Source organism: Lentzea sp. NPDC051208 (assembly GCF_040682435.1).
GTDB classification, from domain to species: Bacteria; Actinomycetota; Actinomycetes; order Mycobacteriales; family Pseudonocardiaceae; genus Lentzea; species Lentzea kristufekii.
In genome coordinates this window covers 54967-112637 of record NZ_JBFBAW010000004.1, presented here as the reverse complement: position 1 = coordinate 112637, position 57671 = coordinate 54967, and the positions used below count along the sequence as shown (strand labels likewise).

The following is a 57671-nucleotide window of genomic DNA, read 5'->3' as shown; positions in this document are numbered from 1 at the left end:
CCATCCGCGTCTGCACGGTCGGCATCGACTGGAATCCTCCGAACAGGTGATCTCAGCGCCGGATCAGCCCGGCCAGCAGGCCCGCGATGTTGTAGGCGTCGTCGTGGCCGCGGTGGTGCGTGCCGTCGAGCCTCTGCCCGGCGAGCCGCACCGCCTCGGCCATCCCGACCTCCCGCGGCAACGCGTGCACCAGCGCGAACAACGTCTTCACGTTGACGTGCCGCGGCCCGAACGGGTACCGGACCCCGAAGTCGGCGCACTGCCGTTCGAACATCTTCCGGTCGTAGTCGCCGTACGAGGCCCACACCCGGCGGTCCGACCGGTACTCCTTGCGCAGCAGCGCACACGCCTCGGCGAACGAGACACCGCCGGCGACCTGGCCGGCGGTCAGCGTCGTCAGTTCGGTGCAGAAGGGGCTGACCGACGACCGGGACGGACGTACCAGCACCGACCGCCGCTCGCCGCGGACCCCGGACGCCACCGAGAGCGGGCAGATCCCGATCTCGATGATCTCCGAGACCTCACCGGGAGGCGGCGTTCCCTCCCAGCACGTCGACTCGACGTCGACCACCAGCACCTCGTCCAACGCGATCACGTGCTGATCTTCCCCCGCGCGTCTACTGGAAAACGACGACGGGCAGCACCACGATCTCACCGGTCGCGGCGTTCCACGACTGGACCTTGCCCAGGCAGCGAGCATTGAACTGGCCCGGTGGCAACGTGTCGCGCAGGCTCGCTCGGTCGCACTCCACCCGCACCCGGTGCGCGCCGACCGGCGCCAGCAGCACCGCCGGGTCGTCGCCGTCGCCGACCTCGAAACGGCCGTGCAGCGACACGTAGTCGCGGATGTCGTTGAGCCGTCGTGCTCTTCCTCGCCGCCACGCCTCGTCCGCCTTGATCGTGGCGGTCGTCAGGTCCACCTCGACCACGCCGTGGCCCGCGCGCAGGCCCGCCAGGACGACGCCGATGACGTCGATCTCCGTGGCCGGTTTCTCGTAGGTGTCGGTGTTCTGCTCGACCACCGAGCCGTCGACGCCGATGCCGAACTCGCTGGGGCCGACCTGCAGCTTGCCGTTCTTGGTGACGGTGATCTGCTTGACGAACTGCCGGGTGACGGCGTCGTCGTAGCGGCCGACCTTGCAGAGGTTGATCATCCGCTGGCCGTGCACGTAGAACAGCAGTCCGGGCACCTCGGGGCCCTGGTCGCGGCGGCGCAGCCACCGCCAGGCCAGCACGACGACCACGACCAGCGCGATCAGCGTCGCGGCCCACAGCAGGATCCAGCCCCACGAGACGGACCACCAGAGCGCTCTATCGACAGCCACGGATCTCCCTCACCGCCTCCAGCAACGACTTCGCGCCCGCCTCGACCAGGCGGCCGCCGCTCGCCTGCGCTACCCGGTCCAGCTCTGCCGTGGAGGCTTCGCCGAACCGGATCGGGAACACCGGCACCTCTCCCCGGCCGACCCTCAGGAACTCGTCCACCGACGGGCCCGCGTTGTTTTCGCCGTCGGTCATCAGCACCACCGCCGTCTCCCCCTTGGCCAGCTGCAACCCGCGCTCCAGAGCGCTCCAGATCGCCGTGTTGTCCCGCAGGTCCTCGGACGCGACGACGGCCAGCAGCGCGTCGAGGTCCTCCCGGCCGCGCACGGTGATCGACCGCTCCTCCAGGACGGTGCCCGCGAACCGAATGATCGTCACGGTCTCGCCGACGTAGAAGCGGTCGAACCCGTTGAGCGACGCGAACGCCTCGCGCAGCCCGGCGAGCCGCTCACCTCGCATGGACGTCGAGTAGTCCAGCACGAAGACCACCTGCCGGCCGTCGCCCGCGCGGTCGTGGAACAGCAGCAGCCGGTCGATCACCTCGGCGCTGTCCGGGAAGTAGAGCGCGGTGCCGAGGTCGGCGCGCAGCTTCTCGTTGCGCACCACGGAGGGTTCGACGGGACGGCGCCACGTGCGGTCGGCGATCATCTGCTGCGCGGCCGGTGATCGCAGCCACTCCACGACGCGGTCGTAGGCGGCCCGGTGCGCGGGCTCGACGAGCATCAGCGGGTAGTCCGACAGCACGATGCCGTCGCGCGGGTAGACGATCTCCAGCGGTTCGGCCAGGCGTCCGGAAGCGTTCAACGACAACAGCTCCGACTCGTGCGCGACCAATCCGTCCACATCAGACCGGCGGACGAACTCGCCGACGGGATCCGGCACGTCGAACGCCCGCCCCGCGAGGAACCCCTGCAGGCGGTCGCAGCTGACGTCCTCGGGTCGCAGCGGCGCGCCCGTGCCCGCGGCCGCCGTCGCGACACCGATCAACGCGGCCATCCCGCCGCCGGACACCCGCGGATCGGCCATGCCGTACCGGAACTGGCCAAGGGCGGCCCGGTCCGCGACGTCGGCCCACGTCGGCCGCTCGCCCAGCACGGCCCGGCTGCCGCGCTTCACCCCGAGCACCACCGGGGACGTCATGACGCTCGACGCCAGCTCCGGCTCGGCGCCCCGCAACCGCAGGAACCTGGCGGTGGACAGCCACGCCAGGTCGAACCCGGCGAGCGATCTGCTGACCTCGACCGTGCCGCGGTGCTCCACCGCCAGCTCGACCCCGGTGGCCTTCCTCAGCTCCGCCAGCACCGGCCCCAGGTCGGCCAGTTCCGTGCTCGCCAGCATCTTCAGGCGGACCGCTGGGGGCGTGCTCGACGTGCACGCGGTGATCAGGAGCAGCAGAACCGCTGCCACCACCCTCACTTGCACTCGCCAACGACGTCGAGCATCCGCTCGAACAGCTCCGCCTTGGGCAGCTGCACCCGGCCCGCCTCACCGGCCGGCGGTGTCGGCAGCCCGCGGCCGGAGATGTAGGTGCCGAAGTCGTCGGCGGACTCCCCGTTCCAGCTCAGCGAGTGGAAACCCAGCTCGACCGCGCGCCGGCGCAGGTCCGGGTCGTTCATCATCAGCTCGCCGATCCGGTCGCCCTCCGGCGTGAACGAGATCAGCTCGGGCGTGCTCTGGTGCTGCTTGGTCGGGTAGAGCAGCACGCGTTCGGTGTCGACGCTCTTCTGCCGCAACTGGTACGCGATGTACTGGTGCTCGTAGATCACCGCGATGACGGCGTGCGTGCGCCCCTCCGGCACGAAGTACTTCGGGGCCATGTCCTCACCGGCCTGGCCCTGCGCATCCACGTACGGCTTGACGTCCAGCGCCAGCTTCTCCGCGGCTTCGAGGCTCTGAGGCGGTTCGTCGCCGAAGGCGGTGGCGAAGAAGCCGACGAGCGTCGCACCCGAGTAGGCCTTGCAGGGATCCGGCGACTGCACGATGACCCGGTTGCCGTTGGTCAGCCCGAGTTCGTTCCACCGCTTGTCCTCGTCGGCCAGAACCTTGAACTTGGCCATGTCGAGGTTGTAGTAGAGCGGCTTCTCGCTCGAGTCGTGCGGCTTCGCGACCCCCGCCTGCTTCAGCGCTTCGGCGTACTCGCGGAACGTGGCGAGCACGACCGGGGTGAAGAACGGCCGGTACGGCACGACGTGCTTGCCCGCGCGGCGCGTCTTCACGTGCTCGTTCGCCACGTGCCCCGACGGGAACACGAAGTGGTACGAGTCGAGGTCGGGCTTGTCCGCCAGGTCGCGCGAGCCGATCGGCGTCACGTGCACCTGGTAACCGCGCGCCATCAGGATGCGCTTGACCTGCTCGTCCTGGAAGAAGTCGCGCTTGGAGGCGAACAGCGCCCGCACCACCGTGACAGAGCGGAACGGGCCGGTGATGTGCCCTGAAACGAGCAACATCACCAGCCCGAACACGAACACCGCCAACGGCGGCACGAACCACAGCAGGAACCGTCTTCGCGGGTCGACGACCTTGAACTCGGGCTCCCGCACGGCTCCCCCTGGAGTCAGACGATCACGGCACCACCGTCGACGACGAGCGTCTCGCCAGTAACGTAACCGCCCGCGGGCGAGGCCAGGAAGACCACGGCGGCGGCAAGTTCTTCGGGATCACCGATGCGTCCGGCCGGAAGCGCCGCCCGCATCTTCTCCAGGTACCCCGGCGGGTACTGGTCGGTCATCTCGGAGGCGAAGAAACCGGGGCAGATCGCGTTGACCCGGATGCCCTTGCGCCCGGTCCACTGCTGCGCCAGATCGCGGGTCAGGCCGAGCAGTCCCGCCTTCGACGCCGAGTACGCGGCCTGCGGAATACCGCCGGTCACGAGGCCGAGCACGCTGGAGATGTTGATGATCGAGCCACCGGACTTCATGACGGCGGCAGCGGCCTGGGCCATCCAGTAGGCGCCGTTGAGGTTCACGTCCATGACGCCCAGGAACTCCTCCGGCGTCTCCCGCGAGGCCGGCACCGCCGACGCGACACCGGCGTTGTTCACGAGCACCGACACCAGACCGAACTCCGCCGCCGCTCGAGCGACCTCACGGCAGTCGTCGGGCTGCGAGACGTCGGCCTGCACGACCAGGGCGCGCCGTCCGGCGGCCTCGACCAGGGCGGCCGTGTCCTTCAGCTTGTCCGCGCGGCGAGCGGCGAGCACCACGTCCGCGCCGGCCTCCGCGAGCCCCTTCGCGAACGCCACACCCAGGCCCGAGGAGGCGCCGGTGACGATCGCGACCTTCCCGTCCAGGCGGAACTTGTCCAGGATTCCCATCAAGAAAGCCTTTCCAGGATGATCGCCATGCCCTGGCCGCCGCCGACGCACATCGTCTCGAGGCCGAACTGGGCGTCGCGGGCCTGCATGCCGTTGATCAGCGTCGTCATGATCCGCGCACCGGTCGAGCCGAACGGGTGGCCCAGCGCGATCGCGCCGCCGTGCACGTTCAGCCTGTCGATGTCGATGCCGAGTGCGCGCTGGCTGCCGAGCACCTGGACGGCGAACGCCTCGTTGATCTCCACCAGGTCGATGTCCGAAATGGACAGACCGGCGTGGCCGAGCGCCTGCTTCGTGGCGTCGACGGGGCCGAGGCCCATGATCTCCGGCGACAGACCGGAGACACCCGTGGACACGATGCGCGCCAACGGGGTCAGCCCGAGTTCGCGGGCCCGCACGTCGCTCATGATCACCACGGCGGCCGCGCCGTCGTTCAAAGGACAGCAGTTGCCGGCCGTGATCGTGCCCTCGGGCCGGAACGACGGCTTCAGCTGCGAGACGGCTTCCAGCGTCACCCCGGCGCGCGGACCGTCGTCGGTCGAGACGACGGTGCCGTCGGGCAGGGTGACCGGCGTGATCTCACGGGCGAAGAACCCGTCCGCGATCGCCTTCTCGGCGAGGTTCTGCGACCGCACGCCGAACTCGTCCTGGTCGTGCCGCGAGATGCCCATCTGCGTCGCGACGTTCTCGGCCGTCTGGCCCATCGCGATGTAGTAGTCGGGCAGCTTGCCGTCGAGCCGCGGGTCGGTCCACGGAGCGTTGGACGCGGCCGTGTCCTGGGTGCGCTGCTGCGCCTCGTCGAACAGCGGATTGAACGAGGGCACACCCGAGTGCATGTACCGCGAGACGCACTCGACGCCGGCCGAGATGAACCCGTGGCCCTCCCCCGCCTTGATGGCGTGGAAGGCCATCCGCGCGGTCTGCACGGACGACGCGCAGAACCGGTTGACCGTCGTGCCGGGGAGGTTGTCGTGGCCCAGCTGCACCGCCACGCGGCGCGCGATGTTCTGGCCGTGCTCGTCCTGCGGCTCGGCGCAACCGAGGTGCAGGTCGGTGATCTCCGAAGCCGGGATGTCGCCCAGCGCCGCCGCGATCACCTGCGCGGCCAGGTCGTCCGGCCGCAGCGAGACGAGAGAACCCTTGCGGGCACGGCCGATCGGCGACCGGGCCGTGGAGACGATGACTGCCTCAGCCATGGAAAACCTCCTACAGGCCCAGGTCGCGGCCGATGAGTTCCTTCATGATCTCGTTGGACCCCGCCCAGATCTTCGTGACGCGGGCGTCCATCCACGCGCGGGCGACGCGGTACTCGGTCATGTAGCCGTAGCCGCCGTGCAGCTGCACGCAGGCGTCGATGACCTCGTTCTCGATGTCGGCGCTCCAGTACTTCGCCTGCGCCGCCTCGACCGAGCTCAGTTCACCGCGAACGTGCTGCATGGTCAGGGTGTCGATGAACGCCTGCGAGACGTCGAGCTTGGTGCGCAGCTCCGCGAGCAGGAACTTGTTGTGCTGGAACTTGCCGATCGCCTGGCCGAAGGCCTTGCGCTCCTTGACGTACTCCAGCGTCTCCTCGAAGACGCCCTGCGCGTGCGCCAGGTTCGAGATGGCGCCGCCGATCCGCTCCTGCGGCAGGCGTTCCATCATGTAGATGAAGCCCTGGCCCTCCTCGCCGATGACGTGCTCCTGCGAGAGCCGCACGTCGGAGAAGAACAGCTCCGCGGTGTCGGACGGGTGCTGGCCGACCTTGTCGAGCTTGCGGCCGCGCTCGAAGCCGGGCATGCCGTTCTCGACGGCGAACAGCGTGATGCCGCGCGCGCCCTTGGACGGGTCGGTGCGGGCCGCGACGACGATCATGTCGGCGGTGTAGCCGTTGGTGATGAACGTCTTGGAGCCGTTGAGGATCCAGTCGTCACCGTCCCGCACGGCGTTGGTCTTCAGCGCGGCGAGGTCGGAGCCGCCGGACGGCTCGGTCATCGCGATGCCGGTCTTGATCTCGCCGGTGCACATGCCGGGCAGCCAACGCTGCTTCTGCTCCTCGGTGCACAGGTCGACGAGGTAGGGCGCCACGACGTCGCCGTGGATGCCCAGCGACGAGGCCACCGCGGCGTTGACCCGGCAGAGCTCCTCGGCGAACACCGTGTTGAAGCGGTAGTCGTTCGCGCCGCTGCCGCCGTACTCCTCGGGGATCTCGAGGCCCAGCAGGCCCTGACGGCCGGCCTCCAGCCACACGTCCCGGTCGATCACCCGCTGCTCGATGAACTTCTCGACGTTCGGCGTGATCGTGCGCTCGACGAACGCCTTCGCCGACTCCCGGAACGCGGCGTGATCCTCGTTGAACAGCGTCCGCTGCACGACTACCTCCATACTAAGCGGTTGCTTAGAGCTAAGCGCCCGCTTAGCGTGCAGTACGATCCATCACCTGTCAACACGCGAGGAGCGGCCCGATGACGACGACCGGACTGGACGGGTTCTCACTGCTCGACGAGACCTGGCGCACCGTGACCCCGGACGCCGCCCGCCGGATGCTCATCGCCGCCGTCCAGGCGTTCGCGACCAAGGGATATCACGCCACGACGACCCGTGACATCGCTTCGCTGGCCGGAATGTCCCCCGCGGCCGTGTACATCCACTACCGGTCCAAAGAGGAGCTGCTCTTCAACATCTCGCTCGTCGGTCACGAGACGTCGCTGGCGCTGCTGTCGAGCATCCAGGGCGACGGCGCGGTGCAGCGGCTGAAGAACGCGGTGTCGGCGTTCGCGGGCTGGCACGCGGAGTTCCACACGACGGCGCGGGTGGTGCAGTACGAGCTCGGCGCGCTCTCCCCGGAACACCACGCGGAGGTGGCGGAGCTGCGCCGGCAGATCGAGCAGCGGATGCGGTCCTACATCGCGGCCGGCGTCGAGGAGGGCGTGTTCGACGTCCCCGACCTCAAGGGCGCGACCCTGGCCGTGCTGTCGCTGTGCATCGACGTCGCGCGCTGGTACCAGCCTGGCGGCAGGCGGACCCCGGACGAGATCGGCGCGATGTACGCCGACCTCGTCCTCAGGATGGTCCGCCCGGCTACCTGACCGATTTCCTGCCGTACACGCCTGCCACGACCGAGACACCGACCGCGGCGACGACGATCTGGACGATCACCTCGATCCAGTCGATGCCGGGCGTGTCCTCCACGCCGAGCAGCCGCGCGATCCACGACCCGATGAACGCGGCCGCGATGCCGACCAGGATGGTCAGCCAGATCGGGATGGCCTGCTTTCCGGGTGCGAACAGCTTGCCGAGCAGGCCCAGGATCAGACCGATGATGAGCGCGCCGATAATGCTTTCGACGGTCACGGACGCCTCCTCCCGCTACACCCCGATGCGCTCGGGGATCTCGGGAAAAATCATCCCGTCACTCGGCAAGATCCGCAGCTCGAGATCGGCGAGCGGTACACCCGGTTGCCGATGACTACCAGCGGCTACCGGAGACCTGGCTCATCCACTGGTTGATCGTCGCGGTCCAGTCGGTGCCAACGGCCTGCTGGTGGGACACGGCGAACCGGCCGTACGCGTCGCCGCCCGCGCGGAGCAGCCCGGCGCGCTTGTCGGCTTCCAGGACCACGTGCAGCTCGCCCGGCGTCGTGACGAAGGTCAGCTCGACCTGCTTGACACGGCCCGCGAACTGCGGCGGCGGGTAGAACTCGATCTCCTGGTAGAACGGCAGCTGCTGCGGCACGCCGTGGATGCGGCCGCGCTCGTTGTCCGCCTTCGTGAAGCGGAAGCCCATCTGCCCGAACGCCTGGAGCACGGCGTCCTGCGACGGCAGCGGGTGCACCCAGATCGGGTCGAGGTCACCGGGGTCGACGGCGCCGCGCACCTCGAGCTCGGTGCGCAGGCCCAGCTGCATGCCGTTGAGCTGCATGCCGCCCACGACGTTGAGCGGGCACTCGAACGGCACCGGCACCTGGAACGGCAGCGAGAGGTTCTGGTGCGGCTGGGCGACGATCCGCTGGCCCACGGAGAACTTGTGGAACTCCATGTTGGTGTTGTACTCGTTGTCGCCGCTCTCGACCTCGACGCGGGTGAGCAGCGCGAGCGTGACGTGGTCGATCTCGGCCGCGTGCTCGCCGCCGGCGATGCGCACCTCACCCGACAGCACCTCGCCGGGCCTGACGTTGGGGTTCGTCAGCACCGTGTCGACAGTCGGCCCGCCCACGCCGAACGCGCGCATCATCCTCTTGAACACCACTGCGGCCTCCTGAAGCCCTTGCTGTTTGCGGGGAGTCTGCCAACTGGATCGCCCATTTGCGGCGAAGTGTTCCGTTGACGCCTCAGTACCCCGATCGGTTCCGTATGGACTTCCGTTCACTTCAGATGGCAACATGCGACCGCCGTCACATACTAAGCGGTCGCTCAGGAGGTTGCCCGTGCTGCTCGTCGCCAACCGGGGTGAGGTGGCTGTCCGCGTCCTGCGCGCCGCCGCTGACCTGGGCATTCGCACCGTGGCGGTGTACGCGGAGGACGACGCTTCGGCGCTCCACGTGACCCTCGCGGACCGCGCCGTGGCGCTGCGCGGGCCCTCGCCGTACCTAGACGTGGACCAGCTGCTGGACGCGGCCGAGGGGTGCCAGGCCGTGCATCCGGGGTGGGGATTCCTCTCCGAGAACGCCGCGTTCGCCCAGGCGTGTTCGGAGCGCGGGCTCGCGTTCGTCGGGCCGTCCGCTGACGTTCTGGAACTGCTCGGTGACAAGCGGCGAGCGCGGGAACTGGCGGCGTCGCTGGGGATCCCGGTGCTGGACGCGGCGCCCGGCGAGTTCCCGGTGATGGTGAAGGCGGTCGCCGGTGGTGGCGGCAAGGGCATGCGGGCCGTGCTGCGGCCCGAGGACCTCGACAGTGCGGTCGAGGCGTGCCGGGCGGAGGCGCTGGCGGCGTTCGGGGTGGGCGATGTCTACTTCGAACGGCTGATGCCCTCCGCCCGGCACATCGAGGTGCAGCTCGTCGGGACGTCGGTGATCGGCGACCGCGACTGCTCGCTGCAGCTGCGGCACCAGAAGGTCGTGGAGATCGCGCCCGCTCCCCTGCTGGACCCGTTGCTGCGCAAGGCGCTGCACGAGGCCGCTGCGGCGATCGCGGTCGCCGTGGACTACCAGGGCGTCGGCACGGTCGAGTTCCTGGTGTCCGGGGACTCGTTCGCGTTCCTGGAGGTCAACCCGCGGCTGCAGGTCGAGCACACGGTCACCGAGATGGTGTCCGGAGTGGACCTCGTGCGCACCCAGCTGCTGCTCGCCTGGGGCGGCGACGTGGACTTCACGCCCCACGACCGCGGCGCGGCCGTGCAGGTGCGCCTGAACCAGACCTCGGGCGGCGTGCTGACGTCGTTCGGGCTGCCCGCCGGGCCCGGCGTCCGCGTCGACACGCACGGGTACGTCGGCTACCGGGTCGGCACGCGGTACGACGGGCTGCTCGCGAAGCTCGTCGTGCACGGCGAGGACCTGGACGTCGCCCTGAACCGGGCGCGGCGGGCGTTGCGCGAGTTCCGGGTCGAGGGCGTCGCCACGAACCTGGAGTTCCTGAAGACCCTGCTGGAGCAGGACATCGTCGGTGCGACGACCGACTTCGTGACCGAGGAGCCGGTCTCGGGCATGCGAGCGCCGCTGGCGGGCACGGTGGTCGCCGTCGATCCCGGCTCCGTCGTGCTCGAAGCCATGAAGATGCAGCACGTCGTGCGGGTGTCCGGCGACGTGCTGGTGTCGGTCGGCGACACCGTGACCGAGGGTCAGCTGCTGGCCTCCGGAGCCGGCGAGGCGGCCGAGGACGTCGCCGAGGCAGACCTGGACCACGTCCGGCCGGACCTGGCGGAAGTGCTGGCACGGCACGACTTCGACCGCCCCGAAGCCGCCGCGCGCCGGCACGCCCGGGGCGGGCGGACCGCCCGCGAGAACATCGCGGACCTCTGCTCGTCGTTCGTCGAGTACGGCGGCCTCGCGATCGCCGCGCAACGCCAGCGCCGGTCGCTCGAGGACCTGATCGAACGCACGCCCGCGGACGGCATGGTGGCCGGCATTGGCGTCGTGAACGGCCAACGGGTCGTGGCGATGTCCTACGACTACGCCGTACTGGCCGGCACTCAGGGCATGCGCAACCATCAGAAGAAGGACCGGCTGTTCGCCCTGGCACAGCAGGAGAACCTGCCCGTGGTGCTGTTCGCCGAGGGTGGCGGTGGACGGCCCGGCGATACCGACCACAGCATGGTCAGCGGCCTGGACTGCGGCTCGTTCCACGCGTTCGCACAGCTGAGCGGGCAGGTGCCGTTGATCGGCGTGGTGGCGGGGCGGTGCTTCGCGGGCAACGCGGTGCTGCTGGGCACCTGTGACGTGATCATCGCGGTCGAGGGCGCGAACATCGGCATGGGCGGCCCGGCGATGATCGAGGGCGGTGGGCTCGGCACGTTCCGGCCCGAGGACATCGGGCCGTTGGACGTGCAGGTGCCCAATGGCGTGGTGGACATCGCGGTGGGGTCGGAGGAGGAGGCCGTCGCCGTCGCGAAGAAGTACCTCTCGTACTTCCAAGCCCCCACTGGCTTCCAGGCCCCCGCAGGCCTCCAAGCTCCCGCAGGCGTCCCCTCGCCGAGTGCGCAGCCTTCGCCAGCGCCCTCGGGGGAACCCCTAAAAACAATTCTCCCAGACAGCACCGACAATTTCGGATCGTGGAACTGCGCGGACCAGCGCCTCCTCCGCCACGCCGTCCCCGAGAACCGCCTCCGCGCCTACGACATCCGCGCCCTCATCACCACCCTCGCCGACACCGGCAGCGTCCTCGAACTCCGTCAGGGCTTCGGCAAGGCCATCGTCACCGCCCTCGTCCGGATCGAAGACCGCCCCGTCGCCCTGATCGCCAACGACCCGAACGTCCTGGGCGGGGCGATCGACGCGGACGCCGCCGACAAGTGCGCCCGCTTCCTGCAACTGGCCGACGCGTTCGACCTCCCGATCGTTTCGCTGTGCGATACCCCGGGCTTCATGGTCGGCCCGGACGCCGAGCGCACCGCCACCGTCCGCCACCTCACCCGCATGGTCGTGACGGGGGCCAACCTCACCGTCCCCTTCGGACTCGTGATCCTGCGCAAGGCGTACGGCCTCGGCGCCCAGGCCATGGCGGCGGGCAGCCTGAAGGTGCCGCAGTTCGCCGTCTCGTGGCCCACCGGCGAGTTCGGCCCGATGGGCCTCGAAGGCGCCGTCAAACTCGGCTTCCGGAAAGAGCTCGACGCCATCTCGGACCCGGACGAGCGCAAGCAGCGCTACGACCAGATGGTCGCGATGGCCTACGAGCACGGCAAAGCCCTCAACGTCGCTTCGGTCTTCGAGATCGACGACGTGATCGACCCGGCCGACACGCGCCGCTGGATCGCCACGGCGCTGGCCCCCTCGACTTCCCGCTCACAAGGGAAGAAACGCCAGTTCATCGACACGTGGTGAGGAGAATCCGTGGTCAGCGTCGCCCCTGCGGAACAGAAGACCTTACGTCGGCTCATGGCAGCCGGGCTCGTCGGTTCGAGTCTTGAGTGGTACGACTTCTTCATCTACGCGACCGCCGCGGCATTGGTGTTCCCGAAGCTGTTCTTCCCCGAGGCGACGCCGATCGTGGCGTTGCTCCTGTCGTTCAGCACGTTCTGGGCGGGCTTCATCGCGCGCCCGCTCGGCGGCCTGGTGTTCGGGCACGTCGGCGACAAGGTCGGCCGCAAGCCGGCGCTGGTCATCTGCCTCGGGCTGATGGCGGCGGCGACGTTCCTCATCGGCCTGCTGCCCACGACGGCGTCCATCGGCGTCGGGGCGCCGATCCTGCTGGTGGTGCTGCGCTTCCTGCAGGGCATCGCGGTCGGCGGGCAGTGGGGCGGCGTGGTCCTGCTGCTGACCGAGACCGCGGGACCGAAGAAGCGCGGCTTCGCGGGCACGTTCGGTCAGGCCGGCGTTCCTATCGGCGTGCTGCTGGGCAATGTCGCCTTCATCAGCGCCACGACGGCTCTGTCGCCCGAGGCGTTCGCGTCGTGGGGTTGGCGCGTGCCGTTCCTCGCGAGCGCGCTCCTGTTCCCCGTGGTGCTGTTCATCCAGCTCAAGGTCGAGGACAGCCCGGTCTTCCGCGAGTTGCAGCAACGGCGTGCGTCGGGACCGGTCGTGGCGCAGGCACCGCTGAAGGAGGCTCTGCGGACCCACCGCAAGCCGATCCTGCTCGGCGCGGGCCTGATGTTCGCGTCCAACGCGATCTTCTACGTGTCGATCGCGGGCGTCCTGTCCTACGCCACCACCACGCTCGGCCTGGCCCGCGAGTCGGTGCTGGTCGTCAGCATGCTGTCGTCCCTCGTGAGCATCCCGGTCATCCTCTGGGCCGGGCACGCGTCGGACCGCCTCGGCCGCCGTCCGCTGATCATCGCGGGCACCATCGGCATGATCGTGTGGGCGTTCCCGTACTTCCTGCTCGTGGACACGGCCTCGCTGTTGTTGCTGTTCGTCGCGAACACGGTCGGAGGCATCGCGTCCTCTCTCGTGTACGGGCCGATCGCCGCCTACCTGGGTGAACTGTTCGAGGCTCACGTGCGGTACTCGGGTGCTTCTCTCGCGTACCAGCTGGCGTCGATCCTGGTCAGCGGCGGCACGCCGTTCGTCATGACGGCGCTGCTGGGCGCGACCGGGACCTCGATGTCCGTGTCGGCGTTCTTGCTGGTCATGGGTCTGTTCACGCTGGTGTCGGTGTTCAAGTTGCCGGAGACCCACCAGACGGAACGGGCCTGATCAACACCGGCGCGATTGGTGCTACTTTGGTAGCACCAATCGCGTTACCATCAGGAACATGGCGGTAGAGAAGTTGAGTGTGTCTTTGCCGGGCGTCGTCGCCGCCAGGGCACGACGGGCGGCTGACCGAGCGGGAGTGCCGCTGTCCGCCTGGCTCGCGGAGGCAGCGGAAGCCGCCGCGGATCTCGCCGAGGCCCAGGCAGCCGCCCAGGACTACGCGGCACAGTTCGGCGAGCCCGATCCGGCCGAACTCGAGCAGATCCGCGAAGAACTCGCGGAAGCAGGCGTCGGGGCCGCCGAGTCCCCGGCGGACGCCGCAGCCCGTGCCGCAGCGCTGGCACGGCTTCTGGGTCTGCCGGAGGAAAGGCGAGCGGGTTGAGCGCGCGTGGCCTCATCTTGGATGCCGGCGCGCTCATCCAGGTCGAAGGAAACCCCAGGGGGCGCGTGTACGGAGCATGCCGTGACGCCCTTGATTCGGGCTCCCGCGCGCTTCTGCCGACCGTTGTACTGGCTCAGGTGTGGCGCGGAACCGCGAGGCAGGCACCGGTGGCAATGCTGCGCCGGATGTGCAAGCCCGTCCCGTTCACCGAGGACGTGGCGGAAGCAGTCGGCAGACTGCTCGCCATCGCCGGAACGTCCGACGTGGTCGACGCGGCTGTCGTCATCGCGGCCGTCAGCCACAACTGCGCCGTGCTGACCTCAGACCCCGGCGACCTGGGGAAGCTCGCCGATGCCGTAGGTGTGAGGGTTCCACTCATCGTCGTCTGATCGGACAAATCGGGCCTTCACAGTCAAGACCTCTGCGGAACCTGGAGCCGATGCCGTACGTTGGCGCGTCGTGACCACTCTCATGGCGCGCTTCAAGCAGCGGATGCGCAGGTTCGCGCAGAAACCGGGCTCAGTCGACCTCGCCCCGTTCCAGGCAATGCTCGCGGACGTGGAGAAACACGCCGAGAAGTTCAAGGCGTTCAGCGACGAGGAGCTGACGGCTCACGCCGCGAAGCTGCGCGAGGAGAGCACTGACACCGAGCTCGTGGCCCTCACGCGGGAGGCCGCGGAGCGCGCCATCGGGCAGCGTCCGTTCGACGTGCAGGTCCTGGGTGCGCTCGGCATGCTCAGCGGGCTCGTCGTCGAGATGGCGACCGGTGAGGGCAAGACGCTCGCGGGCGCCATGGCCGCGGCCGGGTTCGCGATCAAGGGCAAGCGCGTCCACGTGGTCAGCGTCAACGACTACCTCGCCCAGCGCGACGCGGAGTGGATGGGCCCGCTGTACGGGCTGCTCGGCGTCACCGTGGGCTGGATCAACGGCAGCTCGAAGGCCGAGGAGCGCCGCGAGGCCTACCAGCGCGAGGTCACGTACGCGCCGGTCAGCGAGATCGGCTTCGACATCCTGCGCGACCGGATCGTCACGAGCCCCGACGACCTGATCGTGCCCGAGCCGGAGGTCGCGCTCATCGACGAGGCCGACTCGGTGCTCGTCGACGAGGCCCGCGTGCCGCTGGTGCTGGCCGGCTCGACCAGCGCGGAGGCGGCCGACCCCGTCATCGCCGACCTGGTGAAGCGGCTGCGCCAGAACCTGCACTACGAGATCGACGACGAGGAGCGCAACGTCTTCCTCACGGGTGCGGGCTCCGAGGCCGTCGAGCGGGCGCTCGGCGAGATCGACCTGTACTCGCAGGAGCACGTCACGTCCACGCTGTCGAAGGTCAACGTGGCACTGCACGCGCAGGTGCTGCTGCACCGCGACGTCGACTACATCGTGCGTGACGGCAAGGTGCACCTGATCAACGACACGCGTGGCCGTGTCGCGAAGCTGCAGCGGTGGCCGGACGGCCTGCAGGCCGCGGTCGAGGCCAAGGAGAACGTCCAGACGACCGAGTCGGGCGAGATCCTCGACTCGATGACGGTGCAGGCGCTGCTGTCTCGCTACCCGACGCGCTGCGGCATGACCGGTACCGCCGTCGCCGTCGCCGAGACGCTGCGGGAGTTCTACGAGCTGGAAGTGCTCGTGATCCCGCCGAACAAGGAGAACATCCGCGAGGACGAGCACTTCCGCCTCTACGCGACGCTGGAGCAGAAGGAAGACGCGATCGTCGAGGAGATCAAGACCGTCCACGAGACCGGTCGCCCGATCCTCGTCGGCACGCTCGACGTCGCCGAGTCGGAGCGGATCTCCTCCAAGCTGCGCGCGGCCGGCATCGAGTGCGTGGTGCTCAACGCGAAGAACGACGCCGAGGAGGCGTCGATCATCGCGGACGCCGGTTCGTACCAGCGCATCACGGTCTCGACCCAGATGGCCGGTCGCGGTACGGACATCCGTCTCGGTGGCCACGAGGGCGAGGACCACGACCGGATCGCCGAGCTCGGCGGCCTGTACGTGATCGGCTCCGGGCGCCACTCGTCGTCACGCCTGGACGACCAGCTGCGCGGCCGCGCGGGCCGTCAGGGCGACCCCGGCGGTTCGGTGTTCTTCTCGTCCATGCAGGACGAGCTGATCACGCAGTACGCGCCGGACGCCGAGGATCCGTCCGAAGTGGACAACGACGGCCGGGTGCACGACAAGGGCCTGCTGCACACCTTCGAGCACGCCCAGCGCGTGGCCGAGGGCGTGAACCTGGAGATCCACCGCAACACCTGGCGCTACAACAAGCTGATCGAGCACCAGCGCGACATCCTGCTCAAGCACCGCGACGTCGTCCTGCGCACCGACGCGGCGTTCGAGAAGGTCGGCAAGAAGGAAGGCGTGTCCGACGAGGTGGCGGCCGAGGTCGCCCGGAAGATCACGCTGTTCTTCCTGGACGACCTGTGGACGCACCACCTGACGTTCCTGTCGGACCTGCGCGAGGGCATCCACCTGCGCGCGCTGGCCCGGCAGAACCCGCTGGACGAGTTCCACCGCGAGGCCATCCCGGCGTTCAACAAGATCGTGCCGGAGTCGTGGGAGCGCACCTCGGAGAAGTACGAGGCGATCAAGATCACCGACGACGGCTACGACCTCGCCGACGCCGGGGTGAAGCGCCCGAGCTCGACGTGGACTTACCTGGTGCACGACAACCCGTTCGGCTCCGGACTGGAGGAGTCGATGAAGGGTCTGGTCAAGATGGTCCGCGGGCAGCGCCGCTGACGATCACTTCTTTCTGGGGACGATGAGGTCGTCCGCGGGTCTGGCGGGCCGGGGCAACGTCTCGGCCCGCCTGGCTTTCGCAGGCTTCGTGGCGGCCGCGAACATCTCGGCGGTCAGCTTCTTGATCTCCGCGAGGATGTCGAGGTGCTCCTGCGACGGCGGTGGTCCGACGAAGTTGGACCTGTCGTGTGCCGTCCGTTCCGCGCGCTCGGCCAGCAGCCGGATGCGACGCAAATGCTCGTGTTCCCCGTTCGGGAACAGGAAATCGGTCTGCTCAATCACCTGTGCAAGCTTTCGCGTGCACGGGTGACGCGTCGATCCCCTAGTCGGCTGATTCGAGTTTCCGGACGAGCCAGTCGTGGAAACCGCCGATGTGGTGCTCCGAGGGCACCAGCACCCCACCATGTGCATAAGCACGTGGGCCATCGCGGGCTGACATCGCTCGCAGGCTTCGAAGTCCTGTTCGTTCACCCGGTGGAACAGCTCGACCGAGCGAGAGACGTCACGGCCGGTGTCGACCACTTCCTTGGCGTAGAGCCAATCGCACTCGACGACCGTCCGATCCGCCGCCAGCGGGTACATGCGGTGCACGATCACGTGGTCCGGCACGAGGTTGACGAACACCTGCGGTTTGATGGTGATGGCGTAGTACTTCCTGTCGCGATCCTCTTCCAGCGCCGAGAGTCTCTCGAACCCCTCGCTGCCGTCGACGGTGAATCCCTTGATCTCGTCGCCGAACTCGGCGCCGTGCCCGACGTAGTACTGCGCCGCGTAACCGTCGGCGAATTCGGGCAGCACCTCGGTGAGCTCGGGGTGGATCGTCGCGCAGTGGTAGCACTCCATGAAGTTCTCGACGATGAGCTTCCAGGAGGCCTTCACGTCGTAGACGATTCGTTTGCCCACGGACAACTGGTCGATCTCGTAGCCGTCGATCGCGTCGAGCGTGCCCAAACGTTCGGTGACGGCACTCAGCACGTCGGCCTCGAAGCTCGGAGGATCGTCGGCGAGATTCACCCATGCGTAGCCGAGCCATTCGCGCAAACGCACTTTGGTGAGTCCGTACGCAACGCGATCGACGTCCGGCATTGAGGTGAGATTGGGTGCGGCGATCAGGTTGCCGTCCAACGCGTACGTCCAGGCGTGGTAAGGGCACTGGAACGCCCGTTTGACGCTGCCGGCCTCGTCGACGCAGATGCGTGCGCCGCGGTGCCTGCACACGTTGAGGAACGCGTTGAGGCCCCCTTTGCGGTCACGGGCGATCAGCACGCTCTCCCGTCCGACCTGCACCGTGCGGAAGTCGCCGGCGTTCGGGAGGTCGCCGGAACGGACCGCGCAGAACCACATCTCCTCGAAGATGGCGGCCTGCTCCCGCGCGAAGATCGCGGGATCGGTGTAGTAGCGGCCTTCGAGGGTCGAGATCAGGCTGCCTGTCATGCTCCGCCTCTCAAGCGAGCAGGGTCGAACAGGGCGATCGGGTGCCGCGTGGCCCCGTCGATCGTGAGGTCGGCGAGGATCTCGCCGACGACGGGCACGAACTTGAAGCCGTGCCCCGAGAAGCCGCACGCCACGGTCACGTCGTCGTGCTCCGGGTGCCGGGCGATGACGAAGTGCCGGTCGGCGGTGTTGGTGTACATGCAGGTCGCGGCGCGCTGGAACGTGCCGGCGAGGCCGGGCATCGGGGACCTGGTGGCGTTCGCGATCGCCTCGACCTCGCGGGCGTGCACCGTGCGGTCGATGGTCTCGGGCGTGCAAAGCTCGCCGCCGTGGTGGAACGCCACCTTCACGGCGCCGTCGTGCTCGGGGAAGCCGTAGAAGCCGGTGCCGCGGTCCCAGATGTAGATCGGGTAGCCGGCGAGGGGGTCGTCCGGCGTGAAGTAGAACTGGACCTGACGTTCGATCTCAAACGGGACTCCCAGGTCGCCCAACAACTCCGGTGCCCACGGGCCGGGGCACAACACGACGTGCCCGGCCTCGTAGCTCCCGCGGGTCGTGGTGACCCTGCCGGGCTCCCAGTGCGTCACCGGCTCCTCGAAGCGCAGATCGGCACCCGCACGCCGGGCGAGCGCCAGGTGGGCCTGGACAGACGTCTCCGGCACGACGAAGCCCGCACCGGGTTCGTACAGCCCGATTTCGTCCGGCGCCGGCCGCAGGGCCGGGAAGCGCTCGCGGATTCTGGACGCGTCGAGCAGTTCGTGTCTCAGGCCGAACTGCTCGACGCTCGCCCGGCTACCCGTGATGGCGCCGCTGTCCGGACCGCCGACGATGATCCCGCCGACGCGGTGGAAGATCCGCTCGCCGCTGTCCCGCTCGATCTGGTCCCACATCTCGTGGGCCCTCAGCAGCAACGGCACGTACGCGGGGTCCTCGAAGTACGCCTGCCGCGTGATGCGCGACCCGCCGTGGCTCGACCCCAGCGCGTGCGCGGGCGTGAACCTGTCCAGTCCCAGCACGCGTTTCCCGCGCTGGGCGAGCCGGTAGGCGGCGGCACTGCCCATGCCGCCGAGCCCGATGACGATGACGTCGCAGGTCACCCGCGAAGCCGCTTCATCTCAGGGTCGAACAACGGTTCCCTCGCCGGGCGGGCCTTGACCTTCTGCCCGAAGTACTCGATCTCGACCTCGTCGTCGATCTCGCTGGGCAGCCAGGCGTAGGCGATGTTGAGGCCGGTCGTGTACCCGTAGGCCGCGCTCGTCACGTAGCCGACCGGTTCTCCTTGGTGGAACACGGGTTCGCTGCCCAGCACGACGCTGTGCGGGTCGTCGATCGTGAGGCAGGTGAGCTTCTTGGTCGAGGTGAGGTTGTGCAGCGATCCCTTGCCGAGGAACTCCTTGTCCTGGCGCACCGCGAACCCGAGCCCCGCCTCGAACGGGTCGTGCTCGGTCGTCACGTCCGTGCCCCACGACCGGTAGCCCTTCTCCAGGCGCAGGCTGTTGAACGCGCCGCGCCCGGCCGCGATGACGCCGTGCTGCTGCCCTGCCTCCCACAGCGTGTCCCACAGCTTCGGGCCGAGGTCCGCGGTGGTGTACAGCTCCCAGCCCAGTTCGCCCACATAGGACAGTCGCAGCGCCGTCACCGGCACGTTCTTGATGAACGCGCGCTGCGCGGTGAAGTACCCCTTCTGAGTGTCCAAAGTGTGCGAGATGTCGTTGATGAGATCGCGTGCCAGCGGACCCCACAGGCCGATGCAGCACGTTCCGGCCGTGATGTCCTTGATGAAGACGTCGTCCGGCGCGTGCCGGGTGAGCCAGTCGAGGTCGAGGTTGCCGTTGGCGCCGACCTGGAACGTCGTCGCGCCGAGCCGGGCGATCGTCAGGTCGCTGCGCACGCCGCCCTGTTCGTCCAGCAGCAGCGTGTAGACGACGGCGCCGGGCTTGCGGGCGAGGTTGTTGGTCGTCATGCGCTGCAGGAACTCCAGCGCTCCCGGCCCGCCGACCTCCAGCCGCTTCAACGGCGTCATGTCGAACAGGGCGACCCGCTTGCGCGTCACCAGCGCCTCGGCCCCGCAGATCGGCGACCAGAACCGGCTCGCCCACTCGTTCCGCGCGGGCACCTCGGCGACCTCGGGCAGGCCCGCGTTGGCCTCGTACCAGTGCGGCCGCTCCCAGCCCGACGCCTCCAGGAAGAACGCGCCGAGCTCCTGCTGCCGGCCGTGGAACGGGCTCGTGCGGATCGGCCGCGGGCTCTCCATGGGCTGCAACGGGTGCAGCACGTCGTAGACCTCGACGAAGTTCTGGCAGCTGCGTTCCAGCACGTAGTCGGGCGCGAGCTGCACCTGCTCGAACCGGTTGAGGTCGCTCGAGTGCAGGTCCAGCTCCGGCTGCCCGTCCACGATCCACTCGGCCATCGACCGCGCCACGCCCGCGGAGTGCGTGATCCACACCGCCTCCGCCACCCAGAAGCCCTGGAGCGCCGGGTGCTCGCCCAGCAACGGCATCCCGTCGCTGGTGAACGAGAACAGCCCGTTGAACCCGCGGTCCACCCCGGCCTCCGCGAGCGCCGGGATCAGCTCGACGGCCGACGCCCAGGACGCCTCGAAGTCCTCCTCGGTGAACGGCAGCTCCGAGCCGGTGATGTCGTGCGCCGCGATCGGCATGGGCCGGTGCCCGTACGCGCCGATGCCCAGCGCCTTGCCGTGCGAGCGGAAGTACAGGTCGGCTTCCTGGTGCCGCAGGATCGGCCGGCGTGCCAACGCCTCCGCGTCGGTGTTCAGGTCGCCGGTGAACACGTACTGGTGGGCCATCGGCACGAGCGGAACGGTCAGCCCGACCATCTCGCCCAGCAACGGCCCCCACATCCCGGCGCACGACACCACGACGTCGGCCGGGAACAGATCGGTCTCGGTCCGCACCCCGGTGACCCGGTCGCCCGAGGTCTCGACCGCGACGACCTTCTGCCCGAAGGCGAACCGCGCCCCTCGTCCGATGGCCCGCTGTGCCTGGATCTCGGCGGCTTGAACGGGCTGCGCGAGCCCGTCGCCCGGAATCAGGAACCCGCCGAGCACCTGCTCCCGGTCGAGCAACGGGTGCAGGCGCGCGACCTCGTCCGCGTCGATGAGCCGGCTCGGCACGCCCCACGACGTGGCCCAGCCGTGCCTGCGGGACAGGTCGGCGAGCCGTTCGGGGCCGGTGGCGATCTCCAGGCCGCCGACCTGGTCGAAGCAGCCCAGCGCCGTGTACTTCTCGACGGTGTAGCGGGCGAAGGCGGTCATGCTGCGGCACGGGTTCGTCTGGAAGACCAGGCCGGGCGCGTGAGCGCTGGACCCGCCCGCCGCTATGCCCGCTGCCTGGTCGAGGACCGTGACGTCGGTGAAGCCCCGTTCGGTCAGCTCGTCGGCCAGCGCGCACCCGACGATCCCCGCCCCCACGAGCACCACGCGAGGCACTGCACCAGGCATCAGGACACCCCTTCGCCGCAGTTGCGAGTAACAGAACTCGTTCCGCTATCTGCAACAAGTTGCGGCCGACGCGTCCCGCTGTCAATACCGCCGTTCGCGCGGCCGACCTCGGACGGCGCTGTGAAGCGGGCAAATGAGGAGGTCGGTACCGCAAACGTCCAGCACAATCCGCGCTCGGACTCCATCAGCCTGCACACGATGGCGCGCCGGTACCTGATGAGCCGCCTCGAAAGCTGCCGCCTGGGCATGGCGGAGTCACGGCCGCTGACGATCCAGAAGGCGGTCGATCATCTGGACCTCGACGACCTGCCGCCGCTCAGAACGCTCGCCGCCGCCCTCGCCACGGCCGCGCTGGACCACTGGCCTTCCGACAGCGGCGAGCGGGACGCGACCAGCGCGGAATGCGAGCGGTTCCGGAGTCGGTCAGGGGCTGGGTCGACCGCGACCTCGCGGTCGAGCCGCTGCCGTACCGCCGCGTGCTCGGCGAGGAGGAGGCCGCGTCCTGGGCCCGCCGGCTCGAGGAGCGCTGGGGCAGCAGGCGGCCGCTGTGGGACCCGCAGATCGACGGCGACGTGCCGGAGGGCCTGCTGGTGCTGCAGACCCCGGCGATGGGACGACGGCCCCGGCGTCGAGCCGATGCACAGGGCTTTGCGGGAGAGAGGACCCCGCCGCGTGATCGAGATCAAGGAACCCGGCACCTCGGGCTCCCTGATCTGAAGGCCCTTTGGCCGGACCTGGACGACTGGCGCTGGACAGCTCCAGATTGGTATTAGCCGGCGAAATAACCGAGTTGCGCCGACAGATCGGCCGCCGCCGCCGACATGGCCGGCACGATCTCCGCGACCCGCTGCCGCGACAACCGGTACGACGGCCCGGAAGCGCTCATCGCCGCGACAACCTCGCCACGGTGCCCGCGCACCGGGACGGCGACGGCGTGCAGGCCCAGTTCCAGTTCCTCGAAGCACGCCGCGAACCCCTGCGACGCGACCGTCTCCAGCTCGGCCAGCAACCGGTCGCCGTCCACGAGCGTGTTCTCGGTGTAGGAGTCGAGCGGCAGCGACACCAAGCGCTTGCGCTCGTCCGGCGGCAGGTGGGCGAGCAGGATCTTGCCGGACGAGGTGGCGTGCAGGGGTGTGCGCTGGCCGATCCAGTTCACGGCGGAGACGGCCGCTGAGCCGCGGGCCTGGGTGATGTTGATGGCGACGCCGGCGTCGTGCACGGCGATGTTGACGGTCTCGCCGAAGGAGTCCGCGAGGGTCTGGCAGACGGGCTGGCCGAGCTTGGTCAGGTCCATGCGACCGGTGGCGGCGCCGGCCAGGCGCACCACCCCGAAACCGATGGCGTACTTGCCTCTCTCACCGAGCTGCTCGACCAGGCCACGCGACTCCAGCACGGAGACGAGTCTGGACACCGTGGACTTGTGCACACCCAGCTCACCAGCGATTTCGGTGATACCGGCCTCGCCCTGCGCCAGCAGTTCGAGCACGCTGATGGCCCTGTCCACGGACTGCACCTGAGCTGCCGACTCGGAGTTGCTCATCGCGCAACAGTAACCGGCAGGCAAAACAACCGGCTGAACTCTTGACGGCGCGTCTTCGGAGCCGCACATTGTGTTGCGTCATTCGGAACGTGTGCCGTTTTACGCAACGGAGGCCGACGATGATCCGCGCCTGCGCTCTCATGGACCTGCCCCCAGGGGAGGCGGTTCGCATCGTCGGTCCTCGCGCGACCTGTCTGCCCGCCGAAAGACCGGTGAGACCTGCTCCGTCCACGTGAAAGATGGAGAGGTGTTTGTCGATGCCGAAGCGAACAGGGACGTGGCGTGAAGACGATCGCGATCATCGGCGCCTCACTCGCCGGTCTGAGGTCGGCGCAGGCACTGCGCCAGCAGGGGTTCGACGGACGGATCGTCATCGTCGGCGACGAGGTCCATCTCCCCTATGACCGGCCTCCTCTCTCGAAGGACTTCCTCCTCGGCAAGGTGGAGGCGGTGCCGCTCGCGGACCAGGAGGACCTCGACGCGCTGAGTGCGGAGTGGCGCCTGGGCGTGCGGGCGACCGGGCTGCTCTCCAGCCGGGAGATCTCGCTCAGCGACGACTCGACGGTCGAGGCCGACGGCATCGTCATCGCGACGGGCGGCCTGCCGCGCACGATCCCCGGCACGCACGTCCTGCGCACGCTGGACGACGCGATCAAGCTCCGCGAGGCGTTCGGCACCGCGCAGCACATCGGTGTCATCGGCGCCGGCTTCATCGGGGCCGAGATCGCCTCCAGTGCGCGCGCTCTGGGCAAGGACGTCACTGTCGTCGAGGCACTGCCCGCACCTCTCACGCGCGTACTCGGCGCCGAGATGGGTGCCGCGTGTGGACACCTGCACGGCGACCACGGATCAACGTTGATCACAGGGATCAATGTTGACTCGGTCAACGTCGACGGCGGAATCAACCTCGCGGACGGCCGTGTCGTCGACGCCGACGTCGTCGTCGCGGGCATCGGCACGCGCCCGGCGACCGACTGGCTCACCGGCGGACCGGTCGACGTCGGCAACGGCGTCCTGTGCGACGCGGGCGGCGTGACGAACCTGCGCAACGTCGTCGCGGTCGGCGACGTCGCGAACTGCGCCGGGCATCGTGCCGAGCACTGGACGAGCGCGACCGAACAGGCACAGGTCGCCACGCGCAACCTGCTCGCGGGCGAGACCGTCGCGACGCACACCAACGGCGGTTATGTCTGGTCCGACCAGTACGGCGTGCGAATCCAGTTCATCGGGCGAGCGACGAACGACGTTCGCGTAGAAGATGGGTCCATCGAGGACAGGAAGTTCGTAGCGACGTACCGAGACGGTGACGACCCGGACGCCGTCGTCGGCATCGTGGCCATGAGCAACGCACGACTCTTCACCCGGCTCCGCCGGAACCTGAAGTAACGGTCGTCACGGTTTACCGCCACCGGCGATCGGCTAAACCCCGATGTCCTACTTGGACACACGAACAAGGAGGCGTGTCGCCGGTGCGGCAGATCATCAACCCCTTCGACCAGAGTGTTCTCACCGAGGTCGAGGACCAAACCCGCGAACAGGCGATCCAGGCGATCGCCAGGGCGAGAAACGCCTTCGACCACGGCGACTGGCAGCACTCCAGCCCCGAGCACCGCGCCGCCGTGCTGAACCGGGTCGCGGACCTCCTGGAGCGCGACAAGGAGGACATCGCCCGCACCGAGACGCTCGACACCGGCAAGACGCTGGTCGAGAGCCGCATCGACGTGGACGACGTCGCCGCCGTGTTCCGCTACTACGGCAACCTCGCCGGACTGCTGCACCCGAAGATCGTCCAAGGTGTCCCGGCCGACGTCATCAGCCGCATCGACTACGAACCCGTCGGCGTCTGCGGCTTGATCGCGCCCTGGAACTACCCGCTGCTGCAGGTCTCCTGGAAGATCGCGCCCGCCCTGCTGGCGGGCAACACGATCGTGGCCAAGCCCAGCGAGATCACTCCACTCACGACGATCAAGCTGTTCGAGCTGTTGCAGGAGGCCGGACTGCCGGACGGGGTCGCGAACCTCGTTCTGGGCACCGGCCCGGAGGTCGGCGCGCCGCTGGCCGAGCACCCCGACGTCGACCTGATCTCGTTCACCGGCAGCCTCGCGACCGGTCAGCGGATCATGGCCTCCGCCGCGAAGACCGTGAAGAAGGTCGCGCTCGAACTCGGCGGCAAGAACCCGAACATCGTCTTCGCGGACGCCGACATCGACGTCGCCGTCGACTACGCGCTCACCGCCGCGTTCTTCCACGCCGGCCAGGTCTGCTCGTCGGGCACGAGGCTCATCGTGCACTCCAGCGTCTACGACGACTTCGTGGACGAGGTCGCGCGCCGGGCCGATCTCATCAAGCTGGGCAACGGGTTCGACGAGGACACCGAGTCCGGTCCCCTCGTCAGCGCCGAGCACCGGGCGAAGGTCGAGAGCTACGTCGAGGTCGCCAGGCAGGAGGGCGCCACCCTCAAGGCGGGCGGCAGGCGGCCGGAGGAAGCCGAGCTGCAGAAGGGTTTCTTCTTCCGCCCCACGGTCTACGCGGACTGCACGAGGGACATGAAGCTCGTCCAGGACGAGACGTTCGGCCCGATCATCACCGCCGAGCGCTTCGAGACCGAGGAAGAAGCGATCAGGCTCGGCAACGACACCGAGTACGGCCTCGCCGGCGGTGTCTGGAGCCAGGACCTGGACAAGGCGCAGCGCGTCGCGAAGAAGCTCCGCCACGGCACGGTCTGGATCAACGAGTTCGGCCCGTACCTGCCGCAGGCCGAGTGGGGCGGCTTCAAGCGCAGTGGCGTCGGCCGCGAGCTCGGCACCGCGGGCCTGCACGAGTACACCGAGCCCAAGCACGTGTACCAGAACCTGAAGCCTCAAGCCCAGAATTGGTTCGCACGCAGTACTGGTTCCGCACGAAGGGATTCCCAGTGACCGCGTACGACTACGTGATCGTCGGCGGCGGAACGGCGGGCTGCGTGCTCGCGGCACGACTCACCGAGGACGAGAACGTCACGGTCGCGGTCATCGAGGGCGGTCCCTCCGACGTCGGCGACGAGAAGATCCTGAACCTGCGCAACTGGATCAACCTGCTGGAGACCGAGTACGACTACGACTACCCGACGGTCGAGCAGCCGCGCGGCAACTCGCACATCCGGCACAGCCGCGCGAAGGTGCTCGGCGGGTGTTCCAGCCACAACACGCTGATCTGCTTCCAGCCGCTGCCGCAGGACCTCGACGGCTGGGGTCACGGCTGGACGTGGGACGCGGTCAGCCCGTACTACGACAAGGTCCAGCTCAACATCATCCCGGTGGTGGAGAAGGACAGGAACCCGATCGCCCGGGACTTCGTGGCCGCCGCACGGCAGGCCACGGGCGTCCCGGAGATCGACGACTTCAACGCGAAGCCCTTCCAGGACGGCGTGGGCTTCTTCTCCATCGCGTACCACCCGGAGAAGAACAACCAGCGGTCCAGCGCCAGCACCGCCTACGTCCACCCGATCCTGGAGCGCAGGAACCTGACTCTGTTGCTCGACACCTGGGCGAGCAGGATCGAGTTCGACGGCACCCGCGCGATCGGCGTGCACACCGACAAGGGCTACGTCGAGGCCGACAAAGAGGTTCTGCTCTGCGCGGGCGCGATCGACACGCCCCGCCTGATGATGCTCTCGGGCATCGGCGACGCCGAGCACCTCAGCAGCATCGGCATCGAGCCGAGGCACGACCTGCCCGGTGTCGGCGAGAACCTGCTCGACCACCCGGAGTCGGTCATCGTCTGGGAGACCACGAAGCCGTTGCCGGAGAACTCGGTGATGGACTCCGACGCCGGTCTGTTCATCCGGCGCGACGAGTCGGACCCCCGGCCGGACCTGATGTTCCACTTCTACCAGATCCCGTTCACCACCAACACGGAACGCCTCGGCTACCCGAAGGTGGAGCACGGCGTCTGCATGACGCCGAACATCCCCCGGCCGCACAGCAGGGGCAGGCTGTGGCTGAAGTCCAGCGACCCCACCGAGAAGCCGGCGCTCGACTTCGGCTACTTCAGCCACCCCGACGGCTACGACGAGCAGACCCTCGTCGACGGCTTCCGGATCGCGCGCAGGATCGCCGAGCAGGAGCCGCTGAAGTCGTGGCTCAAGCGGGAGATCGCGCCGGGCCCGGACGTCACGAGCGACGAGGCGCTGTCCGAGTACGGCAGGAGAGCGGCCCACACCGTCTACCACCCGGCGGGCACCTGCGCCATCGGATCCGTTGTGGACGGTGACCTGAAAGTCATCGGACTCGAAGGCCTCCGGGTCGTCGACGCGTCCGTGTTCCCCACCATGCCCACCGTGAACCCCATGGTCACGGTGCTCATGATTGGAGAACGCGCCGCGGACCTGATCAAGGAAGCGTAGTGGTGACGGCAACAGCGGAAGACAGGCTCAAGGATCTCGGCTACACCTCGGAGTTCAAGCGGGACATGAGTCCCTGGGCGAACTTCTCGCTGGGCTTCACCTACCTCTCCCCCGTGGTCAGCACGTACACGTTGTTCGGCGTCGCCCTCGCCCTGGGCGGCCCGCCGATGATCTGGAGCTTCGTCGTCGCGGGCGTCGGCCAGTTCCTGGTCGCGCTGATCTTCGGCGAACTCGTGGCGCAGTACCCGGTGGCGGGCGGCGTGTACCCCTGGGCACGCCGCCTGTGGGGCAAGCGGTGGGCGTGGATGACCGGCTGGGTGTACATGATCGCCCTGCTGGTCACCATCGCGTCCGTCAGCTACGGCGCGGGCCCTTATCTGGCAACGCTTCTCGGCTACACGGCCACGGTCGGCAACACCGTGCTGTGCGCGATCGCGATCGTCGTGGTGTCCACGCTCATCAACTACGCGGGCACCAAGGTGTTGTCGTGGGCCGCCATCTTCGGGTTCGCCGCGGAGATCGTCGGCGCGCTGGTGGTCGGCATCTGGCTGCTGGTCGACAACCGCGCGCACGGCCTGGGCGTGCTGTTCGACAGCTTCGGAGCGGAGGGATCGGGCAGCTACCTGCCGGCCTTCTTCGCGGCCGGCATCATCGGTCTCTACCAGTACTACGGCTTCGAGGCGTGCGGTGACACCGCGGAAGAGGTCAAGGACCCCGGCCGCGTCATCCCGAAGGCCATGCGCCGCACCATCTACATCGGCGGCGCCGCGGCCACGTTCGCGTGCCTGTCGCTGTTGCTGGCGGTGCCGGACTTCGGCAAGGTCATCAGCGGCGAGGACGCCGACCCGGTCACGAACGTCCTGACGAACGCGTTCGGCCCGGTCGGCTACAAGATCGTGATCGCCGTCGTGCTGATCTCGTTCCTGTCCTGCACGATGTCGCTGCAGGCGGCGGCCAGCAGGCTCACGTACTCCTACGCCCGCGACAAGATGATCTTCGGACACAGGGCGCTCGCGAAGTTCAATTCGAAGCGCCACATCCCGCCGTACGCGCTCGCGCTCGCCGGTGTCATCCCGGTGGTCATCGTGTTCGCGTCGATGCTGTCCACGAACGCGCTGGACAAGATCGTGTCGTTCGCGACGCTCGGCATCTACCTGGGCTTCCAGATGGTCGTGTTCGCGGCGCTGCGGGCCCGGCTCAAGGGCTGGACGCCGTCCGGCGAGTTCACGCTCGGCCGGTGGGGCCTGATCGTCAACGTGCTGGCGCTCGCGTACGGCGTCGCGGCGATGGTGAACATGGTGTGGCCGCGCACCCCGGACGCGCCCTGGTACGACAACTACGTCGTGATCCTCAGCGGTGCGCTCGTGGTCGGCATCGGCCTGGTCTACATGCTGATCGCCAAGCCGTTCGGCAACTCCGACGCGGCGGCGGGCGACGCCGTGCCGGCCGGGGAACCGATAGGGCGTGTCCCGTAAGTCTCGTCCGCGATAGTCGAACGGACTTGCGGGACACGCCCTAGCCCTGCAGGCGAAGTAGGCGCAGGGCGAGCTGCACCTCCAGCACGCGGTCCGGCGACTGCCAGTCGCCGAGCAGCGACGAGACCCGGTCGAGCCGTTGCGTGACCGTGTTGACGTGGACGTGCAGCTCCGCCTTGGCGCGGCTGAGGTTCGCGCCGCAGCGGAAGTAGACCTCCAGCGTGTGCACCAGTTCCGTGCCGCGCTCGGAGTCGTAGTCGAGCACCGGGCCGAGCACCGACCGCACGTACCCGGACACGTCCGCCCGGTCACCCAGCAGCACGCCGACGAACCCGAGGTCGGCCATCGTCGCGGCCTCCTTGTCCCGGCCCAGCTGCCGCAACGCCTTCAGGCACCGCCGGGCCTCCTCGTAGGCCGCCGCGATCGCCACCGGACCCGCGACCGGCCCGCACGCGCCCACCGTCGCGTCCAGGGCCTTCGCCACCTCGCGGGCGACGTGCGTGGACACCGACGGCAACGCCAGCACGACGTCCCGGCCGCGCGACCCGGCCAGTCCTCTGTGGACGGACGCGTAGTGGGTGGCCCCGGACAGGTTCCCGTCCGCCACCAGCACCACGTGCGGATCGCTCAGCTCGACGCCGACCCTGCGTGCGCGCGCGAGCAGCCCGGCGGCGTCGCGCCCGTCCAGGATGTCGGTGATCAGCTCGCCGCGGACCTTGTTCTCCGCCTCGGCCACGGTCCGGCGCAGCAGCAGCAACAACGCCGTCACCGCCGCCGACCGTTCGAACACCCGCCGGTCCGCGTCGGACAGGTCCGGGCGGCCCGAGAGAGCGATCCCGCCCAGCAGCTCCGACCCGGCCAGCACCGCGCACACCCACACGCCGGCCAGCAGCACGGCCCGCCCGTTCGCCCGCACGGCGGCGGGAGGCACGGCGTCGAGCACCTCGACCGGCCCGCCGAGCAGCTCCCCCACCGCCGCCGCGACCTCGGCCGAGGAACCGCCGCGCAGCACCAGATCCGTGAGCCGGTCGTGCGCCTCCTCGGCCCGTTTCATGGCCTCGTTGTGCGACTGGATCGTCGCGAACAACGACGCCGTGTCGATCGCGATGGCCGCGTGGTCGGCCAGGGACTGCAGCAGCGCGACCTGCTCGGCGGGGAACTCGCGGGTGGTCCGGTCGGCCGCGTACAGCACGCCGATGACCTTCGAGTCGAGCTTGAGCGGCACGCCCAGGATCGCCGTCAGGCCCTCGTCGTGCACCGCCGAGTCGATCGGGTTCGTGTGGTTGAACCGGGCGTCCGCGAAGTAGTCGGACGTCGCGTACGGCCGCGCGGTCTGGGCGACGAGCCCGCCCAAGCCCTCGCCGAGGCCCAGCCTGACCTTCTGGAACAACGGCGAGAACGACCCGTCCGTCACCCTCATGTAGGTGCCGGCCGGGTCGTTCATCGACAGGTAGGAGACGTCCGTGCCGAGCAGGGTCCTAGCCCTGCGCACGATCGAGCGGAGAACCGCGTCCGGGTCGCGCATGCCCGCGAGCTCGGACGCGGTCTCGAACAACGCCGCCAGTTCGGCCTCACGCCGTCGTGTCACACCCCAACCCTGTCATGTTCCTCCAGATCCGCACCACGGGTCTCCTTGGCGAACGCGATCGCGACCACGGTGATCACGCAGGTGATCAACACGTAGACGGCGATGGGGTACGACGACTTGTACGCCTGCAACAGGGCCGTCGCGATCAACGGTGCCAGCGCACCCGCCACGATGGACGCCAGCTGGTAGCCGACCGACGCGCCCGAGTACCGCACCCGCGTCCCGAAGAGCTCCGAGAAGAACGCCGCCTGCGGGCCGTACATCGCGCCGTGCAGCACCAGGCCGACCGTCGTCGCCACCGTGATCAGCACGGGGTCCTTGGTGTCGAGCAGCGCGAAGAACGCGAAGATCCACACCGCCATGCCGACCGCGCCGACGAGGTAGATCGACCGCCGCCCGAACCGGTCTGACAGATGGCCCCACACCGGGATCGTCACCAGGTGCACCGCCGAGGCGATCAGCACCGCGTTGAGCCCCACGGACTTCGACAGCCCGAGGCCGGTGACCACGTAGACCAGGATGAACGCCGTGATCACGTAGTACGACACGTTCTCGGCGAACCGCGCGCCCATCGCGATCAGCACCTCGCGCCAGTTGTGCTTGAGCAGCAGCAGAGCGGGCGCCTTCTCCGTTTCCGGCCCCTTCTCCTTCGCCGCCTTCTCCTGTGCCGCCAGGAAGATCGGCGACTCGGACACCGACAGCCGGATCCACAGCCCGATCACCACGAGCACACCGGAGAGCAGGAACGGAACCCGCCAGCCCCACGCGAGGAAGTCCTCGTCGGACTGCACGGCCGCCAGCACCGCCAGCACACCGGTCGCGAGCAGGTTCCCGCACGGCACACCGGCCTGCGGCCACGACGCCCAGAACCCGCGCCGCAACGGATCACCGTGCTCCGACACGATCAGCACGGCCCCGCCCCACTCGCCACCGAGCGCGAAGCCCTGCACGAGCCGCAGCAACGTCAACAGCACCGGTGCCAGGACACCCACCGACGCGTACGTCGGCAGCACGCCCATCAGCATCGTCGCGCCACCCATCAGCAGCAACGACAACACCAGCAACTTCTTGCGCCCCAGGCGATCCCCGAAGTGGCCGAAGACCAGGCCGCCCAACGGCCGTGCCAGGAAGCCGATCGCGTACGTGGTGAACGCGAGCAGCGTGCCCGTCAACGGGTCCGCGGTCGGGAAGAACAGCTTGTTGAACACCAGGGCGGCGGCCGACCCGTAGAGGAAGAAGTCGTACCACTCGACGGTCGTCCCGATGAGCGAAGCGCCTACCACTTTTTTGATCATCGACAACTCCTCATTGAGCTGACCAGCCGCCATCGACGGCCAACGACGTACCGGTGACAAAACTGTTGCCGCACAACCACAGCACGGCGTCGGCGACCTCGGAAGGCTCGATCAGCCGTTTCACCGCGCTGCGCTGCAGGAAGATCTGCGACGAGACGTCCGCCTCGGAGATGCCGTGCAGCCGCGCCTGGTCCGCGATCTGCTTCTCCACCAGCGGAGTCCGCACGTAGCCGGGCGCCACGCAGTTCGACGTCACGCCGTGCGGGGCGCCTTCCAGCGCGGCGACCTTGGAGAAGCCCTCCAGGCCGTGCTTGGCCGCGACATAAGCGGATTTGAACGCGGACGCGCGCATGCCGTGCACGCTGGAGATGTGGACGAGCCGCCCCCAGCCCCGTGCGTACATGTGCGGCAACACGTGCCGGGTGAGGCGGAACGCGGCCCCGAGCATGAGCTCGACCATCGCCGAGAAGCGCTCGGCGGGGAACTCGTGGATGGGCGCGACGTGCTGCACGCCGGCGTTGTTGACCAGGATGTCGATCTCACCGGGCAACGCGGCCACGGAACCGGTGAGGTCCAGCACGTGACCGACACCACCGAGCTCCTCGGCCAGCACCAGAACCTGCGGATCGCGATCGGCCAGATGGACCTTGGCGCCTGCGGAGGCCAGTGTGCGGGCGCAGGCCAGGCCGATGCCGCTCGCGGCTCCGGTGACCAGCGCGCTGTGACCCGTGACACTCGACATGCCGGAAACGGTAGGCGTCACAACGCGTGGTCAACATGTGGCGGGCCCACATAACGCCTGGTCACAAGATGGCTTTAGCCAACATTTAGCGTCTTGGAGGCATATATGGCGAATGGACGGGGTATAGGGGCGTAAGCTCCCGTCACCTGAACGGGGGAAGATCCGCAAGAGGGGGCTACACCATGTCCACAACGCCTATTTACGACGACCTCCTGCGCGAGCTCGAAGGCATCGCACAGGAGGCCGGTTTGACCAGCTCGGAGCCCACTCCCGAGCCCGTCAAGTCGTAAAGGGGACTACTTCGGCGGCGCGATCAGCTCGGCGGGGACCGGCTGATCCTTGCTGATCAGGTCGAACAGCTGCGACGCCTTCTCCTTGTTCCACTGCACGACCGAGCCCGCACCGGGCACCGTCGGCGTGCCACCGACCGGCACCGTGCCGCTCGTCGCGTCGCCCATGTTGAGCGCGACGCTCGCCAGGTGCCACACGTGGTCGTCCTCGTTGACCGAGACCGAACCGGACGCCGCGTTCATCAGGGGGATGACGCGGAACGGGTTCGCGAGCGTGGCCGGGCTCTTCACCTTCTCGAAGAGCGCCGACAGGAACTTGCGCTGGTTCTGCACGCGCTGCAGGTCGGCCGTCGCGAACGCGCGGGTGCGCACGAACCCGAGCGCCTGCGGACCGTCGAGCTCCTGGCAGCCCGCGGGCAGGTCGATGCCGGCCAGCGGGTCCTTGATCGGCTGGTCGAGGCAGATGTCGACGCCACCGACCGCGTCGACCATGTCGGAGAACCCGCCGAAGCCGATCTCCATGTAGTGGTCGATCCGCACGCCGGTCGCGCCCTCGACGGTCTGCACGAGCATCTGCGGCCCGCCGAACGCGTAGGCCGCGTTGACCTTGTTGCGGCCGTTCTCCGGGATCGCGACGTAGGAGTCACGCGGAATCGACAGCAGAACCGGCTTGGCGGCGCTGTTGTCCGGCAGGTGCAGCATCATGATGGTGTCGGTGCGCCGCCCGGCGGCGTCACCGGTGGCCAGCGCGTCCTTCTGCTCCTGAGTCAGGCCTTCCCGCGCGTCCGATCCGACGAGCAGCCAGGTGGTGCCCGGCGTCTCGGCGGGACGGCCCGCGTAGTCCGGCAGCGCGTTGATCCGCGTCAGCGTCGAGTCGACGTAGAACCCGAAGCCGACGGTGCCCAGAACCAGGACGAGCAGCAGCACCAGAATGACGCGTCCCGGACGCCTCTTCTTCCTCATCGGCCGCTGCGGCGGCATGGGACGCCGCGGCTGCTGGTAGCCGTGGTGATACCCAGCGCTCATGTGTCGCCAACCCCGATCGCATTAGTTTCGCTTTGCAACTGAGGACGTCGTTCGCCGCCTCAGGTTGCGAGGAACCTACCGGGGTGGCAGCACCAACGCCTCGAAAAGCCGGGTGACCTCGGCCGACGGGTCGTCGGTCCAGCCCGTGTGAGCCGGCGACGTCTGCACGATCGTGCTGCGTGGCGCGGTCAGCCATCGGAAGCGCTGCCCCACCGTCGTGCGGCTCACCGGACCGGCGGCGGCACTGCCGTCGCACGAGTTCGTCAGGTGCTCGAGACTGCTCTCCAGCACCTCGACGTCGAGGTGCGGGTCCAGCACCCGCAGCCGCTCACCGTCCACATAGGTCTTCGCGCACAGGAAGCCCAGCGGCGCGCAGTAGACGATGACGCCGACGTTCATGAACTCGCCACGCTCCTGCCGCGGTACCGCCCGCAGCAGCGCGTACTCAAACACGTGCGGCACGCGCGGCCTCCAGCGAGTCGACCCAGCCGCGGTTGGTCAGGCGGTAGGTGAAGAAGTCCTTGTAGCGGCGGCGGAGTTCAGCCGGATCGCCTTCGAGCCACTCGTCGGGAACGAGCGCGAGCACCTCGTCGAGCAGCTCGGGTGTGACCTTCGCCGCCAGCTCAGCGTCCACTTCGGACAGCGCACCGGCGTTCGGCAGCATCGCGTGGTCGGACGAGTCGTACCGGTAGTCCTTCGTGGCCGGACGCTCCTCGCTCCACGAGTAGTGGAAGTACAGCGCGGCACCGTGGTCGATCAGCCACGGTTCGCGGTGCCACAGCAGCATGTTCGGGTTGCGCCAGCTGCGGTCGACGTTGAGCACCAGCGCGTCGAACCACAGCAGCCTCGTCGCGAGGTCGGTGCCGGGGTCGCGCACGACCGGGTTGAAGTCGAACGAGCCGGGCAGGTAGTCGAGTCCGAGGTTGAGGCCGCCGCTCGCGCGCAGCAGTTCCTGGACCTCCTGGTCGGGTTCCGCGCGGGCCAGCTCCGGGTCGAGGTGCACCAGGACGATCTCGGGTATGCGGAAGCCCAGCCGCCGGGCGAGCTCGCCGACGACGACCTCGGCGACCAGGACCTTCACGCCCTGCCCCGCGCCGCGGAACTTCACCACGTACATGCCCAGGTCGTCGGCCTCGACCAGCCCCGGCATCGACCCGCCCTCGCGGAACGGCGTCACGTACCGGGTGGCCGTGACCTCCCTCAGATGACTCACCCGCGCATGATCACACGGGAACCCCCTGGAAGCCGAGCCGGATTCCGGCCGGGACTCAGCTGCCGGCGGAGGTCAGCGCCCGGAAGTACGCGGCCTGCCCCGCCTTGGTCGGGTGGTAGGAGTCGGAGGTCGGGCTGACCAGCGCGTTGATCCACGGCTCGGCCGCGCACACGCCGTGGTCCGCAAACGCTTCCCTCACGTCGACATACCGGGCACCGGCGCGTTCGGCCGCCTTCGCTATCTCGTCGGACAGCTGGTCGGCGGCATCGTTGAGAGCCGCGCGCTTGACTCTCGACATCGTCGGGCAGCCGTCGGCCGGCGTGAACAGCCGCGGGTAGCCGGCCACGACCAGCCTGGCGCGCGGCGCCGCTTCCTTGATCGTGGCGTAGGCCGTGTCGAGCAGGGCGGGCAACTGCCCGTGGATGAAGTCCACCGCCGTGGCGACCCTCTTGGTGCAGGTCCTGTCACCGTTCAGGGTGCAGGTCGTCAGCACGTCCACGAACCCGAGGTCGTTGCCGCCGATGGTGATCGTGACGAACGTGGTGTTCGGGGTCAGGGCCCGGAACTGGGACTTGAGCGACTTCGTGGTCGCACCGCTGCACGCCACGAACTTGAACGACGGGAACTCCCTGCCGTGCAACGCCGGGTAGGCGTTGGAGCTGCGGCGGCAGGAGCCGTCCACGTAGGAACCGGCGCCCGCCCCGGACGCGTAGGAGTCGCCGAGTGCGACGTACTCCGGGGCGATCGGTGCGGGCGCCAGCAAAGCGACAGCGAGCACTCCAGCCAGAAGACCCATGAGTCCGGAGTACCACTGTGGACGGTCGACCTGAAGTGCGTTAACCCAGTCGGGTGGGCAGCACGCAGACCGGGATCGCGGTCTGCAGCGGCGTGCCGGACTGGGTCAGCTTGCCCGTGGCCTTGTCCACCGCGAACGACGTGACGTTGTTCGAGTTCTGGTTGGCGGCGAACAGCAAAGACCCGGTCGGGTCGAACGTGATGTGCCGCGGGTACTTGCCGCCGACCGCGGTGGTGCCGAGCATCGTCAGCCCGGAACCGGTGACCGCGAAGAGCGCGATGCTGTCGTGCCCGCGGTTCGACAGGTAGACGTACCTGCCGTCCGCCGAGACCAGCACCTCGGCCGGGTAGTTCGTCGGGCCTCCGGACGGCGCGGTCTTCAGCACCTGGCCCGGCGTGAGCGTCCCGTTGGCGTAAGCGCAGGTCACGATCGTCGAGTCCAGCTCGTTCGCCACGTAGGCCGTCCTGCCGTCCGGGTGGAACGCGATGTGCCGCGGTCCGGCTCCCGGCTTGACCTTCGCCTGCGAGACCTGGGTCAGCTTCCCGCTGGTGAACGAGTAGACGAACACCGAGTCGGCGCCGAGGTCGACCGCCGCCGCGTACCTGCCGGCCGGGTCGAACACGATGTGGTGCGCGTGCGGGCCTTCCTGGCGTTCCTTGTTCGGCCCGGACCCCTTGTGCTGCACCTTCTGCGTGCGCGCGCCGAGGCTGCCGTCCGGGTTGACCGGGAACACGCTGAGCGAGCCCGACGAGTAGTCGGCCGTGATCAGGAACTTCCCGGACGGGTCGAGCGTCAGGTGGCACGGGTCGGCGCCACCGGTCGCCTGCTTGTTGATCACCTTCAGCGAGGCCGCGTTGATCGCGGTGACCTCGCCCTTGGTGTTCTCGTTGACGGCGTAGAGGAACCTGCCGTCGCGTGACTCGATCACGAACGACGGGTTGACCACGCCGCTGATCACGCCGGTCGTCTTCAGCTGCCCGGTCACGGTGTCGTAGGTGCCGATGCCGATGCCCTTGGCGCCACCGCTCCAGGTGGTGTAGGCGCCGAAGAACACTCTCCGCGTGGCGGCAGCCGCCTCAGCGGTTCCTCCGGTCATCAGCAGTCCAGCTCCTACGCCCATGGCTCCGAGAAAACGTCGCCGGTCCACACCCACGTCCGCACCTCCGGGATATACCTTCGCGGCGGCGGTGCAGCCCACACTGGCCTAGATCACGACGGTCAGGCAATAGGTGCAATCGAGATTGCGTCTAGCGCAACGGGTCGTTGTTGATCAGCCGGGCCTTCTCGGCCTCGAGGTCGTAGCCCGGCGGCGGGAACTTCGGGTCCATCTCCTGCAGGGTCTCCAGCAGCAGCCTGCTGATCGCCCAGTTCCGGTACCACTTGCGGTCGGCCGGGATCGCGTACCAGGGCGTCTCCCGGCAGTTCTTCAGCGCCTGCGTGTACGCGTCCTGGTACTTGGACCACTTCGACCGGACGTCGATGTCGGCCGGGTTGTACTTCCAGTTCTTCTTCGGGTCGTCCAGGCGCGCGAGCAGCCGTTCCTTCTGGACCTCCGGCGAGATGTGCAGGAAGCACTTGATCAGCGTGATGCCGGAGTCCGCGAGCTCCCGCTCGAACGTGTTGATCTCCTTGTAGCGGGTGCGCAGCTCCGCGGCGGTGATCAGGCGCTCGACCTTCGGCACGAGCACGTCCTCGTAGTGGGAGCGGTCGAACGCGCCGAGGCGGCCCTTCTCCGGCAGGACCTTGCGGATGCGCCAGAGGTAGTGGTGGCGCAGCTCGGCGGCGGTCGGTTTCTTGAACGACGCGATGCGCACGCCCTGCGGGTTCACCAGGCCGAGGACGTGGCTGACCACGCCGCCCTTGCCCGAGGTGTCCATGCCCTGCAGGACTAGCAGCACCGCGCGAGAATTCTCCGCGTAGAGCGCCTCCTGCAGACCGTCCAGCTCGGCCCCGGTGGCGGCCATGTCCTCGGCCGCCTCCCTCTTGTTCTTGGGACCGACGGGGCGGCCGGCGGGGTCGAGGGTGGAGAGATCCACCTCATCGAGTCGCAGCGCGTCACGAACCGACTTCTTCGCCATCATCTGACCGTAGCGATTCACCGTCGATTCTGCCGGTTGTGCAAGCAACAACCACTGATTGATGAATCTACGCAACAAACTGGTGCAGTGCGCAATGGTTCACGGTCGATATCGCTTGTCCACGCCCCTAGCCTTGGAGGATGACCGCCATCGCTGAGCACAACACCACCACCAGCGCGGACTACGTCGCCCTCGACGAGGAGTGGAGCACGCACAACTACCACCCGCTTCCGGTGGTCATCTCGCACGGCGAGGGTTCGTGGGTCACCGACGTCGAAGGGCGCCGCTACCTGGACTTCCTCTCCGGCTACTCGTCGCTGAACTTCGGGCACCGCCACCCCGCCCTGGTGGCCGCCGCCGTCGAGCAGCTCGGCCGCGTCACGCTGACCAGCCGTGCGTTCCACCACGACCAGTTCGGCCTGTTCTGCCGCGAGCTGGCCGCCCTGACCGGCACCGAGATGGTGCTCGCGATGAACTCCGGCGCCGAGGCCGTCGAGTCCGCGATCAAGGTCGCGCGCAAGTGGGCGTACCAGGTCAAGGGCGTGCCGGAGGGCACGGCGGAGATCATCGTCGCCGGGTCCAACTTCCACGGCCGCACCACGACGATCGTGTCGTTCTCGACCGACGAGACCGCGCGGGGCGACTTCGGGCCGTTCACGCCCGGCTTCAAGGTCGTCAAGTACGGCGCGCTCGACGAGATCGAGTCCGCCATCTCCCCGCGCACGGCCGCCGTGCTGCTCGAGCCCATCCAGGGCGAGGCGGGCGTCGTCGTGCCGCCCGCCGGGTACCTCGCCGGGATCCGCCGCCTGTGCGACGAGAACAACGTGCTGATGATCGCCGACGAGATCCAGTCCGGCCTCGGCCGCACCGGCGAGCTGTTCGCTCTCGACCACGAGGGCGTGCGGGCGGACCTGTACACGCTCGGCAAGGCGCTGGGCGGCGGCATCCTGCCGGTGTCCGCCGTGGTCGGGTCGCGTGCGGTGCTGGGCGTGCTGAAGCCCGGCGAGCACGGGTCGACGTTCGGCGGCAACCCGCTCGCCTGCGCCGTGGGCCGCGCGGTCGTGGGACTGCTGGCGACCGGCGAGTTCCAGCAGCGCTCGCGGGAGATGGGCGCCTACCTGCACGCGGAACTGAACAAGCTGGTCGGTCACGGCGTGGCCGAGGTGCGCGGGCGCGGGCTGTGGGCCGGCGTCGAGATCGCGCCCGGCGGCCCGGTCGGCCGCGCCGCGTCGGAGGCTCTGGCGACGCGCGGGGTGCTCTGCAAGGAGACGCACGCCTCGACGTTGCGCGTCGCACCGCCGTTGGTGATCACGCGGGACGAGATCGACCTGGGCGTTCGGGCGATCGCTGAGGTCGTTCGTCCCGTTTAGGGTGATTTTCGCTCGTAGCCAGGTCACAGTTGCGGCGGACGGGCCACGTGGGCCGTCCGCCGCATGCATGATGACTCTTATGGGTGAACGGGTGCGTGCTGAGGCCGCTGCCGCTTTGGGCAGATGGGTTGAGCCTGAAGAGGTCTACGCCGAGGGACGCGCGTTGCGGTCCTCAGTGGACTTCAAGGCGCATCGCGCGATGTCGCTGGCTCCCTCGCGCCCGTCCGTGCTGGAGTTCATGCACGCCAGCAACGAGGGCCGGCTGGAACATCTGGTCCCGTTGCGGATCGGCCGGATGCTCCAGAACCCGTTCGCGTTCTTCCGCGGTGCGGCCGGGCTGCAGGCGGGCGATCTCGCCGCCGGCCGCTCGACGGGCCTTCACGCTCAGCTGTGCGGTGATGCACACGCAGCGAACTTCGGCCTCTACGGCACGCCCGAGGGCCAGATCGTCATGGACATCAACGACTTCGACGAGACGCTGCCCGGCCCGTGGGAGTGGGACCTCAAGCGGCTCGTCGCCTCGCTGGTGCTGGCCGGACGCGTGGGCGGCGTGTCGGACAAGGGCTGCCGCGACGCCGCCGAGGACGCCGTGAGCGCGTACCGGGCCACGATCCGGCACCTCGCCGAGATCCCGTTCATGGACTCGTGGACCGCTCTGGGCGACGAGTCCACGCTGTCGAAGGTCAAGGCCGACGACCTGCTCAACGACTTCTCCAAGGCCGCCGAGAAGTCGCGCAAGAACACCAGCGCGAGGTTCGCCGCCAAGTGGACCACGCACGACGGCGAGAAGTGGCGGTTCGTCACGAACCCGCCGACGTTCACCGAGGCCACTCCCCCGACGAAGGCGGCGGTGATCGCCGCGCTGCCGTCCTACGTGGACACCCTGCGCGAGTCGCGGACCAAACTGATCATGCGCTACGGCGTGTCGGACGTGGCGTTCCGCGTCGTCGGCACCGGCAGCGTCGGTCTGCGCAACTACCTGATCCTGTTGCACGGCAACGGCTCCGAAGCCCTGGTGCTGCAGGCGAAGGAGGCCAGGCCGTCCGCGCTGCAGCCGTTCCTCCCCGCCGAACCCGCCAAGCACGAGGGCAAGCGGATCGTGCACGGCGCGCGGCTCGTGCAGGCGGAGACCGACATCCTGCTGGGCTGGACGACGATCGAGGGCCGGCACTTCATCGTGCGGCAGTTCCGCAACCGCAAGGGCGAGATCGACGCGACCACGCTGAAGCGCGACGACCTCGACGACTACGGCCGCTTCGCCGGCGCGCTGCTGGCCCGCGCGCACACCAGGTCCCTGGACCCGCGGCTGCTGGCCGGGTACTTCCAGAACGGTGGCGCCGACGACCTGGACGAGGCCTTCGCCAAGTACGCGTTCGACTACGCCGACCGGACCGAGGCGGACCACGCCGAGCTGGCCAGGCTGGTCAAGAACGGGAAGCTGCCCGCGATCGTCGAGGACCGCTGACGCCGTCCACCGACACGCCAGCGATTCCACCGCACGGAGATGAACACCGAGATTGCTTAGCCTGACGACATGAAGATCCGCCGCGCCGCCTCCGCCGACGACGTGTTCGCCGCCGCGCACCTGTTCGACGCGCCGCCGCGGCCGGACGCGACCGCCCGGTTCCTGGCGCAGGATCACAGCCATCTGCTGATCGCCTACGTCGGCGACCAGCCAGCCGGGTTCGTCTCCGGGGTGGAGACCACGCACCCGGACAAGGGCACCGAGATGTTCCTCTACGAGCTGGGCGTGGACGACGCGTTCCTGCGCCGCGGCATCGGCACCGCGCTGGTCGAGGCCCTGAAGGCCCTTGCCGTGGAACGGGCCTGCTACGCGATGTGGACCGGCACCGCCGCGGGAGACACGGCGGCGCAGGCCACCTACCGGAAGGCGGGCGGGTCGATCGACGACGGCGCCTTCGTCAGCTGGGAACTAGGTTAGGTCCAGACCGGTTCGTCCACTTCGGACACCGCGCCGTCCGCCCGGAAGTGCAGGAACCGGTCGAACGACTTCGCGAACCACCTGTCGTGCGTGACCGCGACGACCGTGCCGTCGAAGTCGTTCAGCGCGTTCTGCAACGCCTCCGCCGAGGCGAGGTCGAGGTTGTCCGTCGGCTCGTCGAGCAGCAGCAACGTCGCCCCGGACAGCTCCAGCAGCAGGACCTGGAACCGCGCCTGCTGCCCGCCGGAGAGGTTCTCGAACCGCTGGTCGCCCGCCTGGTGCAGGCCGTAGCGCTGCAGCACCGACATCGCCGCGCCCCGATCCTTGCCGGGGCGCTGGCCCTCGCCGTGCCAGAGGATGTCCACGAGCGTGCGGCCGAGCCACTCCGGGTGCTCGTGCGTCTGCGCGAACAGGCCCGCCACGACCCGTGCGCCGAGCTTCCACTTGCCGGTGGTCCTCACCTCGTCGCCGCCGAGCAGTCGCAGGAAGTGGCTCTTGCCGGAACCGTTCGCGCCCAGCACCGCGACCCGGTCACCGAAGAAGATCTCCTGGGAGAACGGCTTCATCAGCCCGGTCAGCTCCAGGTCCTCGCACGTGATCGCGCGAACGCCGGTGCGGCCGCCCTTCAGGCGCGGGGTGACCTTCTCGTCCTGAGGGATCTCCGGCGGCGGGCCCGCCTGCTCGTACCGTTCGAGGCGCGCGGCCATGACCCGGTACTTCTGAGCCATCACCTCGGAGGACTTGGCCAGCTGCTGGAGCGTGCGGACGAGGTCCTTGAGCCGCTCGTGCTCCTCGTTCCAGCGCCGGTGATCTTCCAGCAGCCTGTCGATGCGTTTCGCTCGGGCACCGTGCCACGTCCCGAACGAGCCTGCGTGCGTCCACGTGGAATGCGCCTCGACCGTGACGACGTGCGTCGCCGCGGTGGACAGCAGCTCACGGTCGTGGCTGACGACGAGGACGGCCTTGTCTGTGGCCCGGAGACGGTCCTCCAGCCAGCGCTTGCCGGGGACGTCGAGGTAGTTGTCGGGCTCGTCGAGCAGCAGGACCTGCTCGTGGCCGCGCAGCAGGGTCTCCAGGACCAGGCGTTTCTGCTCACCGCCGGAGAGCGTGCGGACCTCGCGGAACCGGGCCCGGTCGTAGGGCAGGCCGAGGGCGGCGACGGTGACGGTGTCCCACAGGACCTCGACGTCGTACCCGCCTGCCTCGCCGTAGCTGGAGAGGGCGTTCGCGTACCGCATCTGGGAGGGTTCGTCGTCGGTGTCCATCAGCGCGAGCTCGGCGTCGTCGAGCTCCACCGCCGCCTTGCGCAACGCCTCGGGGGCGACCGACAGCAACAGGTCGCGCACGAGCGAGTCGTCGCGGACCGAACCGATGAACTGCGGCATCACCGCCAGCCCGCCCTGCACGTGCACGCTGCCCTGCTTCGGGGTGAGCTCCCCCGACAGGATCCGTTGCAGCGTCGTCTTGCCGGCACCGTTGGCGCCGACGAGCGCGACCACGGTCCCGCCGCTCACCTTGAACGAGACGTCGCGGAACAGCTCCCTGCCGTCAGGCAGGGTGTACGCGAGCCCGTTCGCTTCCAGATAACCCACGACCGAGATCGTCGGGGTCGCCGCCCGGGAACGCCAGTGAGTTTCCGGTCACCGCAGGCGGAGCGGGTACCTCCGGTACACCAGCACGGCGGCGGTGACCATGAGGCACTGGAAGGCGGCGCCGAACGCGCTGATCACCGTCAGCAGCACCGTGAGACCGCCGAAGACGAACAGGAGGGAGTAGAGCAACCAGGGACGCACCTGGCGGTTCATCGTGCGGGCGAGTCTCGGCTCGTCCGCGAGCAGCCGCTGTTCGATCTCCTCGAGCGAGCGGCGTTCGGCTTCACTCAGCATCAGTGCCTCCGGAGGACGTCGGGACGTCATCATTCCCGCCCGCCACCCAGTGGATACTCGAACGCCGCCGGAGTCAAACCCGAGAAAGCGCGACCAATCGGCTGACAGCGCGCAGGTACTTCTTGCGGTAACCGCCGCGCAGCATCTCCTCGGTGAACAGCTCCGAAAGCGGCTGCCCCGACACCGCGACCGGGATGTCGCGGTCGTAGAGCCGGTCGCCGAACGCCACGAGCCTCAGCCCGACGCTCTGGTCGGGTGCGGGCTTGACGTCCTTCAAATGCACCGCGGTGACGCCGTCGAGCAGCCGGCCGTACTTCGACGGGTGGATGCGGGCGAGCGCCTTGCAGAGGTCGTCGAAGTCGTCGAGCGTCGAGCCCTCGGTGGTGGAGGCCTTGACGACCAGATCGGTGTCCGACATCGGCGCCGGGGCCTCGGGCAGACCGCGGTGGCGGTAGTCGGGGCCGTCGACGCGCACGACGTCGAACTTCGAGGACATCGACTGGATCTCGCGCAGGAAGTCGGCGGCGGCGAACCGGCCCTCGCCGAGCTTGTCGGGCAGCGTGTTCGAGGTGGCCGCGACGTGCACGCCGGCCCCGATCAGCTCCTTGATCAGGCGCGTGACCAGCATCGTGTCGCCGGGGTCGTCGAGCTCGAACTCGTCGATGGCGAGCAGCTTGTGGCCGGACAGCCTCTTCACGGCCTCGGGGAACGTCAGGACGCCGACCATGTTCGTCAGCTCGACGAACGTGCCGTACGCCTTGGGGCCGGGCACGGCGTGCCAGAGCGAGGCGAGCAGGTGGGTCTTGCCGACACCGAAACCGCCGTCGAGGTAGAGGCCGAGCTTGCCCTCGTCGGAGTCCCTGGACCCGAACAGCGACCACTTCTTGCGGCGCGTGCTGACCCGCGCGGCGAACAGGCGGCCCGCCTCGACCGCGGCGGCCTGCGAGGGCTCGTCCGGGTTGGGGATGTAGGTGTCGAAGCTGACCGAGTCGAACCTCGGTGGCGGTACCAGGCCCTCGATCAGTTCGTCGGCACCGATCTGGGGATCCCGGTCGGACAAGCGCATGCCCGCACCTTATCGGCGTGATGGGATGGCCCGGTGGAGATGTTGTGGCCCTCACCGGGCGTTGAGATGACCGACACAGCCCTCGAGTCGCTGTACGGCTATCCAGCGGGCCGGACCTGGGTGACCGCGAACTTCGTGTCCAGCGTGGACGGCGCGGTGTCGGTCGACGGACGGTCCGCCGGGCTCGGCTCGCCCGCGGACCGGCGGATCTACCTGCTCGGGCGCGAACTCGCCGACGTCGTGCTGGTGGGCTCGGCGACCGTGCTGGCCGAGGGCTACCGCGGCGCGAAGCGCACCAGGCCGTTGCCGATCGCCGTGGTGACGGCACGCGGGTCGCTGACGCCGGACCTGCCGCTGTTCACCGACACCGCCGTGCCGCCGATCGTGATCACCACCGAGGCCGCCCGGATGCCCGCGCTGCCCGCCGACGTGATCGTCGCCGGGGAGACCGAGGTGGACCTGGGTGTGGCGGTCGCCGAGCTCGCGGCGCGGGGACTGCACCGCATCGACCTGGAGGGCGGGCCGCGGCTGTTCGGATCGATGGTGGCCGCCGGTCTGGTGGACGCGCTGAACCTGACGGTGGCGCCCCTGCTGGCGGTGGGCGACGCGTCGCGGATCGCGCACGGTCCGGTGGTCCCGCCCGTGGATCTCGCGCTGGCGTCCGTGCTGCGCGCGGACGACGTGCTGTTGCTGCGATACCAGCGGCGCGATTCCAGCTGAAGAGGCAGGATGTGCGCGTGGACCTACCGCTGACGCCACCTCTGCAGCCGATGCTCGCCACCGCGGTGGACGGGATCCCGGACGACGCGAACCTGTTCTTCGAACCGAAGTGGGACGGGTTCCGCTGCGTGGTGTTCCGCTCCGGCGACGAGGTGCTGCTGCAGTCGCGCAGCGGCAAGCCGCTCAACCGCTACTTCCCCGAGGTCGTCGCCTCGATGCTGGACGTGCTGCCGGACCGCGTGGTCGTCGACGGCGAACTGGTGGTCGCGAAGAACGACGAGCTGGACTTCGACGCGTTGTCCGAGCGCATCCACCCGGCGGCCTCGCGGGTGACGATGCTGGCGGAGTCGACGCCGGCCACGTTCGTCGCCTTCGACCTGCTCGCACTCGGGTCCGAGGTGCTGCTGGAGTCGCCGACGATCGCGCGGCGCGAGGCGTTGCTGAAGCTGCCGGGGCTGAACGTGACGCCCGCGACGACGTCCGTCGAGACGGCGCGGCAGTGGTTCACGCTGTTCGAGGGCGCCGGGCTGGACGGCGTGATGGGCAAGCCGTCGGACGGCCCGTACACGCCGGGCAAGCGTTCGATGATCAAGGTGAAGCACGCCCGCACCGCCGACGTCGTGCTCGCCGGGCTGCGCTGGCACAAGGACACCGAGCCCGGCACGGCGGTCGGCTCGCTGCTGCTCGGCGTCTACGACTCGGACGACCTGCTGCACCACATCGGCGTCTGCGGTTCGTTCAAGGCCGCCGAACGCCGGGAGCTCGCGGCCGAGCTGGCACCGTTGATCACCACGGGAGACCACCCGTGGGCGAATCCCGTGCCGGGCCAGCGGATCCCCGGCGAGATCAACCGGTGGCGCGGCAAGCAGGCCGAGTACGTGGCGCTGCGCCCCGAGCGGGTGCTGGAGATCCACTACACGCAGACCGAGGGCGAGCAGCCCGTGCGGTTGCGGCACAACGGCCAGTTCGCGCGGTGGCGCCCGGACCGCGAGCCGTTGTCGTGCCGCTACGACCAGCTGGAGGTCCCGGCCCGCTACGACGTGGCGTCGGTGCTGAAGGGTGAACTCCGGGCCCGCTAGACGTCCGGCCTGGCCGAGCGCGTCGCACCGATCGACGCGATCACGACACAGCAGACGGCGGCCCACTGCGCCGCCTTGAGGTGCTCGCCGAGCAGCAGCAGGCCCGCGACCGCGGCGACCGCCGGTTCCATCGACATCAGGATCCCGAACACGCGCGGCGGCATGCGGCGCAACGCCTCCAGCTCCAGCGAGTACGGGATCACCGACGACATCAGCGCGACCGCGAACCCCGCCGCGAGCACCACCGGGTCGAGCATCGCCGTGCCGGCCGAGCCGACGCCGAACGGCAGCGCGATCACCGCCCCGACCACCATCGCGAGCGCGAGGCCCTTGCCGTCGGTCGTCTGGCTGCCGAGCTTGGCCGTCACCAGGATGTACGCCGCCCAGCACGCGCCCGCGGCCAGCGCGAACAGCACGCCCGTCCACAACAGACCGCCCTGCACACCCGTGAGCAGCACCACCCCCAGGCCCGCGAGCAGCACCCACACGCCGTCGATCCAGCGCCGTGAGCCCGCGACGGCCACCGCGAGCGGCCCGAGGAACTCGATCGTGACGGCCGCGCCGAGCGGGATGCGGTCGAGCGCCGCGTAGAAGCAGAGGTTCATCGCCGCGAGCACCGTGCCGTAGGTGGCGACGGTGACGAGCGTGCGGCGGTCGAGCCGGAGGGACGGACGCCAGATCACGACCAGCACCAGTGCCGCCATGACCAGGCGCAACGTCACCGTGCCCGCCGCACCCGCGACCGTGAACAGCTGCTTCGCGAACGCGGCGCCGACCTGCACGCTGACGATGCCGAGGAGCACGAGCGCCGTCGGCGGGATGCCGCCCAGGAGACGGGCGACGGGAAGCCGATCAGCGTGAGCCATGCACCCATCCTGACTCACTGGATTCTCACCTGTGGCGTGCGAGGCTCAGCTTCCCGGAGTGTGAACGAGAGTGAGGAAATCTGTGCGTCGCGCTGCCTTGGCCCTACTGGCAGTGAGCGTGCTGACGGCGTGCAGCGCGGGACCCTCGACCAGGCCGGTGATCGCGGTCAAGGGCGAGGGCGACCAGCCCGTCGACCAGAGCACGCTCGCCGGGCCGCAGCCAGTGCCCCCGCTGAGCGAGTACAAGGCGGACTCGCTGCCGTGGTCGCCGTGCAACGAGCAGATGAAGGACCGCTTCGGCGCCGATGCCCCGCAGGGCGACCAGAAGTACGAATGCGCGCGCATGACCACCGTGCTCGACCCGCCGGGACGTCCCGGCCGCGGCACGATCGGCATCGCGTTGACGCGCGTCGGCACGGGCAAGAGCGCCCTGGTCGTGGTCAACGACCCCGGCGGCGAGCCCGGCACGCTGAAGGCCGCGCGGCTCGCGGCGGCGTTGCCGAAGGAGATCCTCAGCACGTTCACGATCATCGGCATGGACCGGCGGGGCACGGGCCGTTCGGACGGCATGGCGTGCGTACCGCAGGCCACGCGCGCGCAGCTCGTCGAGTACGACCCGGCCGAGCCCGAGCAGTCGACCCTCGTGGTCGCCGCGGGCGAGGCATCTCAGGAGTGCGTGCTCGACCTCGAAGGCAGGCTGACCGCGTTCGACTCGTGGCGCGCGGCCGCCGACCTGGAACGACTCCGCGACTACCTGGGCACCGACCGCCTCAACGCCATCGGCCTGGGCGAGGGCTCGCGCGTCATCACGACCTACGCCCAGCGCTACCCGAACCGCATCGGCCGCACCGTCCTCGACGGCGCCCCGGACCCGACGCTCGACCAGGTGGGCGTCCTGGAGTCCCGCGCCGTCGCGGCGGAGGCGACGTTCGACGCGTTCGCCCGCGACTGCAAGACCCGGGGCTGCGCGCTCGCGAACCCGCGCGAGGACGTCACGGCACTGCTGGCCCAGCTGCGGACCGGCCGCGTGCGCGGCGAGTACGTGGACCTGACCCCCGGCTCGGCCCTGAACGCGATCCTGGCGGGCCTGACCGACCGAGCCCGCTGGCCCGCGCTGGCCGACGCCGTGGTGAAGGCCCGCGCCGGCGACAGCACGGGCCTGTTCGCCCTGCTGGAACCGCTGGTCAACGACCTGGACGAGAACCCGCCGCGCTTCGACGCGGGCCTGATCATCGGCTGCAACGACACCGCCACCCGCATCCCGCCGGACCGGGTGAAGGCCCTCGCCGCCGACTGGCAGTCGAAGCACGCGATGTTCGGCGCCGTGTTCGCCCGCATGCTGCTGCACTGCAACCCGTTCCCGCCGCCCAAGGCCGAGAAGGTCGACGCCCTGAAGAGCGCGCCGCCGATCGTGGTCCTGAGCACGGCCAACGACCTCTCCACCCCCGCGCCGGGCACCGAGCACACGGCGCAGCGGCTGCCGGGGTCGTCGTTGATCGGGTGGCAGGGCAGCGGACACGGCGCGCTCACCCTGTCGGGGTGCGCGACCACGGCGGTGCGCGACTACCTGATCGACGCGAAGGTGCCGTCGAACGGCACGGTCTGCCCACCCTGATCGGGCTGCGCGGACAGGAGCATTCGCTCAACCGCAGCGCAAGACGGAGCCTTCGCGTGACCGACGACGCGAAGGTGCCGTCCAACAGCACCGTCCACGTCGCCAGAAGCCTGACGTCAGTTACTCCGCACATGGCGGAGGGGAACCGTTCGCGTGACCACGACGCGAACAGCTCCCCGCGCGAATCTTCGTGTCAGCAGCTCGAACAACAGCCGCAGCCGGGCCCCGTACACCCGGAACAGCACCCACACGTACCCATCGGGCCTCCCCGTCCTCCAAGCCGGACCTGCGCGGGACATCCGCGCACCTCACGGTCCGCCCCGGCACCAGCCCTGGGAACCCCTCTCACCCGAACGCGTGCGCACAACCACCGGGGCGTCGCAGCACGTGATCGCGCTACGCGCCCAGCTCCTCCAGGGCCTTCTGGGCTGCCTCCAGTTCGGCGCGCAGTTGCTCCACGCGGGCGAGCTGCTGGGCACGCGCCGCGTTCAGCACGCCCTCGACGATCTCGGAGACCTCGGGCGTGAGCAGCTTCGCGGCTTGGGCCACCTGCGCGGGCGGCACCGGCGTCGGGCGGACCGTCCTGCGGGTGCCCTGCAGCACCTCCACGGCCCACTCGCCCTCGCCCGTCGTCACCAGCGTGATCGTGACCTCGGGGAAGGTGGTCTTCGCGGACTGCTTGCGCGCGGCGGGCTTCGCGGGCGCCTGCTCGGCGGGAGCGGGTGCGGGTTTCGGCTTGGGGGCCGCGGGCTTCACCGGCGCCTCCGGGAGGTAGGGGTGGACGACCTCAGTCTCTCGCGGCGGTTCCGGCTGCGCTGGAGGAGGGGTCGCCGGCTTCTTGCGCGGCGGCGGCTTCTCCAGCGTCAACTCGGCCGGGGAGAAGGACATCTCGTCCTTCGAGCCGGTGGGCCGGACCTGGATGAAGTCGCCTTCCGGAGGGTCGGTGACGGCCAGCAGCTTCGCCGACCTGCCCTCCTCCATGCCGACCGCGGCCGCCGTGAACCACACCATCGGCTGACTGCCCTCGTCCAACTGCGATCGCAGGTCGACGACGTCCTCCGCCGACAGCCCGCTCTTCTTCGCCATCGCGCTGCCTCCCCGTTCGAACACTTGTGCCCCAGCATGCCCTACACCTCCGACAATTCTGAGCACAGGGTCGGCAGCAAGATCGTTACGGGTTTCCGTCCACCCCGCAGATGTACCCGGCGTTGATGCAGTTGGAGACACGCCGTTGCAGCTCAACGGGATCCCACGCGTTCATGAAGTCGCCGTGGAACGTGTACCCAGGCGCGCTCGTGACGTTCGCACCGTTGAGGGTGCCTCCCCGAAGAACTCGTGCATGTGGGAGACGCCGGACTGGTTCTGGAACACGATCGAGTCATCTTGGCGGCGATGACTGGACGAGCAGGTCACCCGGAACTCCGACCCCGGAACCGCCTGCTGCTCCACCATCGCCCGCGCCTGCTCGGCGCTGTACACATGGCCGTGCCCCGCGTGAGAAACCGGTTGCCCCACCACGAAGCCCGCCGCCACGACCGCCATCGCCACCGCCGCGACGCCGATCGTTCCTCGAATGAGCACGTGCATGGAAACTCCTCTCGCACCACAGTGTGTGAGAGCGCTCTCATGACAAGACGGTAAACCTGCTTGCCTCTTCGTGTCCACGTGAGGCTTGGTCAGGTTTCGTCGTCTTCCCCCGCCCGCAGCCGGTACTCGCACCCGTACTCGACGGCGTACTGGAGGTCGTAGACGTGCACGATCTTGGGCCCGCCGTGCAGATGGACGTACGTCACGGTCTGCTTCGGAATTTCGGGCGTGGACGGCAGCGAGTCGACCCTGCCGTCGAGGGGACCGCCGACGTACCGCACGACATATGGCTGGGACATGGCGACCTCCTCTCGCGTTCGGTCCAGTCTACGAGGTCGCTCACTGGATCCGTCCCCGATACAGCCGGTTGGCTCACTCACTCCCCGAACCACCGCACGGCGAGTTCGTCGAACGAATCCCCCGCGGGCATCTCACGCATGTACTTCGGCATGTTGGAGTAGACGTGCAACAGCGCGTAGGCCATCACGCGCCGAGGATCCGGCACCCGCCCGTACGCCTCGACCAACGCCTTCCAGCACCTCGCGTCGCCTTTGGTGACGAACAGCCCGACACTGGCGAACTCGTACTCGAACGCCCCGCGCATCGCCGGCTCGAAGTCGAACAGCCCGGAGAGTTCCCCGCCGCGCCGCAACAGATGTGCGCTCATCACCTCGGTGTGCAGCAGCACCGGCGGCTCATCGCCGAGATCCACCCCGTCGAGAAACGCCGGAATCCGCTCCAGCCACCGCTCGTCCAGCCCACGTTTCCGTTGCAGCTCAACGCATCCGCGCCGCTGTCCGGCAACGAACGCCGCCCAGTCCCCCGGCCCCAGCACCGCGGGCGGCTCGATCGCGTGCAACGCCTTCAGCATCTCCCCGACCCGCGCACTGACCTCGACGTCCGGCACCGCGGGTTCCTCGCCGTGCAGCCGCGACATCAGCACGTACCCCCAGTCGTCGAGCACCCCGACGCCCTGCAACCGGGGAGTCGGCACCGGCAGCCTGCCGTGCACCGCCTCCATCACCGCGACCTCGACCGGCACCTCGCCGTGGTACCGCGGCGGGAACAGCTTCAGCACCAGGTCGTGCCCGACTGCGAAGACGGGCAGCGACCCCTCCTCGAACCGCACCACGTCGCCGTCCAGTCCCAGGCGGTCGCGGTACGACTCGGCGTCTCGCTGCGTCAGCTCCATGCCGTGATCATCACCGGTTGGTGTCGACGAACGCCGCTTCCGCACGCCCCCACCGCTCCAACAGGTCACGTGCGACGCTGACCTCGCTCTCGTCACCGCAGTAGCGCATCAACGCTTCAGCCAACGCAGGGCGTCGGGATTGGACGAAGTTGAGCGGCGACCACGACAGCCCTCCCTCGAACGCCGCAGCCGCGATCATCGCGATCATCGCTCGTGCCCCGACGTGGTTGCTCCCTGCGTCGGCCAGGTCGGCTCGATCGAGGTCAGAGGTGATCGATGGCAGCACCGAGGCCGGGATCGGCATCACGTCCGGCCACGCCACAGCAAGCCGGCGCAGCTCGTAGGAATCAACGCAGCCGTCACCGACGCACTTCACCATCGGACCCGGTACATACCTCTCGCTCCCCTTGGGCAAGGAAGCGTAGACCCACGCCGCCGCACCGTGGATTTGCTCGAACCTGTTGTTCAAGCTACGAAGTCCGTGCCGTTCTTCCCCCAGCGCCACCTCGTAGGACACCGATGGCACCCGTACCACCAACCCCGCCCCCAGACGGAGGTCCGAACCCAGGTCTGCTGTGGTGCGCGCCAGCACCGCACGCGCGACCGTGGCGGTGCGGGTGCGTTTCACATGCCTCGTGGCGCGCAGGGCGTGGTAGAGCGAACCGTCTCCGGTCCGGCCGAGCGCCGCGAAAGCGTGCTCGAGCAGCACTTCCACCGTGGCCCGGCGCAAGTTGTTGTGTTCGAGGAAGCTGACGCAGAAGGTGAGGACCTCGACTTCATCGCCGGCCATCGCCAGCAACAGCCGGACACAGGCGTCACCACCGTCTGCACGATTCACGTCGTACATCTGCAAGGCGATCTGAGGCACTACGAAGCTCTTGCCAGACGTGAGCATCGGAAGCAGGACTCTGACGATCTCATCGGCCGTGTCGCAGGTGCGCAACACGTAACACGCCGTGTAGTACTCCATGAAGGTGCGGTGTGTGAAGCCGAACCGCCGTTCGCCGTCGAGCGAAGTGTCGACCTGCGTGAGCACCCATGCCCGCTCGGCGCAGTAGTCCAGGAACTCGCGCGCTTTCTGGTGGTAGGACTGCGAATCCTCTTCTTCGCGTTCGCTCAGGTGTGCGACCACCAGTCGTTCCAGCGTCTTCTCCCCCTCGTCTCCCCGACCGTCGAGGGTGAAGAAGAAGTGTTGCGCCAACTCCTGCACGAGGAACTTCGCCAGCTTCACCGACCGGATCACCGATGGCACCTGACTCACCGCGTCCCACCGCACCAGCATCAGCTCAGAACACTCCCGGTAAACGTCAGCAGTGTTCTCCGGGATGTAACCCTCGCTCTGGTAGAGCATGCACAGCAGCGAAAGCATCAGCGGGTTCGACCGCAGGTCGGCCAAGTGCTCGCTGTCCCGCAGGAACGCTTCCACCCTGCTTTCCGCGTACACGAGGGCGAACCAGGTGCGGACGTAGCGCATGACCTGGTCGGCGTCGAAGTCGGGCAGCCAGTACACGGGGAACGACGTGCTGTCGAGCTTCGCAACCGGGTAGCTCTCCTGCCGACAGGTCACCACGATGCGTGCCAGAGGGAAGCGCGCGGCGAACGCCTCGATCGCCGCCACCGCCGATCGCCGCGCCTGGATGTCACCGACCTCGTCCAGCCCGTCGAACACGACCACCGCCTCACCGGCGTCGAGCAGGTCAGCAACGTGCTGGACGTCCACAGCACGCTGGACGAGCGGACGCAGTTCCTCGGCGATGATCGTGACGAAGTCGTTCGACAGCTTCTGATGCTGCTTCAGCTGAACCAGCAACGGGACCAGCACCGCCCGGTGGAGGAGACGCCGCATGAACGTGCTCTTTCCGGCACCGGGATTCCCCACCAGCACGAACCGGCGGTCACCCACTTCGTCCTCGGCGATCGGGGCGTCATCCAGGCGGAGCTTGCGCGGCACGTAGATCCGGTCGATCGGAAAGCGGAAGTCCGCCTTCGAATGCGGCATGACCATGCGGTCGTAGGCACGCGCCATGGCCGCGCGGATCACACTGCCGGTGGCCCGCGCCGTCGCCAGCCTGCCGACATCGGAGGCAAGACCGAGGCGCTCCGCGATCGGCCGGTCCGGGCCGGTCACCTTGATCCGGATTCGGTCACGGGAGTCGACAGTGCGGTATGGCGCGTTCTGCTCGATCGCGGCCCACAGGGACGACGCGAACTCCTCAGACTCCGTTGTTTCGCGTCGCACGGCCCGCTGGAACTCGCGCCGGAACGCCTCAGCCAGTTCTCCCCGGTCCACCTTCTGGTGGAACTTGCCCTCCTCGGTGTAGTCGAGCTGACACAGCAACTCCAGCAGCGAAGCGCAGTCAGGCCCACGCAGGTAGTCCTCGATGCGCCGCCGCACGAGTGCGGACACGGGCACGGGCGAGTCGGTCACCCACCGCACGGCGGTCTCCGCCAATTCCGCAACGACGGTCGCGATCGCTGTCACGCAGAGAAGATCGGCGCCGAACGATCGGCTGTTACTCCTGCTTGCGGGCGCGGGAGGGCTGCACCCGCAGCGGCTCGCCGGGCATCTTCGGGTAGTCCGGCGGGTACGGCATCTCGCCGCGCGGATCGGCCGCGTACCACTCCAGCAGCGTCTCGATCCCGAACGCCTCGGAGTCCAGCCCGGCGTGCGGATCACCCCGCTCCTGCAGGTACTTCGGCACGGTCAGCACGTCGAAGTCATCAGGGTCCACAGTGGACAACTCGTCCCACGGCACCGGAGTCGACACAGTCGCGCGGGCAGTCCCCCGAACAGACCAGGCGGAAGCGATCGTCCGGTCGCGGGCGGCCTGGTTGAAGTCGATGAAGACGCGCTCCCCGCGTTCTTCCTTCCACCAGGCCGAAGTCGCCTGGGAGGGGGCGCGCTTCTCCACCTCGCGCGCCAGTGCGATCACGGCGTGCCGGACGTCGATGAAGTCCCACTCCGGCCGGATCCGCACGGCGACGTGGATGCCGCGGCCGCCGGAGGTCTTCGGGTAGCCGGTCAGGCCCGCGTCGGCCAGCACCTCGCGCAGCACCAGGGCGACGCGGGCGGCGTCGGAGAAGTCGGTGCCCGGCTGCGGGTCCAGGTCGATGCGCAGCTCGTCCGGGCGGTCGACGTCGGCGCGGCGCACCGGCCACGGGTGGAAGTCGAACGTGCCGAGGTTCGCGGCCCAGACGATCACGGCCTCGGAGGTCGGGCAGATCTCGTCGGCGGGGCGGCCGGACGGGAACTTCACCTGCACGGTCTCCACGTACGAAGGAGCGCCCTTGGGCACGCGCTTCTGGTAGAACGCCTCGCCCTCGACGCCGTCGACGTAGCGCTTCAGCACGACGGGACGGTCGCGCAGGACCCGCAGCAGGGCCGGCGCCACCGTGCGGTAGTACTCGACCACCTGCCGCTTGGTGATGCCCCGCGCGGGGAAGTACGGCTTGTCCGGGTTGGACACCCGCACCAGCTGGTCACCGACCTCGAGCTCGATCGCCTTGGAAGCCACGGCAGAACACTAAAGGCCGCGCACGAACGCCGCGAGCGCCAGCTCGAAGCTGTCCCGGTCGAGTTCGCGGGCGACGCCCGGCAGCAGGTGGGCGCGGTCGAGGTGCGGGTAGCGGTCGGTGTAGTCCGCGGGATCGGACGAGAACCCGCTGGAGAACGAGCTCAGGGCCGAGCCGAACACGATGTACATCAGGCCCGCGGCGATCATCGTGGCCTCGCGGCGTGACCAGCCGGCGTCGACGAGGGCGCCGTGCAGCAGGTCGAGGCGCTGGAGCGACTCCTCGCGGCCGGCCGGGCCGTACGCCAGGAACGGAACGATGTTCGGGTGCGACGACAACGCCGCACGGTACGAGCGCGCGCACCGGATCAGGCCCTCGCGCCAGTCGACCTCGAAGCCCGAGATGTCGACGGTCGACAGGACCGACGAGGCGATGTCGTTCAGCAGCTGGTCCTTGGTGCGGACGTGCCCGTACAGCGACGCGGCCTGCACGCCCAGCTCCGCGGCGAGCTTGCGCATCGACAGGCCGTCGAGGCCGTCTCGATCGATGATGGCCAGAGCCACCGACCTGATGCGGTCGGAGCTCAGAAGGGGCGTGCTCGGCCGGGGCATGTGGGTTAACCTAACACTGTTCGGTTAGTCGGGAGGGTCTGTGGATCTAACGCTTTCGGACGAACACCGGCAGCTCAGGGAGCTGGCCCGGCGGTTCACCGACGAACGCATCGTCCCCCATGCCACGCGCTGGGACCGCGACGAGGCGATCGACAGGGACCTGGTGCCCGCGCTCGGCGAGGTCGGGTTCCTGGGGCTCGGGATCGACGAGCGCCACGGCGGCTCCGGCGGCGACAACCTCGCCTACTGCCTGGTCCTCGAGGAGATCGCCCGCGGCGACAGCGCGGTCCGGGGCATCATCTCCGTCTCGCTCGGCCTGGTCGCGAAGTCGATCGCCCAGCACGGCACGGAAGAGCAGAAACAACGCTGGTTGCCAGGCCTGACCGCGGGCACCCAGGTCGGCTGCTTCGCCCTCACCGAACCCGGCACCGGCAGCGACGCGGGCAGCCTCGTCACCAAGGCCACCAGGACGGACCACGGCTACCGCATCAACGGCCGCAAGGTCTTCATCACCAACGGCACGTGGGCCGACGTCGCGCTCGTGTTCGCCCGCACCGGCGGACCGGGCCCGAAGGGCATCAGCGCCTTCCTGGTCCCCACCGACTCGCCGGGCTTCACGGCCACCGAGATCAAGGGCAAGCTCGGCATGCGCGGCCAGGCCACCGCCGAGATCACCCTCGACGACGTCGAGGTGGCGGAGGACGCCCTGCTCAGCACCGAGGGCTTCAAGCTCGCGATGGGCTCGCTCGACAAGGGCCGCATGTCCGTCGCGGCGGGCTGCGTCGGTGCCGCGCGGGGCGCGCTCGAAGCCGCGCTGGAGTACGCCGGGCAACGCGAGCAGTTCGGCAAGCCCATCGCGGGCTTCCAGCTCGTCCAGGAACTCCTCGCGGACATGGCCGTGGAGACCGACGCCGCGCGGCTCCTCACCTGGCGCGTCGCCGACCTCGCCGACCGCGGCCGGCCGTTCCGCACCGAGGCGAGCATGGCCAAGCTCTTCGCCAGCGAGGCGGCGGTCAAGGTCGCCAACAACGCCATCCAGGTCTTCGGCGGCTACGGCTACATCGACGAGTACCCGGTGGGCAAGTACCTGCGGGACGCCCGTGTCACCACCCTCTACGAGGGCACCAGCCAGATCCAGAAACTGCTCATCGGTCGCGCGCTGACGGGCATCAACGCGTTCGCCTGAAAGGAAAGAAATGGACTTCACGCTCGACGAGGAGCAGAAGGAGATCCGCGACTGGGTGCGGACCTTCGTGCGCAAGGAGATCATCCCGCTGGAGCCCGAGGTGCTGCGCCGCGAACGCGCGGGCCAGCCGGGTCTCGCGCGGGACGAGCTGAAGGAGCTGCAGAACAAGGCCAAGCAGGCCGGGTTCTTCGGCGTCCTCACGCCGCAGGAGTACGGCGGCATGGGCCTCGGCGCGGTGATGACCGCGCTCCTCGAGGCCGAGCTGGGCCGCAGTTTCGTCCCGTTCCGCTTCGGCGGTTACGCGGACAACATCCTGTTCCACGGCAACGAGGAGCAGAAGCAGCGCTACCTGCTGCCGACGATCTCCGGCGAACGCGTGTCGTGCTTCGCGATCACCGAGCCCGGCGCCGGCAGTGACGCCAAGGCCATCCGCACGTCCGCCGTGAGGGACGGCGACGAGTGGGTCATCAACGGCGAGAAGACCTTCATCACGCAGGGCAACGAGGCCGACTTCGTGATGGTGTTCGCGGTGACGGACAAGGAGAAGGGCGCCAACGGCGGCGTCACCTGCTTCCTGGTCGACCGCGACATGGGCTGGAAGTCCGAGCCCATCCCGACGATGGGCCAGTGGGGTCCGGCGGCGCTCGTGTTCGACAACGTCCGCGTGCCGCACGAGAACATCCTCGGCGAGGAGGGCAAGGGCTTCCACCTCGCGATGCAGTGGATCGGCCAGGGCCGCTACCTGCTGCCCGCCCGCGCGCTCGGCAGCGTCGAGCGGCTGGTCGAGATGGCGATCGAGCAGGCCAAGAACCGCGTCACGTTCGGCCAGCCCATCGCCGAGTACCAGGCCATCCAGTGGATGATCGCCGACTCCGCGGTCGAGATCGAGGCACTGCGCTGGCTCGTGCTGCACGCCGCGTGGCTCGTCGACCAGAAGCAGGACTCCCGGCAGGCGCAGTCGATCGCGAAGCTCTACGGCGGCATCAAGGCCAACGAGATCGTCGACCGCGTGCTGCAGATCCACGGCGGCATGGGCTACACCCGCGAACTGCCGATCGAGCGCTGGTACCGCGAACTTCGGCTGCTGCGCATCTACGAGGGCACCGACGAGATCCAGCGCCGCACGATCGCCCGCAACCTCCTCAAGGGCCACGCGAACATCCGCGGCACGCTCGGCTAGTGGTGTGGCCCG

General features: G+C 68.9%; 53 protein-coding genes and 1 pseudogene (1 of these 54 running past the window's edge). 20 read left to right on the top strand and 34 right to left on the bottom strand.

Annotated elements, in window-relative coordinates:
• Positions 1 to 50, top strand: partial view of a hypothetical protein gene (locus tag AB0M48_RS10800; protein ID WP_363838761.1) — the final stretch only. It extends 208 nt beyond the left edge of the window; only the last 50 of its 258 coding nucleotides appear in the window; its start codon lies beyond the left edge, outside the window; it ends in the stop codon at positions 48 to 50.
• A 2-nt stretch (positions 51 to 52) separates the two neighbouring features.
• Here AB0M48_RS10800 and AB0M48_RS10795 read toward each other — a convergent pair whose 3' ends face one another.
• Genes AB0M48_RS10795 through AB0M48_RS10765 form a run of 7 tightly spaced genes read right to left on the bottom strand, consistent with a single transcriptional unit; the run spans position 53 to position 6988 of the window.
• Complete coding sequence (locus tag AB0M48_RS10795; protein WP_363838758.1) at positions 53 to 595, bottom strand: 3'-5' exonuclease; 543 nt, start codon at positions 593 to 595, stop codon at positions 53 to 55.
• A 22-nt stretch (positions 596 to 617) separates the two neighbouring features.
• A complete protein-coding gene (locus AB0M48_RS10790; protein ID WP_363838754.1) occupies positions 618 to 1325 on the bottom strand; it encodes a hypothetical protein in 708 nt (235 codons plus the stop codon).
• Positions 1312 to 2730, bottom strand: coding sequence for a substrate-binding domain-containing protein (locus AB0M48_RS10785; protein ID WP_363838750.1), 1419 nt, complete (start codon positions 2728 to 2730; stop codon positions 1312 to 1314). The genes AB0M48_RS10790 and AB0M48_RS10785 overlap by 14 nt, the downstream gene beginning before the upstream one ends.
• A 5-nt stretch (positions 2731 to 2735) precedes the next feature.
• Positions 2736 to 3863, bottom strand: coding sequence for a hypothetical protein (locus AB0M48_RS10780; RefSeq protein ID WP_363838747.1), 1128 nt, complete (start codon positions 3861 to 3863; stop codon positions 2736 to 2738).
• 14 nt (positions 3864 to 3877) lie between these two features.
• Entirely contained in the window at positions 3878 to 4636 is a 759-nt protein-coding gene (locus tag AB0M48_RS10775) for a glucose 1-dehydrogenase (protein ID WP_363838744.1), read from the bottom strand.
• Entirely contained in the window at positions 4636 to 5832 is a 1197-nt protein-coding gene (locus tag AB0M48_RS10770) for an acetyl-CoA C-acetyltransferase (RefSeq protein WP_363838740.1), read from the bottom strand. The genes AB0M48_RS10775 and AB0M48_RS10770 overlap by 1 nt, the downstream gene beginning before the upstream one ends.
• A 10-nt stretch (positions 5833 to 5842) precedes the next feature.
• A complete protein-coding gene (locus tag AB0M48_RS10765; RefSeq protein ID WP_090069354.1) occupies positions 5843 to 6988 on the bottom strand; it encodes an acyl-CoA dehydrogenase family protein in 1146 nt (381 codons plus the stop codon).
• A 92-nt stretch (positions 6989 to 7080) separates the two neighbouring features.
• Between AB0M48_RS10765 and AB0M48_RS10760 the strand changes: the two genes are divergently transcribed.
• A complete protein-coding gene (locus AB0M48_RS10760) occupies positions 7081 to 7704 on the top strand; it encodes a TetR/AcrR family transcriptional regulator (protein ID WP_363838735.1) in 624 nt (207 codons plus the stop codon).
• Here AB0M48_RS10760 and AB0M48_RS10755 read toward each other — a convergent pair.
• Positions 7697 to 7969 (bottom strand): GlsB/YeaQ/YmgE family stress response membrane protein, encoded by a 273-nt coding sequence (locus AB0M48_RS10755; protein WP_363838730.1) that lies wholly within the window; start codon positions 7967 to 7969, stop codon positions 7697 to 7699. The genes AB0M48_RS10760 and AB0M48_RS10755 overlap by 8 nt on opposite strands.
• A 115-nt stretch (positions 7970 to 8084) precedes the next feature.
• Complete coding sequence (locus AB0M48_RS10750) at positions 8085 to 8864, bottom strand: sporulation protein (RefSeq protein ID WP_363838727.1); 780 nt, start codon at positions 8862 to 8864, stop codon at positions 8085 to 8087.
• Between the two features lie 133 nt (positions 8865 to 8997).
• Between AB0M48_RS10750 and AB0M48_RS10745 the strand changes: the two genes are divergently transcribed.
• From AB0M48_RS10745 to secA2, 5 genes are all read left to right on the top strand, one after another.
• On the top strand, positions 8998 to 12090 hold the full coding sequence (locus AB0M48_RS10745; protein WP_363838723.1) for a carboxyl transferase domain-containing protein: 3093 nt from the start codon (positions 8998 to 9000) through the stop codon (positions 12088 to 12090).
• A gap of 54 nt (positions 12091 to 12144) precedes the next feature.
• Entirely contained in the window at positions 12145 to 13401 is a 1257-nt protein-coding gene (locus AB0M48_RS10740) for an MFS transporter (protein ID WP_363838720.1), read from the top strand.
• A gap of 58 nt (positions 13402 to 13459) precedes the next feature.
• Positions 13460 to 13780: a hypothetical protein gene (locus AB0M48_RS10735; RefSeq protein WP_319988688.1), complete on the top strand. Its 321-nt coding sequence runs from the start codon at positions 13460 to 13462 to the stop codon at positions 13778 to 13780.
• A complete protein-coding gene (locus AB0M48_RS10730; RefSeq protein WP_363838715.1) occupies positions 13777 to 14169 on the top strand; it encodes a PIN domain-containing protein in 393 nt (130 codons plus the stop codon). Before AB0M48_RS10735 ends, AB0M48_RS10730 begins: the two co-directional genes overlap by 4 nt.
• A 70-nt stretch (positions 14170 to 14239) precedes the next feature.
• Positions 14240 to 16525, top strand: a complete 2286-nt coding sequence (secA2, locus tag AB0M48_RS10725; RefSeq protein ID WP_363838712.1) for an accessory Sec system translocase SecA2 — start codon at positions 14240 to 14242, stop codon at positions 16523 to 16525.
• A 3-nt stretch (positions 16526 to 16528) separates the two neighbouring features.
• On the opposite strand, the gene AB0M48_RS10720 is transcribed toward secA2, so the two are convergent.
• From AB0M48_RS10720 to AB0M48_RS10705, 4 genes and pseudogenes are all read right to left on the bottom strand, one after another.
• On the bottom strand, positions 16529 to 16807 hold the full coding sequence (locus tag AB0M48_RS10720) for a hypothetical protein (RefSeq protein WP_363838709.1): 279 nt from the start codon (positions 16805 to 16807) through the stop codon (positions 16529 to 16531).
• Positions 16808 to 16847: 40 nt separating this feature from the next.
• Positions 16848 to 17959, bottom strand: a pseudogene (locus AB0M48_RS10715) (aromatic ring-hydroxylating dioxygenase subunit alpha).
• Positions 17956 to 19056 (bottom strand): N-methyl-L-tryptophan oxidase, encoded by a 1101-nt coding sequence (gene solA, locus AB0M48_RS10710; RefSeq protein WP_363838706.1) that lies wholly within the window; start codon positions 19054 to 19056, stop codon positions 17956 to 17958. The pseudogene AB0M48_RS10715 and the gene solA overlap by 4 nt, the downstream one beginning before the upstream one ends.
• On the bottom strand, positions 19053 to 21419 hold the full coding sequence (locus AB0M48_RS10705; protein WP_363838703.1) for an FAD-dependent oxidoreductase: 2367 nt from the start codon (positions 21417 to 21419) through the stop codon (positions 19053 to 19055). The genes solA and AB0M48_RS10705 overlap by 4 nt, the downstream gene beginning before the upstream one ends.
• A gap of 401 nt (positions 21420 to 21820) precedes the next feature.
• On the opposite strand from AB0M48_RS10705, the gene AB0M48_RS10700 reads away from it, so the two are divergent.
• Positions 21821 to 22192, top strand: a complete 372-nt coding sequence (locus AB0M48_RS10700; RefSeq protein WP_363838699.1) for a hypothetical protein — start codon at positions 21821 to 21823, stop codon at positions 22190 to 22192.
• Here AB0M48_RS10700 and AB0M48_RS10695 read toward each other — a convergent pair.
• Entirely contained in the window at positions 22189 to 22959 is a 771-nt protein-coding gene (locus AB0M48_RS10695; RefSeq protein WP_363838695.1) for an IclR family transcriptional regulator, read from the bottom strand. The genes AB0M48_RS10700 and AB0M48_RS10695 overlap by 4 nt on opposite strands.
• 282 nt (positions 22960 to 23241) lie before the next feature.
• On the opposite strand from AB0M48_RS10695, the gene AB0M48_RS10690 reads away from it, so the two are divergent.
• From AB0M48_RS10690 to AB0M48_RS10675, 4 genes are all read left to right on the top strand, one after another.
• Positions 23242 to 24345, top strand: a complete 1104-nt coding sequence (locus AB0M48_RS10690; RefSeq protein WP_363838690.1) for an FAD-dependent oxidoreductase — start codon at positions 23242 to 23244, stop codon at positions 24343 to 24345.
• Positions 24346 to 24428: 83 nt separating this feature from the next.
• On the top strand, positions 24429 to 25877 hold the full coding sequence (locus AB0M48_RS10685; RefSeq protein WP_363838687.1) for an aldehyde dehydrogenase family protein: 1449 nt from the start codon (positions 24429 to 24431) through the stop codon (positions 25875 to 25877).
• Positions 25874 to 27343, top strand: a complete 1470-nt coding sequence (locus AB0M48_RS10680; protein ID WP_363838684.1) for a GMC oxidoreductase — start codon at positions 25874 to 25876, stop codon at positions 27341 to 27343. Before AB0M48_RS10685 ends, AB0M48_RS10680 begins: the two co-directional genes overlap by 4 nt.
• Positions 27344 to 27345: 2 nt before the next feature.
• The gene (locus tag AB0M48_RS10675) at positions 27346 to 28818 is read left to right on the top strand and encodes an APC family permease (RefSeq protein ID WP_363838680.1); all 1473 of its coding nucleotides are present in this window, start codon (positions 27346 to 27348) and stop codon (positions 28816 to 28818) included.
• Positions 28819 to 28858: 40 nt separating this feature from the next.
• On the opposite strand, the gene AB0M48_RS10670 is transcribed toward AB0M48_RS10675, so the two are convergent.
• The 9 genes from AB0M48_RS10670 to AB0M48_RS10630 all read right to left on the bottom strand — a co-directional run bounded on the left by AB0M48_RS10670 (position 28859) and on the right by AB0M48_RS10630 (position 37846).
• A complete protein-coding gene (locus tag AB0M48_RS10670; RefSeq protein WP_363838676.1) occupies positions 28859 to 30406 on the bottom strand; it encodes a GAF domain-containing protein in 1548 nt (515 codons plus the stop codon).
• Positions 30403 to 31701, bottom strand: a complete 1299-nt coding sequence (locus tag AB0M48_RS10665) for an MFS transporter (protein WP_363838671.1) — start codon at positions 31699 to 31701, stop codon at positions 30403 to 30405. Before AB0M48_RS10665 ends, AB0M48_RS10670 begins: the two co-directional genes overlap by 4 nt.
• 10 nt (positions 31702 to 31711) lie before the next feature.
• A complete protein-coding gene (locus AB0M48_RS10660) occupies positions 31712 to 32443 on the bottom strand; it encodes a 3-hydroxybutyrate dehydrogenase (protein ID WP_363838668.1) in 732 nt (243 codons plus the stop codon).
• A 296-nt stretch (positions 32444 to 32739) separates the two neighbouring features.
• On the bottom strand, positions 32740 to 33759 hold the full coding sequence (locus tag AB0M48_RS10655; RefSeq protein ID WP_363838663.1) for an LCP family protein: 1020 nt from the start codon (positions 33757 to 33759) through the stop codon (positions 32740 to 32742).
• Positions 33760 to 33834: 75 nt separating this feature from the next.
• Complete coding sequence (locus tag AB0M48_RS10650; protein WP_363838657.1) at positions 33835 to 34221, bottom strand: DUF3037 domain-containing protein; 387 nt, start codon at positions 34219 to 34221, stop codon at positions 33835 to 33837.
• On the bottom strand, positions 34205 to 34972 hold the full coding sequence (locus tag AB0M48_RS10645) for a HipA family kinase (RefSeq protein WP_363838649.1): 768 nt from the start codon (positions 34970 to 34972) through the stop codon (positions 34205 to 34207). Before AB0M48_RS10645 ends, AB0M48_RS10650 begins: the two co-directional genes overlap by 17 nt.
• A 55-nt stretch (positions 34973 to 35027) precedes the next feature.
• Entirely contained in the window at positions 35028 to 35768 is a 741-nt protein-coding gene (locus AB0M48_RS10640; protein ID WP_363838644.1) for an SGNH/GDSL hydrolase family protein, read from the bottom strand.
• 40 nt (positions 35769 to 35808) lie between these two features.
• Positions 35809 to 36864, bottom strand: a complete 1056-nt coding sequence (locus tag AB0M48_RS10635; protein ID WP_363838641.1) for a lactonase family protein — start codon at positions 36862 to 36864, stop codon at positions 35809 to 35811.
• A gap of 151 nt (positions 36865 to 37015) precedes the next feature.
• Positions 37016 to 37846, bottom strand: a complete 831-nt coding sequence (locus AB0M48_RS10630) for a PPK2 family polyphosphate kinase (RefSeq protein WP_363838636.1) — start codon at positions 37844 to 37846, stop codon at positions 37016 to 37018.
• Between the two features lie 140 nt (positions 37847 to 37986).
• On the opposite strand from AB0M48_RS10630, the gene rocD reads away from it, so the two are divergent.
• From rocD to AB0M48_RS10615, 3 genes are all read left to right on the top strand, one after another.
• Entirely contained in the window at positions 37987 to 39216 is a 1230-nt protein-coding gene (gene rocD / locus AB0M48_RS10625; RefSeq protein WP_363838633.1) for an ornithine--oxo-acid transaminase, read from the top strand.
• Between the two features lie 79 nt (positions 39217 to 39295).
• The gene (locus AB0M48_RS10620) at positions 39296 to 40681 is read left to right on the top strand and encodes a DUF2252 domain-containing protein (protein WP_363838629.1); all 1386 of its coding nucleotides are present in this window, start codon (positions 39296 to 39298) and stop codon (positions 40679 to 40681) included.
• A gap of 69 nt (positions 40682 to 40750) precedes the next feature.
• On the top strand, positions 40751 to 41158 hold the full coding sequence (locus tag AB0M48_RS10615) for a GNAT family N-acetyltransferase (RefSeq protein ID WP_363838625.1): 408 nt from the start codon (positions 40751 to 40753) through the stop codon (positions 41156 to 41158).
• Here the strand turns inward: AB0M48_RS10615 and AB0M48_RS10610 are convergent.
• From AB0M48_RS10610 to zapE, 3 genes are all read right to left on the bottom strand, one after another.
• On the bottom strand, positions 41155 to 42750 hold the full coding sequence (locus tag AB0M48_RS10610) for an ATP-binding cassette domain-containing protein (protein WP_363838620.1): 1596 nt from the start codon (positions 42748 to 42750) through the stop codon (positions 41155 to 41157). The genes AB0M48_RS10615 and AB0M48_RS10610 overlap by 4 nt on opposite strands.
• A 48-nt stretch (positions 42751 to 42798) precedes the next feature.
• Positions 42799 to 43044, bottom strand: a complete 246-nt coding sequence (locus AB0M48_RS10605) for a DUF3040 domain-containing protein (RefSeq protein ID WP_363838617.1) — start codon at positions 43042 to 43044, stop codon at positions 42799 to 42801.
• Positions 43045 to 43117: 73 nt separating this feature from the next.
• Positions 43118 to 44110 carry a cell division protein ZapE gene (gene zapE / locus AB0M48_RS10600; protein ID WP_363838613.1) on the bottom strand — a complete coding sequence of 331 codons (993 nt, stop codon included), beginning with the start codon at positions 44108 to 44110 and terminating at the stop codon, positions 43118 to 43120.
• 66 nt (positions 44111 to 44176) lie between these two features.
• On the opposite strand from zapE, the gene AB0M48_RS10595 reads away from it, so the two are divergent.
• Both AB0M48_RS10595 and AB0M48_RS10590 read left to right on the top strand, forming a co-directional pair.
• Positions 44177 to 44830 (top strand): dihydrofolate reductase family protein, encoded by a 654-nt coding sequence (locus tag AB0M48_RS10595; protein WP_363838609.1) that lies wholly within the window; start codon positions 44177 to 44179, stop codon positions 44828 to 44830.
• Between the two features lie 17 nt (positions 44831 to 44847).
• Entirely contained in the window at positions 44848 to 45909 is a 1062-nt protein-coding gene (locus AB0M48_RS10590; protein ID WP_319988658.1) for an ATP-dependent DNA ligase, read from the top strand.
• On the opposite strand, the gene AB0M48_RS10585 is transcribed toward AB0M48_RS10590, so the two are convergent.
• Complete coding sequence (locus tag AB0M48_RS10585) at positions 45906 to 46775, bottom strand: EamA family transporter (protein WP_363838605.1); 870 nt, start codon at positions 46773 to 46775, stop codon at positions 45906 to 45908. The genes AB0M48_RS10590 and AB0M48_RS10585 overlap by 4 nt on opposite strands.
• A gap of 112 nt (positions 46776 to 46887) precedes the next feature.
• Between AB0M48_RS10585 and AB0M48_RS10580 the strand changes: the two genes are divergently transcribed.
• A complete protein-coding gene (locus AB0M48_RS10580; protein ID WP_363838601.1) occupies positions 46888 to 48390 on the top strand; it encodes an alpha/beta hydrolase in 1503 nt (500 codons plus the stop codon).
• A gap of 396 nt (positions 48391 to 48786) precedes the next feature.
• Here AB0M48_RS10580 and AB0M48_RS10575 read toward each other — a convergent pair whose 3' ends face one another.
• From AB0M48_RS10575 to AB0M48_RS10545, 7 genes are all read right to left on the bottom strand, one after another.
• Positions 48787 to 49476 (bottom strand): DUF6319 family protein, encoded by a 690-nt coding sequence (locus AB0M48_RS10575; RefSeq protein WP_363838598.1) that lies wholly within the window; start codon positions 49474 to 49476, stop codon positions 48787 to 48789.
• Positions 49477 to 49647: 171 nt separating this feature from the next.
• A complete protein-coding gene (locus tag AB0M48_RS10570; protein ID WP_363838595.1) occupies positions 49648 to 49977 on the bottom strand; it encodes a hypothetical protein in 330 nt (109 codons plus the stop codon).
• An 89-nt stretch (positions 49978 to 50066) separates the two neighbouring features.
• Positions 50067 to 50276: a hypothetical protein gene (locus AB0M48_RS10565; RefSeq protein WP_363838592.1), complete on the bottom strand. Its 210-nt coding sequence runs from the start codon at positions 50274 to 50276 to the stop codon at positions 50067 to 50069.
• Positions 50277 to 50353: 77 nt separating this feature from the next.
• Positions 50354 to 51169, bottom strand: coding sequence for an aminoglycoside phosphotransferase family protein (locus AB0M48_RS10560; protein ID WP_363838590.1), 816 nt, complete (start codon positions 51167 to 51169; stop codon positions 50354 to 50356).
• Positions 51170 to 51179: 10 nt separating this feature from the next.
• Complete coding sequence (locus AB0M48_RS10555) at positions 51180 to 53651, bottom strand: NACHT domain-containing protein (RefSeq protein WP_363838588.1); 2472 nt, start codon at positions 53649 to 53651, stop codon at positions 51180 to 51182.
• A 31-nt stretch (positions 53652 to 53682) separates the two neighbouring features.
• Positions 53683 to 54684 carry a non-homologous end-joining DNA ligase gene (gene ligD, locus AB0M48_RS10550; RefSeq protein WP_363838585.1) on the bottom strand — a complete coding sequence of 334 codons (1002 nt, stop codon included), beginning with the start codon at positions 54682 to 54684 and terminating at the stop codon, positions 53683 to 53685.
• Between the two features lie 9 nt (positions 54685 to 54693).
• Positions 54694 to 55293, bottom strand: a complete 600-nt coding sequence (locus tag AB0M48_RS10545) for a TetR/AcrR family transcriptional regulator C-terminal domain-containing protein (protein WP_363838583.1) — start codon at positions 55291 to 55293, stop codon at positions 54694 to 54696.
• A 40-nt stretch (positions 55294 to 55333) separates the two neighbouring features.
• Here AB0M48_RS10545 and AB0M48_RS10540 point away from each other — a divergent pair, with 40 nt between their 5' ends.
• Together AB0M48_RS10540 and AB0M48_RS10535 are read left to right on the top strand one after the other, a co-directional pair.
• Entirely contained in the window at positions 55334 to 56479 is a 1146-nt protein-coding gene (locus tag AB0M48_RS10540; protein WP_363838581.1) for an acyl-CoA dehydrogenase family protein, read from the top strand.
• A gap of 10 nt (positions 56480 to 56489) precedes the next feature.
• Positions 56490 to 57659 (top strand): acyl-CoA dehydrogenase family protein, encoded by a 1170-nt coding sequence (locus AB0M48_RS10535; RefSeq protein WP_363838577.1) that lies wholly within the window; start codon positions 56490 to 56492, stop codon positions 57657 to 57659.
• Positions 57660 to 57671 lie beyond the last annotated feature (12 nt).

Bases quoted from the DNA above. Each gene is read 5' to 3' on its own strand.
- AB0M48_RS10655 (WP_363838663.1), bottom strand. From the start codon at position 33,759: ATGAGCGCTGGGTATCACCACGGCTACCAGCAGCCGCGGCGTCCCATG.
- AB0M48_RS10635 (WP_363838641.1), bottom strand. From the start codon at position 36,864: ATGACCGGAGGAACCGCTGAGGCGGCTGCCGCCACGCGGAGAGTGTTC.
- AB0M48_RS10695 (WP_363838695.1), bottom strand. From the start codon at position 22,959: ATGAGCAACTCCGAGTCGGCAGCTCAGGTGCAGTCCGTGGACAGGGCC.
- AB0M48_RS10545 (WP_363838583.1), bottom strand. From the start codon at position 55,293: ATGCCCCGGCCGAGCACGCCCCTTCTGAGCTCCGACCGCATCAGGTCG.
- AB0M48_RS10570 (WP_363838595.1), bottom strand. From the start codon at position 49,977: ATGCACGTGCTCATTCGAGGAACGATCGGCGTCGCGGCGGTGGCGATG.
- AB0M48_RS10660 (WP_363838668.1), bottom strand. From the start codon at position 32,443: ATGTCGAGTGTCACGGGTCACAGCGCGCTGGTCACCGGAGCCGCGAGC.
- AB0M48_RS10560 (WP_363838590.1), bottom strand. From the start codon at position 51,169: ATGGAGCTGACGCAGCGAGACGCCGAGTCGTACCGCGACCGCCTGGGA.
- AB0M48_RS10615 (WP_363838625.1), top strand. From the start codon at position 40,751: ATGAAGATCCGCCGCGCCGCCTCCGCCGACGACGTGTTCGCCGCCGCG.
- AB0M48_RS10585 (WP_363838605.1), bottom strand. From the start codon at position 46,775: ATGGCTCACGCTGATCGGCTTCCCGTCGCCCGTCTCCTGGGCGGCATC.
- AB0M48_RS10595 (WP_363838609.1), top strand. From the start codon at position 44,177: ATGACCGACACAGCCCTCGAGTCGCTGTACGGCTATCCAGCGGGCCGG.
- AB0M48_RS10740 (WP_363838720.1), top strand. From the start codon at position 12,145: ATGGCAGCCGGGCTCGTCGGTTCGAGTCTTGAGTGGTACGACTTCTTC.
- AB0M48_RS10770 (WP_363838740.1), bottom strand. From the start codon at position 5,832: ATGGCTGAGGCAGTCATCGTCTCCACGGCCCGGTCGCCGATCGGCCGT.
- AB0M48_RS10535 (WP_363838577.1), top strand. From the start codon at position 56,490: ATGGACTTCACGCTCGACGAGGAGCAGAAGGAGATCCGCGACTGGGTG.
- AB0M48_RS10760 (WP_363838735.1), top strand. From the start codon at position 7,081: ATGACGACGACCGGACTGGACGGGTTCTCACTGCTCGACGAGACCTGG.
- AB0M48_RS10775 (WP_363838744.1), bottom strand. From the start codon at position 4,636: ATGGGAATCCTGGACAAGTTCCGCCTGGACGGGAAGGTCGCGATCGTC.
- AB0M48_RS10630 (WP_363838636.1), bottom strand. From the start codon at position 37,846: ATGGCGAAGAAGTCGGTTCGTGACGCGCTGCGACTCGATGAGGTGGAT.
- rocD (WP_363838633.1), top strand. From the start codon at position 37,987: ATGACCGCCATCGCTGAGCACAACACCACCACCAGCGCGGACTACGTC.
- AB0M48_RS10565 (WP_363838592.1), bottom strand. From the start codon at position 50,276: ATGTCCCAGCCATATGTCGTGCGGTACGTCGGCGGTCCCCTCGACGGC.
- AB0M48_RS10605 (WP_363838617.1), bottom strand. From the start codon at position 43,044: ATGCTGAGTGAAGCCGAACGCCGCTCGCTCGAGGAGATCGAACAGCGG.
- AB0M48_RS10620 (WP_363838629.1), top strand. From the start codon at position 39,296: ATGGGTGAACGGGTGCGTGCTGAGGCCGCTGCCGCTTTGGGCAGATGG.
- zapE (WP_363838613.1), bottom strand. From the start codon at position 44,110: ATGCGCTTGTCCGACCGGGATCCCCAGATCGGTGCCGACGAACTGATC.
- AB0M48_RS10665 (WP_363838671.1), bottom strand. From the start codon at position 31,701: ATGATCAAAAAAGTGGTAGGCGCTTCGCTCATCGGGACGACCGTCGAG.
- AB0M48_RS10700 (WP_363838699.1), top strand. From the start codon at position 21,821: ATGCGAGCGGTTCCGGAGTCGGTCAGGGGCTGGGTCGACCGCGACCTC.
- AB0M48_RS10575 (WP_363838598.1), bottom strand. From the start codon at position 49,476: ATGGCGAAGAAGAGCGGGCTGTCGGCGGAGGACGTCGTCGACCTGCGA.
- AB0M48_RS10745 (WP_363838723.1), top strand. From the start codon at position 8,998: ATGCGACCGCCGTCACATACTAAGCGGTCGCTCAGGAGGTTGCCCGTG.
- AB0M48_RS10735 (WP_319988688.1), top strand. From the start codon at position 13,460: ATGGCGGTAGAGAAGTTGAGTGTGTCTTTGCCGGGCGTCGTCGCCGCC.
- AB0M48_RS10640 (WP_363838644.1), bottom strand. From the start codon at position 35,768: ATGGGTCTTCTGGCTGGAGTGCTCGCTGTCGCTTTGCTGGCGCCCGCA.
- AB0M48_RS10705 (WP_363838703.1), bottom strand. From the start codon at position 21,419: ATGCCTGGTGCAGTGCCTCGCGTGGTGCTCGTGGGGGCGGGGATCGTC.